At 60.5% G+C, this 57,001-nt stretch carries 56 protein-coding genes and 2 pseudogenes; 39 read left to right on the top strand and 19 right to left on the bottom strand.

The annotated features are described in order from the left end of the window. The first annotated feature begins 511 nt into the window (after positions 1-511). The 4 genes from tyrS to NKJ55_RS22635 all read left to right on the top strand — a co-directional run bounded on the left by tyrS (position 512) and on the right by NKJ55_RS22635 (position 5,469). The gene (gene tyrS / locus NKJ55_RS22650; RefSeq protein ID WP_352451798.1) at positions 512-1,771 is read left to right on the top strand and encodes a tyrosine--tRNA ligase; all 1,260 of its coding nucleotides are present in this window, start codon (positions 512-514) and stop codon (positions 1,769-1,771) included. 305 nt (positions 1,772-2,076) lie between these two features. After that, on the top strand, positions 2,077-2,355 hold the full coding sequence (locus tag NKJ55_RS22645) for a hypothetical protein (protein WP_352451797.1): 279 nt from the start codon (positions 2,077-2,079) through the stop codon (positions 2,353-2,355). Positions 2,356-4,101: 1,746 nt separating this feature from the next. Next, positions 4,102-4,488, top strand: a complete 387-nt coding sequence (locus NKJ55_RS22640; RefSeq protein WP_352451796.1) for a hypothetical protein — start codon at positions 4,102-4,104, stop codon at positions 4,486-4,488. Positions 4,489-4,926: 438 nt separating this feature from the next. Next, positions 4,927-5,469, top strand: a complete 543-nt coding sequence (locus tag NKJ55_RS22635; RefSeq protein WP_352451795.1) for a DUF309 domain-containing protein — start codon at positions 4,927-4,929, stop codon at positions 5,467-5,469. Between the two features lie 69 nt (positions 5,470-5,538). On the opposite strand, the gene NKJ55_RS22630 is transcribed toward NKJ55_RS22635, so the two are convergent. Both NKJ55_RS22630 and NKJ55_RS22625 read right to left on the bottom strand, forming a co-directional pair. Next, the gene (locus NKJ55_RS22630; RefSeq protein WP_352451794.1) at positions 5,539-5,958 is read right to left on the bottom strand and encodes a hypothetical protein; all 420 of its coding nucleotides are present in this window, start codon (positions 5,956-5,958) and stop codon (positions 5,539-5,541) included. Between the two features lie 379 nt (positions 5,959-6,337). Then, positions 6,338-6,790, bottom strand: coding sequence for a hypothetical protein (locus NKJ55_RS22625; RefSeq protein ID WP_352451793.1), 453 nt, complete (start codon positions 6,788-6,790; stop codon positions 6,338-6,340). A gap of 309 nt (positions 6,791-7,099) precedes the next feature. Between NKJ55_RS22625 and NKJ55_RS22620 the strand changes: the two are divergent. Further along, positions 7,100-7,311 (top strand): annotated as a pseudogene (locus NKJ55_RS22620) (cold-shock protein). 233 nt (positions 7,312-7,544) lie between these two features. Here the strand turns inward: NKJ55_RS22620 and NKJ55_RS22615 are convergent. Beyond that, positions 7,545-8,015, bottom strand: coding sequence for a Ros/MucR family transcriptional regulator (locus NKJ55_RS22615; protein WP_352451792.1), 471 nt, complete (start codon positions 8,013-8,015; stop codon positions 7,545-7,547). A 646-nt stretch (positions 8,016-8,661) separates the two neighbouring features. Between NKJ55_RS22615 and NKJ55_RS22610 the strand changes: the two genes are divergently transcribed. The 12 genes from NKJ55_RS22610 (at position 8,662) to NKJ55_RS22555 (ending at position 16,591) form a co-directional block, all read left to right on the top strand. Next, positions 8,662-8,928, top strand: a complete 267-nt coding sequence (locus NKJ55_RS22610; RefSeq protein ID WP_031195313.1) for a DNA -binding domain-containing protein — start codon at positions 8,662-8,664, stop codon at positions 8,926-8,928. A 349-nt stretch (positions 8,929-9,277) separates the two neighbouring features. Continuing rightward, positions 9,278-9,538, top strand: a complete 261-nt coding sequence (locus tag NKJ55_RS22605; protein WP_352451791.1) for a phage integrase central domain-containing protein — start codon at positions 9,278-9,280, stop codon at positions 9,536-9,538. Positions 9,539-9,543: 5 nt separating this feature from the next. After that, on the top strand, positions 9,544-9,732 hold the full coding sequence (locus NKJ55_RS22600) for a helix-turn-helix transcriptional regulator (RefSeq protein ID WP_352451790.1): 189 nt from the start codon (positions 9,544-9,546) through the stop codon (positions 9,730-9,732). Positions 9,733-9,988: 256 nt separating this feature from the next. Further along, the gene (locus NKJ55_RS22595; protein ID WP_352451789.1) at positions 9,989-10,507 is read left to right on the top strand and encodes a hypothetical protein; all 519 of its coding nucleotides are present in this window, start codon (positions 9,989-9,991) and stop codon (positions 10,505-10,507) included. Positions 10,508-10,680: 173 nt separating this feature from the next. After that, complete coding sequence (locus tag NKJ55_RS22590) at positions 10,681-10,860, top strand: hypothetical protein (protein WP_031195317.1); 180 nt, start codon at positions 10,681-10,683, stop codon at positions 10,858-10,860. A gap of 71 nt (positions 10,861-10,931) precedes the next feature. Further along, the gene (locus tag NKJ55_RS22585; protein WP_352451788.1) at positions 10,932-11,690 is read left to right on the top strand and encodes a hypothetical protein; all 759 of its coding nucleotides are present in this window, start codon (positions 10,932-10,934) and stop codon (positions 11,688-11,690) included. A 252-nt stretch (positions 11,691-11,942) separates the two neighbouring features. After that, positions 11,943-12,476, top strand: coding sequence for a hypothetical protein (locus tag NKJ55_RS22580; protein ID WP_352451787.1), 534 nt, complete (start codon positions 11,943-11,945; stop codon positions 12,474-12,476). A gap of 24 nt (positions 12,477-12,500) precedes the next feature. Beyond that, positions 12,501-12,869, top strand: a complete 369-nt coding sequence (locus NKJ55_RS22575; RefSeq protein WP_352451786.1) for a hypothetical protein — start codon at positions 12,501-12,503, stop codon at positions 12,867-12,869. A 34-nt stretch (positions 12,870-12,903) separates the two neighbouring features. Next, the gene (locus tag NKJ55_RS22570; RefSeq protein ID WP_023722868.1) at positions 12,904-13,146 is read left to right on the top strand and encodes a hypothetical protein; all 243 of its coding nucleotides are present in this window, start codon (positions 12,904-12,906) and stop codon (positions 13,144-13,146) included. Positions 13,147-13,185: 39 nt separating this feature from the next. Further along, entirely contained in the window at positions 13,186-13,380 is a 195-nt protein-coding gene (locus NKJ55_RS22565; protein WP_352451828.1) for an HK97 family phage prohead protease, read from the top strand. 1,539 nt (positions 13,381-14,919) lie between these two features. Then, complete coding sequence (locus NKJ55_RS22560) at positions 14,920-15,729, top strand: hypothetical protein (RefSeq protein ID WP_352451785.1); 810 nt, start codon at positions 14,920-14,922, stop codon at positions 15,727-15,729. A gap of 31 nt (positions 15,730-15,760) precedes the next feature. Continuing rightward, on the top strand, positions 15,761-16,591 hold the full coding sequence (locus NKJ55_RS22555) for an SGNH/GDSL hydrolase family protein (RefSeq protein ID WP_352451784.1): 831 nt from the start codon (positions 15,761-15,763) through the stop codon (positions 16,589-16,591). 7 nt (positions 16,592-16,598) lie between these two features. On the opposite strand, the gene NKJ55_RS22550 is transcribed toward NKJ55_RS22555, so the two are convergent. Both NKJ55_RS22550 and NKJ55_RS22545 read right to left on the bottom strand, forming a co-directional pair. Continuing rightward, positions 16,599-16,787: a hypothetical protein gene (locus NKJ55_RS22550; protein WP_023722438.1), complete on the bottom strand. Its 189-nt coding sequence runs from the start codon at positions 16,785-16,787 to the stop codon at positions 16,599-16,601. Positions 16,788-16,966: 179 nt separating this feature from the next. Further along, on the bottom strand, positions 16,967-17,248 hold the full coding sequence (locus NKJ55_RS22545; protein ID WP_023722439.1) for a hypothetical protein: 282 nt from the start codon (positions 17,246-17,248) through the stop codon (positions 16,967-16,969). Positions 17,249-17,561: 313 nt separating this feature from the next. On the opposite strand from NKJ55_RS22545, the gene NKJ55_RS22540 reads away from it, so the two are divergent. Continuing rightward, positions 17,562-17,840: a hypothetical protein gene (locus NKJ55_RS22540; protein WP_023722441.1), complete on the top strand. Its 279-nt coding sequence runs from the start codon at positions 17,562-17,564 to the stop codon at positions 17,838-17,840. Here NKJ55_RS22540 and NKJ55_RS22535 read toward each other — a convergent pair. The 8 genes from NKJ55_RS22535 to NKJ55_RS22500 all read right to left on the bottom strand — a co-directional run bounded on the left by NKJ55_RS22535 (position 17,834) and on the right by NKJ55_RS22500 (position 26,919). Then, positions 17,834-18,187: a hypothetical protein gene (locus NKJ55_RS22535; protein ID WP_352451783.1), complete on the bottom strand. Its 354-nt coding sequence runs from the start codon at positions 18,185-18,187 to the stop codon at positions 17,834-17,836. The two genes, NKJ55_RS22540 and NKJ55_RS22535, sit on opposite strands and share 7 nt — an antisense overlap. Before the next feature lie 1,724 nt (positions 18,188-19,911). After that, complete coding sequence (locus NKJ55_RS22530) at positions 19,912-20,934, bottom strand: transketolase family protein (protein ID WP_502904505.1); 1,023 nt, start codon at positions 20,932-20,934, stop codon at positions 19,912-19,914. After that, positions 20,931-21,770 carry a transketolase gene (locus tag NKJ55_RS22525; RefSeq protein ID WP_502900834.1) on the bottom strand — a complete coding sequence of 280 codons (840 nt, stop codon included), beginning with the start codon at positions 21,768-21,770 and terminating at the stop codon, positions 20,931-20,933. The genes NKJ55_RS22530 and NKJ55_RS22525 overlap by 4 nt, the downstream gene beginning before the upstream one ends. A 19-nt stretch (positions 21,771-21,789) precedes the next feature. Then, on the bottom strand, positions 21,790-22,542 hold the full coding sequence (locus NKJ55_RS22520) for an SDR family NAD(P)-dependent oxidoreductase (RefSeq protein ID WP_352451781.1): 753 nt from the start codon (positions 22,540-22,542) through the stop codon (positions 21,790-21,792). Positions 22,543-22,577: 35 nt separating this feature from the next. Beyond that, the gene (locus NKJ55_RS22515) at positions 22,578-23,471 is read right to left on the bottom strand and encodes an amidohydrolase family protein (protein WP_352451780.1); all 894 of its coding nucleotides are present in this window, start codon (positions 23,469-23,471) and stop codon (positions 22,578-22,580) included. A gap of 64 nt (positions 23,472-23,535) precedes the next feature. Then, positions 23,536-24,498, bottom strand: a complete 963-nt coding sequence (locus tag NKJ55_RS22510; protein ID WP_352451779.1) for a substrate-binding domain-containing protein — start codon at positions 24,496-24,498, stop codon at positions 23,536-23,538. A 22-nt stretch (positions 24,499-24,520) separates the two neighbouring features. After that, positions 24,521-25,525 carry an ABC transporter permease gene (locus tag NKJ55_RS22505; RefSeq protein ID WP_352451778.1) on the bottom strand — a complete coding sequence of 335 codons (1,005 nt, stop codon included), beginning with the start codon at positions 25,523-25,525 and terminating at the stop codon, positions 24,521-24,523. Then, positions 25,522-26,919, bottom strand: a complete 1,398-nt coding sequence (locus NKJ55_RS22500) for an ATP-binding cassette domain-containing protein (protein WP_352451777.1) — start codon at positions 26,917-26,919, stop codon at positions 25,522-25,524. Before NKJ55_RS22500 ends, NKJ55_RS22505 begins: the two co-directional genes overlap by 4 nt. A gap of 237 nt (positions 26,920-27,156) precedes the next feature. Between NKJ55_RS22500 and NKJ55_RS22495 the strand changes: the two genes are divergently transcribed. Next, on the top strand, positions 27,157-28,152 hold the full coding sequence (locus NKJ55_RS22495) for a LysR substrate-binding domain-containing protein (RefSeq protein ID WP_023722450.1): 996 nt from the start codon (positions 27,157-27,159) through the stop codon (positions 28,150-28,152). Positions 28,153-29,545: 1,393 nt separating this feature from the next. Here NKJ55_RS22495 and NKJ55_RS22490 read toward each other — a convergent pair. Together NKJ55_RS22490 and NKJ55_RS22485 are read right to left on the bottom strand one after the other, a co-directional pair. After that, entirely contained in the window at positions 29,546-29,770 is a 225-nt protein-coding gene (locus NKJ55_RS22490; protein WP_023722452.1) for a hypothetical protein, read from the bottom strand. Positions 29,771-29,946: 176 nt separating this feature from the next. Next, positions 29,947-30,666, bottom strand: a complete 720-nt coding sequence (locus NKJ55_RS22485) for a winged helix-turn-helix domain-containing protein (RefSeq protein WP_352451776.1) — start codon at positions 30,664-30,666, stop codon at positions 29,947-29,949. A 569-nt stretch (positions 30,667-31,235) separates the two neighbouring features. On the opposite strand from NKJ55_RS22485, the gene NKJ55_RS22480 reads away from it, so the two are divergent. From NKJ55_RS22480 to NKJ55_RS22440, 9 genes and pseudogenes are all read left to right on the top strand, one after another. Further along, entirely contained in the window at positions 31,236-32,615 is a 1,380-nt protein-coding gene (locus NKJ55_RS22480; protein WP_352451775.1) for an alpha,alpha-trehalose-phosphate synthase (UDP-forming), read from the top strand. A gap of 235 nt (positions 32,616-32,850) precedes the next feature. Continuing rightward, complete coding sequence (locus NKJ55_RS22475; protein ID WP_352451826.1) at positions 32,851-33,810, top strand: LysR family transcriptional regulator; 960 nt, start codon at positions 32,851-32,853, stop codon at positions 33,808-33,810. A 265-nt stretch (positions 33,811-34,075) separates the two neighbouring features. Beyond that, a complete protein-coding gene (locus NKJ55_RS22470; protein ID WP_352451774.1) occupies positions 34,076-34,771 on the top strand; it encodes a helix-turn-helix domain-containing protein in 696 nt (231 codons plus the stop codon). Positions 34,772-34,909: 138 nt separating this feature from the next. Beyond that, positions 34,910-35,785, top strand: a complete 876-nt coding sequence (locus tag NKJ55_RS22465; RefSeq protein ID WP_352451773.1) for an Evf family palmitoylated virulence factor — start codon at positions 34,910-34,912, stop codon at positions 35,783-35,785. Positions 35,786-35,960: 175 nt separating this feature from the next. Beyond that, entirely contained in the window at positions 35,961-36,575 is a 615-nt protein-coding gene (locus NKJ55_RS22460) for a glutamate acetyltransferase (protein WP_352451772.1), read from the top strand. A 159-nt stretch (positions 36,576-36,734) separates the two neighbouring features. Beyond that, entirely contained in the window at positions 36,735-37,442 is a 708-nt protein-coding gene (locus NKJ55_RS22455; protein ID WP_352451771.1) for a DUF1906 domain-containing protein, read from the top strand. A gap of 260 nt (positions 37,443-37,702) precedes the next feature. Continuing rightward, positions 37,703-38,053 (top strand): recombinase family protein, encoded by a 351-nt coding sequence (locus NKJ55_RS22450; RefSeq protein WP_023722460.1) that lies wholly within the window; start codon positions 37,703-37,705, stop codon positions 38,051-38,053. Continuing rightward, positions 38,034-38,279, top strand: a pseudogene (locus NKJ55_RS22445) (Sua5/YciO/YrdC/YwlC family protein); the annotation flags it as partial. The gene NKJ55_RS22450 and the pseudogene NKJ55_RS22445, both read left to right, overlap by 20 nt. Next, positions 38,272-38,625, top strand: coding sequence for a hypothetical protein (locus tag NKJ55_RS22440; RefSeq protein ID WP_352451770.1), 354 nt, complete (start codon positions 38,272-38,274; stop codon positions 38,623-38,625). The pseudogene NKJ55_RS22445 and the gene NKJ55_RS22440, both read left to right, overlap by 8 nt. A gap of 281 nt (positions 38,626-38,906) precedes the next feature. On the opposite strand, the gene NKJ55_RS22435 is transcribed toward NKJ55_RS22440, so the two are convergent. Continuing rightward, positions 38,907-39,818, bottom strand: a complete 912-nt coding sequence (locus NKJ55_RS22435) for a DMT family transporter (protein WP_352451769.1) — start codon at positions 39,816-39,818, stop codon at positions 38,907-38,909. A 135-nt stretch (positions 39,819-39,953) separates the two neighbouring features. On the opposite strand from NKJ55_RS22435, the gene NKJ55_RS22430 reads away from it, so the two are divergent. The 3 genes from NKJ55_RS22430 (at position 39,954) to NKJ55_RS22420 (ending at position 43,217) form a co-directional block, all read left to right on the top strand. Beyond that, positions 39,954-40,838, top strand: coding sequence for a LysR family transcriptional regulator (locus NKJ55_RS22430; RefSeq protein ID WP_352451825.1), 885 nt, complete (start codon positions 39,954-39,956; stop codon positions 40,836-40,838). A gap of 778 nt (positions 40,839-41,616) precedes the next feature. Then, positions 41,617-41,889, top strand: coding sequence for a CoA-binding protein (locus tag NKJ55_RS22425; protein WP_352451768.1), 273 nt, complete (start codon positions 41,617-41,619; stop codon positions 41,887-41,889). Between the two features lie 131 nt (positions 41,890-42,020). Next, on the top strand, positions 42,021-43,217 hold the full coding sequence (locus tag NKJ55_RS22420) for a DUF932 domain-containing protein (protein ID WP_352451767.1): 1,197 nt from the start codon (positions 42,021-42,023) through the stop codon (positions 43,215-43,217). A 396-nt stretch (positions 43,218-43,613) separates the two neighbouring features. Here NKJ55_RS22420 and NKJ55_RS22415 read toward each other — a convergent pair whose 3' ends face one another. After that, a complete protein-coding gene (locus NKJ55_RS22415) occupies positions 43,614-44,000 on the bottom strand; it encodes a DUF5615 family PIN-like protein (RefSeq protein WP_352451766.1) in 387 nt (128 codons plus the stop codon). Further along, complete coding sequence (locus NKJ55_RS22410; protein ID WP_352451765.1) at positions 43,997-44,617, bottom strand: DUF433 domain-containing protein; 621 nt, start codon at positions 44,615-44,617, stop codon at positions 43,997-43,999. The genes NKJ55_RS22415 and NKJ55_RS22410 overlap by 4 nt, the downstream gene beginning before the upstream one ends. Before the next feature lie 190 nt (positions 44,618-44,807). Here NKJ55_RS22410 and NKJ55_RS22405 point away from each other — a divergent pair, with 190 nt between their 5' ends. The 5 genes from NKJ55_RS22405 (at position 44,808) to NKJ55_RS22385 (ending at position 49,267) form a co-directional block, all read left to right on the top strand. Continuing rightward, positions 44,808-46,958, top strand: a complete 2,151-nt coding sequence (locus NKJ55_RS22405) for a ParB/RepB/Spo0J family partition protein (protein WP_352451764.1) — start codon at positions 44,808-44,810, stop codon at positions 46,956-46,958. Positions 46,959-47,029: 71 nt separating this feature from the next. Next, on the top strand, positions 47,030-47,506 hold the full coding sequence (locus NKJ55_RS22400) for a UCP036055 family protein (protein ID WP_352451763.1): 477 nt from the start codon (positions 47,030-47,032) through the stop codon (positions 47,504-47,506). An 86-nt stretch (positions 47,507-47,592) separates the two neighbouring features. Next, on the top strand, positions 47,593-47,985 hold the full coding sequence (locus NKJ55_RS22395) for a hypothetical protein (RefSeq protein ID WP_352451762.1): 393 nt from the start codon (positions 47,593-47,595) through the stop codon (positions 47,983-47,985). A 159-nt stretch (positions 47,986-48,144) separates the two neighbouring features. Continuing rightward, on the top strand, positions 48,145-48,645 hold the full coding sequence (locus NKJ55_RS22390; protein WP_352451761.1) for a DUF1419 domain-containing protein: 501 nt from the start codon (positions 48,145-48,147) through the stop codon (positions 48,643-48,645). A 163-nt stretch (positions 48,646-48,808) separates the two neighbouring features. Further along, positions 48,809-49,267: a hypothetical protein gene (locus tag NKJ55_RS22385; protein WP_352451760.1), complete on the top strand. Its 459-nt coding sequence runs from the start codon at positions 48,809-48,811 to the stop codon at positions 49,265-49,267. Positions 49,268-49,839: 572 nt separating this feature from the next. On the opposite strand, the gene NKJ55_RS22380 is transcribed toward NKJ55_RS22385, so the two are convergent. Further along, on the bottom strand, positions 49,840-51,030 hold the full coding sequence (locus tag NKJ55_RS22380; RefSeq protein ID WP_352451759.1) for a DUF1173 domain-containing protein: 1,191 nt from the start codon (positions 51,028-51,030) through the stop codon (positions 49,840-49,842). A 183-nt stretch (positions 51,031-51,213) separates the two neighbouring features. Between NKJ55_RS22380 and NKJ55_RS22375 the strand changes: the two genes are divergently transcribed. Genes NKJ55_RS22375 through NKJ55_RS22365 form a run of 3 tightly spaced genes read left to right on the top strand, consistent with a single transcriptional unit; the run spans position 51,214 to position 56,853 of the window. After that, a complete protein-coding gene (locus NKJ55_RS22375) occupies positions 51,214-51,867 on the top strand; it encodes a hypothetical protein (RefSeq protein ID WP_352451758.1) in 654 nt (217 codons plus the stop codon). Continuing rightward, the gene (locus NKJ55_RS22370; protein ID WP_352451757.1) at positions 51,792-55,787 is read left to right on the top strand and encodes a strawberry notch-like NTP hydrolase domain-containing protein; all 3,996 of its coding nucleotides are present in this window, start codon (positions 51,792-51,794) and stop codon (positions 55,785-55,787) included. Before NKJ55_RS22375 ends, NKJ55_RS22370 begins: the two co-directional genes overlap by 76 nt. A gap of 13 nt (positions 55,788-55,800) precedes the next feature. Next, positions 55,801-56,853, top strand: coding sequence for a DUF7146 domain-containing protein (locus NKJ55_RS22365; RefSeq protein WP_352451756.1), 1,053 nt, complete (start codon positions 55,801-55,803; stop codon positions 56,851-56,853). The last annotated feature ends 148 nt before the right edge of the window (positions 56,854-57,001 follow it).

Here is a 57,001-nt window from a genome sequence, read left to right as displayed (position 1 = left end):
CGCATGAGCGCCGCGTGACGATCAACCTGCCCGACCTCAGCTGGAGTTTGCGACGGAACCGGGAAATATGCCGGACCAAGCTGACTGGTGACACACGAACGCCTTATTGTCTTCCGGTCTGGCGGCAACAGTATCGGCAGGACGCCAAAGCTGACCGGCTGCTGCAGCGAAGCGCAGGTGAAGCGCGTCTGGGCTCGACATCAGAAGGAAAGCGGGAAACAGGAAATGTTGTCGCAAAAGTTGAGTTCTGCGACGGTGCAAAAGTCAGTTGCAAATCGTCGCGACAGAGGCTCGGCAGCTCCCCGAAGTAGCCATTTCAGATTGCTTGCAGGTGCGGATAAAGTCCTTTATGCATCGGCACATGATCAAGTCCGCGCTCATCGCTGCAATCTATTATGCGACGCTTCCATAAGGAGCGGCGCGTTTCGATCATGCCTTGAAACAAGCCGCCGTCAGGCGGCTTTGTGCATTGAGAGGACCCCCTGGCGGCAATACCAGGAGGATTCCCTATATGGCACTTCCCGATTTATCAACCGGTCATTCCGAACCATGTTCGGCGGCTTTGAAGACGCTCATTGAGCGCGGCTATGTAAATCAAGGGACCGACCTGCCGGGTGTCGATGCCGCCTTTGAAGCAGGCATCGTACCCGCTTACGCTGGTTTCGATGCGACGGCTGACAGTCTTCATGTCGGCCATCTTCTTCTGATCATGGCGCTTCGTCATCTTCAGCAGACTGGCCATAAACCCATCGTTCTCATTGGGGGTGGGACCACCCGCATCGGCGATCCCAGCTTCCGTTCGGAGGCGCGGCCGATGCTGACGGACGAGCGGATCGCCGCCAACATTGAAGGGATCAGAAAGGTCTTTGACCGTCTCCTTGTCTTCGGAGACGGCCCGACGGATGCCGTGATGGTGAACAATGCCGACTGGCTGGACAGCATTCGTTGGATCGACATGCTGAGAGACGTCGGCAGGCATTTCTCCGTCAATCGGATGCTCTCTTTCGACAGTGTGAAGTCGCGGCTGGAAAAGCAGGAGAATCTGAGCTTCTTAGAATTCAACTACATGATCCTCCAAGCGTTCGACTTCCTTGAGCTAACCCGCCGGACCGGTTGCCGTTTGCAGATGGGTGGAGCCGACCAGTGGGGGAACATCATCAATGGCATCGACTTGATACGGCGGACGGATGGAAAGGAAGTCTTCGGAGTGACTACGCCGCTTCTGAAGACTCCTTCAGGTGTCAAGATGGGTAAGACGGCTGCCGGAGCTGTGTGGCTCAACGAAGATCGCCTTTCGCCATACGATTACTGGCAATTCTGGCGTAACACGGAAGACGCTGATGTCGTTCGGTTCCTGAAGCTTTTCACCGATCTGCCGATGAACGAGATCGAGCGATTTGGACAGGCTGAAGGAACCGAGCTAAACGCCGTCAAAGAACGTCTCGCCAACGAAGCTACGGCCCTGGCACATGGAACTAACGCCGCCAAACAGGCGGAGGCCACGGCTAGCCAAGCATTTGGGCAGGGCGAAGCCGCAGAGGGGCTACCGACGCTTCATTTAAATGACGCCGAGGGCTTGGCCGGAGTAGCCCTTGTGGATTTGCTGGTACGCGCCGGATTGACCTCTTCCAAAGGGGAAGCGCGAAGGGCGATCTCGGGACGAGGTGTGCGGATCAACGGCAACGTCGTCGAGGTGGATACAATGATATCGTCCCAAGACCTCCCGATCCGGCTTTCGCTCGGCCGGAAGCGCCACACTGTTGTGAAGTAGGGTTTCAGCAAATGCTGTCGCAGAAATTCTGCCCGCTTAGCGGATATTGCAGACATTCGCGTCGAGTTCCCTGAGGAATGTCGATAGACATTCCTCAGGGGTAGTTAGAGCCGGGCAAAGGCAGCAAACTGGCCGGGTGGGTGATTGGCTACTATATTGCGTGATGCTCGAGCAGCATTGTCACGCATCCATGCGGCAATGGGCGGGCCGTTTCCTTTGATGTGATCGGCATTGACGGCGACCGCACACAAGGTGTCCACCTATTTTGGTGACGCCTCATGCATCAGAGCACTCAACAGTAAAAGGTGCGGGGAAATTCGCGCTTACTAATTAACTGCCAAGCGACACACGTTTCGCGCGCGGATCTGCAGATCATCTTGCGGCGCGCGGCATTGATGCTCAGAAACGTCGCCGGCGTGCCGCTGGAACCGGCCACCGAGGACGCTCTCAACGCCATTGCTGCCGAAATGGAAATCGGCCGGGCGGACCTCATTCAGATCGTGCTGCGGGAATGGTTGGAAACGAACGCCTATCTGCCCGTGCGCGAAATCGATGAGGAGAATGAAACGGACGGGAGCGCGTAAATGCAAACTTCCGCGATCACGCTATGCACGGCGAAGCTGCGACTCATCTATCGCTAAGGCGCGGCGGACCTGATGGCCTGTCGTATTCGTCGATGGCCATGGTTCGAGCGATAGGAACGCGGAACGCCTCCGTGGCGCCCCGAATGTCGTCATCATATACGGCTTGTACGCGCCCCAACTGCCGCAGCTTTCATCGGCTGCGCACTTCGCCATCCGGACTTGAGACAGTGCCGGCTCTGCTTCGGTGCAACGTCCGCGATGGCGGCTCGATTCCTGGGCCAAGACTCCATTTTCGGGCGGCAATTCCAGCACCGACCTTGACCGAGTCATGCCGCATATCTGTTGGATGTCGCATCGTCGTAGCCCCGCTAAGCCGACCAGGCCTCCCGACCGCCGGATCGATAATGATGATCGCCTCTGGAGAATTGTTCTTGCTGTCGAGCGCGATGGTCTCCACCGTCTTGCCGTGCTCTATTTCCGCTCAGTCATGAGCAACGCCAGCCAGCCTGTCGACACTTTCGACGAGGTCCCGTGCCTTATCTGCATCGTGTGAAGGCTTTGTGGGTTCGCTCGGGCCGCGCCATCCCCAGCCTATCTTCCTTCACGCCCAACAGCGAAGCATCCAATGCTAATTCGTGAAGCGTCGAGAAAACAAAATTTGACTGGCAATCAAGTTTCTGTGGCGCGACCTTTCGTGGATGCGACAGCCAAACAGCCTGACTTCCCCACTGGGAATGCTTGCTGCCTCGACCTCTCTCCGGCCGGCCGAACGCCCTTTGCGGTGCCGGCCGACACGTTCCGTGCCGGTGCCGGAGCCGAGGAGAGCCCGAGGCCTTCACCATCATCAATCCGCTATATGGGCCATGCGCTCAACAACGCGCTGCAGGACACAGGACGTGCCGTCCCACAGGGATTATTGAATCCCGTTAGGATTTAAACGCCATATCCAATCGCAGCCATCCGCTGAACGCAGCTATCGCCGTCGACGCGAACATCGAACAGAACCGACCCTGCGGTTTTTTCCGCAGCGTCAGCCACACGATCGCAGAACGGTCGATTGAGGTAACAGGCACAGCAATAATCGTGTTGGGGAACAACGGAGAACTTAGATGCGCGTCGGTAAACGGGGACACCGCCCTTTTGGTGGCGGAATTGGCTGCGTGGAATGCGTCTCCGCTGAGTGAGTGCGCATTTCGCAAAAACGGGACAGTCGTTCCGCTAAATCGCGGACATATACTCGCCACTGAATTCGCAATCTGCCGGTTCGACTGGCAGGAAGAATGTGACTCGCGAAATCGTCCAAGAATAATTCCGAGACTCCTCATTTGGTCGCCATGAGATCGCGCTCCAGTTCCGCAATGCGCACGCACTTGCCGAGCCTCGTCCTGACGCAACGCCTTGATCCATCCTCGCCCGCGCATAAGTCTTCCTGCCAACACCCAACCGAAAAGCCATGCGGATTCCTAATTTCCGGCAAGCCGAAACGCTTGTGGAAAAGAAGCGCGGCGCTCGGGAGGACGAATGAAGCGATATTACAAGGTTGTTCGTCCTATTGGCCATCTTGGGCTGTGATGTTATGGGCAATCTGTTCGAGGAGCGCTCCAACGGCTTGGGCATGCCGCGGACAAGCGAAGTAGCGCCCGCCAAGAGCGCAGTTGCGATGTAGGCATCGGGAGGGCGATTGGTGCGTGGATAGTCAGCCCTGGCCTATTGTCGATTGTGCCAGCCGGCGCGCATTTTGCAGCCATGGTGGCGCAGCATGTTGAATTGGCGTTGTTTGAGCAGTCACTCGGCAATATCGAAGGCCTGCATCGGCCGTTCTGTGATCGTGTGGCTGACGCTGCGGAGAAAACCGCAGGATCGGTTCTTTTCGATGTTCGTGTCGACGGCGATATTTGCGTTCAGCGGATGGCCGCGATTGGATATGGCGTCACCGGCACAGCAATAATCGTGATGGACAAGTACGGACAACTTAGATGCGCATCGGTAAACGGGGACACCGCCCTTTTGGTGGCAGAATTGGCTGCCTGGGATGCGTCTCCGCTGCGTGAGCAAGCGAGGGTTGACCACCGCGGAACGGCCATCATCCTGCTAGCCAAACTTCGGAGCTCTGGTCACTTCGCCCGGTTCTAGCCGGCTGAGCGCCGCTTCCTACCTTGGGCTAAGCAGATGGCGCGGCGGCGATGAGGCACCAGCGCGCGAATCCCCGCCAGCAGCAGCCGCTCCGCAGTGAGACCCAGCTTCGTTCCCGTCATCAAACTGCTCACGTTGAACGCCGGCGCGACTGGCTCCGGGCGGAGATCGATCCGAACTACCTTGGGGTCGCCTTCGGCCTTGCGACCGGGCTTGCTGCTCGCAGAAGCAGCGTCAGTCTTCGGTGCGCGAGTAGTCGGGCTTCAAGACGGTCAAGCGCTATCGGCGTCTGCCACCGAAGACGTCCGGCGTCGTGCGTGTACGGCGGAGGCTGAAATCTCAGGGATGGAAGGACCCAGCAGCCAATGCAGGCGGTGTCCCATCAGATTCCATAGGACATGAATTGTCATCGACGTGCTTTCATGATTGCTGGGGTCTATGTCACGTCGTCGCTTGCTACCCGAAAAGAATTTCCCGGGCTACGCATACCTGCCTGGCAAACATCCGCATCCGGTTCGCGACCCGCTGGGTCACAGTTACCAAAGCGACCCGGGGACCGTTGTTGCCGTCGAGGAATCACTCAGCTCAAACGCGTTCCGATGGGGTATCGACCTTTTCAATCACGGCTATTACTGGGAAGCCCATGAGGCTTGGGAGCCTCTTTGGCACGCTGCGAAACAAAGCACTCAGCATCGCCTTTTCTTCAAGGGACTGATCCTGTTGGCGGCGGCCGGGGTGAAAATCCGCGAGGGAAAGCGGGTCGCTGCCGCGCGCCATGCGGCGAGAGCTGCAGCGCTTTTTCGTCGGCTGGCGCCTCTGCCGAGCCGGCCCTTTGAGGCCGCACTCGGAATGACACCTGCCGCGCTCGCGGTACACGCCGAAACGGCCACAACTTTCCCGGCTGTTTTGCGAGAGCCGATGCCTGGCCAGCCTGAGCCCGTTTTCTATTTCATTCTCGCCCCTAAATCCGAGGGCGTCTGATAGGCAAGTGCACTGCCGGCCCGTCATGGACAGTTCGACACGGGCAGCTTCAATCCTGGTGCGGTTGACCTACGGCACAGCCCGGCGCTGGCGGAGCACCCATGGCAGGCGCCGCTTCCATCGTTCACCTCTCGGCAAAGCAACATTTTTCTCCCACCGCTTTTTCTGGCGGGTCCGTCTGTCTTCAGTCGGTGGGTTCGATGCCTTCGGAACCGGCGCTTTCTCAACCGTCGGCTGCTTAGGAAGCGATCCGTCGGGAATGGTCACGTCCTTGGCATCGGGGACCCCTTGACCAACGGCGGCCATGGGCCGAGAATGGATATCTTTACAAGGAAGAATCGGCACTTCAGCGATCTCACCTTCAGTCTTCGCTTCCGCGATATCGTTCGCGATGGCGGCCAGGTCGATGCCGCCCCAGATTGACTGTGGCCGCTTCATGAGCCCACGCTTCTGTTTGATCTCGACGACAAAAGGTCGCTGCTGCTTCATAGTGCTCTCGGCGGATTTGGGGGAGTGCGAATGTCGTCTAGGCCGATCGCACGCTTTCGTCCAACCGCCCCCATGCATTTTCCAACCATTTTCGAAGACGTTGCTATCGGCCAAGCCACGACTAAAGCGGCTCACCGCCGGAGCCTAGGCCCAGGCTCCCGATCTGATGTCTTGCCGTCAGCATGACCGCCTGACCATATCGCCTACGCAGTCGCCTTTAGTAGGCCCATCGCGAAGCCGCAGAATATTCAAAATGCAATGAGGATGGCCGCCACCTTTTCCATGCTCGCATGTTCCCGAGTAAATCGACCCGTCCAACGCATTTTTTGAATCGGTCACCTGCGACTGATTATGCTGCTGATGGTCCGCATGCCGGATGTCATGGGTGGCCGGGCACAGATTGCACTCGCAAGCGCTCGGCAATCCCAAAGCTGCACTTGGTGCACATCGCATCGGCTTCCCTCCACCGATCAACCCTTAGAGTGGGTTGAGAAGTCGCAACAGGTGGCGCTGACGAGGCTTGTTCCGCAGCCCTCGTTGTCGTTGATCCAGACGCTGGGTGGCGCATGAGGAATCGCGCAGCGATCACCCATAGGTCAGCTTTGCTGCGCTCGATTTTGTCGATGATCAGATCGGCCCCCTTCTTCGCGAGAGTGGGCGCTCTAATCAGCCTCGAACAAGCCTGATCCTGGTCAATCTCACGCGCGCCTGCCAGATTGTAGAGCCTCTTGCGGGTGTTTTCTACAACAACCACCAGGGTCATCAGATCAAGCAGGAAGTCGTCGATCGCTTGGGCGGTTGTTCCTGACTCACCTTTGAACTGATCCAGCAAAACGCTCGCATGATCGATCGCATCCGCACTGGCCGGAGTGATTAATGCTTCGACTCCTCTTGACGATGGCGATCGTACGAGGTGCCGGCCCCCGACTCCTCATTGCAAGGTTCACCACGTGGTGCGTTAAGTTTCGTCTGCCTTTGCGACTGCCGCTTGGTCGCGGCCAGTCCACTGGCTCCACGATGCGCCTACCACGGCGTGTCGCTCCGGGCCTTGCGGTCTTTCGCATTTGCTGCGTTATACTATGAACCGGCCCGGCATGATCGCCGAACCAGAACGTTTGCAAACTTTACAAGGAATACGCGTATGGCGACTGGAACCGTGAAGTGGTTCAACAGCACCAAGGGATTTGGATTATCCAGCCCGACAATGGCGGTCAGGATGTTTTCGTCCACATTTCCGCTGTCGAACGCGCGGGCCTCTCGACCCTCGCTGACGGCCAGAAGATCAACTATGAGATCGAGCAGGACCGCCGCACTGGCAAGTCTTCCGCTGGCAGCCTCAGCAAAGCTGGCTGATTTTTCTCCTGCCCCCGGCAAGAGCCGGAAGGACGCGGCAAGTCCGGATGTACTGACGGCCGCTAGACAAGAGCGGGCGAGAATAGGGTTCGGCGCAGCACATTGCTGGCGGAGGCGCTTCTTGTGAAACAAGGATGTTTGCAGTTGAAGGCGGGCTGTCCCCGCCTTCTCGTATTCTGCGCAGATGCCGACGGTAGCTGCGCGCTCCAGCACGAACCTCGATTGCCGAAATTCTAAGCTGCGACCTTCTTGCGGGTCCGCTTCGCCGGTGCCGGCTCCGGCGTTTCCGGCTCTTTCGGTTTGCGGCCGAGCCCCATCGTCTTGGCCAAAGTCGAGCGTGCGGCAGAGTAATTCGGCGCGACCATGGGATAATCTGCCGACAGGCCCCATTTGGCGCGATATTCATCTGGCGTCAGGCCATGGTGGGTCGACAGATGGCGCTTTAGCGATTTGAACTTCTTGCCGTCTTCAAGGGAGATGATGTAGTCCGGTGTCACCGACTTCCTGATTGGGACAGCAGGCGTAAGCGCAACCGGCCTTTGTGCGGTGACGCCTGCAGCCGTGCCTTTCAGCGCCGCGTGCACTTGGCCGATCAGGGCAGGGAGATCCCCCACCGGGACCGGATTGTTGGAGACATAGGCTGAGACGACATCGGCCGTGAGCTCGATGAGGGTGTCAATGTTTTTTGCGGCTTCTTCTGTCATGAAATTCTCCGGGCAGCCTGAAACACAGTCGGCGAAGCGTCGCTTCATAGTGGCGGTCGCCGCTGAAAGCAAATACAGCCCGGCAGGACTATCGCGATGCTCGTCGGCGCCGAGGACCATAGCGCTGCATCCGCCGTCGTGCGCGTGTTGATCTGCGCGCTGTCGGCCGGGCAAAACGAAGCGCCAAAGATGTTTTGCGCCCTCCATGAAGCCCCAAGGTCGTCCTTCCGCAGCTCACGAAGCCCTTACGGATGCGGTAGCTAGGCTTCGGTTCTTGACTTTCGATGTGACCTGCGCCCCGGCCAGCGCGCCCTCGGCAGGCGCTACGAACTCGAATAGGGTGGTTGAACCGATGCTGAGCATCACGGTAATTCAAGCACAAGCTTTGCCTGTTAATCCTGTGGTCACAAACGACCTTGATGGCCAACAATGCGAAACCCGATGTGCGCGCCGCACGGTCTTGAGCTTTTTGCAATTCATCCCTCACCTGGGTCGAACCGCTCAGAAGATGCGCATATCGCCTCGAGCGGGCGCTTGCGGGTCATGATCGCGATGGTGTCTTAGCTACGATGTTTCCCATCCTTGGTTAGGCTGTCGAAAAGAACAATCGCTCTTCGATCACTTACTTCCGGAGCCCGATGTCATGATGAAATATCCAGACGTTAAACCAGGTCTTAAAGAAGAAGTGCCCTGGTCTGACAGCCTGACCAGCTACGACCGTCAGCACTTCACGACCTACCTGAGGCTCCTGGATGCAGGTGCCGACGAGGCAAGCTATGAGGAGATGGCGCAGGTCATCCTCGGCATCGATCCGGTGCAAGAGCCGGAGCGGGCCCGGAAAACTGTGCGAAGCCATCTCGATCGGGCGAACTGGATGGTGACGACCGGTTACAAGGAATTGTTCGCCGGATGAGGGCGAACAGGCGGCGACACGCTCCGCCTGTTCAGATGTGGTTACGGCGTCCGCGAAAAGAGCGGTCTCACGGTCGGGGCTGCGGGAATTAGGTTCAAATTGAAAGACCTCAGTTCTTTGCTCCATCATGACGATCGACCAGATGGCCGGCGACCGGTGCGAGCACCAGACCCGCCACGCTGGACGACAGCAACACGAGGCCAACCAAACCCGAACCGCCAACATGAAAAGCCAACCATGCAGGCAGGACAATTCCGACGCCAACGATAACGAAAGAAGCCGATGAAAAAGCTATAAACAGCGGGTCTTTCGAATCGTCAAGCGAGACACTTTCCCGGCTAGCTTTCCGATGAAGATAGCGGTGAAGGAGAAGTCTTTCCGCAATGGGAAGCACAACGCGCAGTGGTCGATGACGTTGCGTGAATATGCCAAGCCGCTGCACAAGAGGCCGATCGCCGAGATCGCGCGCGACGACGTGGTCGAGACGCTGAAGCCGATCTGGGAGAAGATACCAGAGACTGCTGACCGCCTCCGCATGTGCATTGCAGCAGTAATGGGTTACGCGAAGGCGAGGCGGCTTTCAACTCTGCCGACTGGCGGAGAGGCCTGAAGGATATGCTTCCGGCTCGACAGAAGCTCACGCGCGGGGCAGCCACGTCTCTTTCTCGTACACTATTGATTTTGATGGCGGAAGCCGGGGGGTTCCCGAAGCCCGTTTCGCTATCCGAACGACGTAGTGCATATATGCGTGCCGAGGTCGAAGAGTGGATTGATAAGCGTATCGCCGCGAGCGCGGCAGCATGAGCCACAATGCCGAAACTGTTGCGAAATGTTTATGCTTTGGAAGGCTACCGAGAAGGCGTTCCTGCAGCATCTTCTGATCCGCTTGATAGAGGATGTTCCGGACTTCAATAGGGAAAAGTTCGCAACCGGCTTGCACCTACTGCAAGAGGAGTGGCCCATCGACCGAACAGACAAAGATCGAGAAGCGCAGGGCTTAGTCAGCATCCGCTTTCCTTGGCGAATTGATTGAAATGACAGCAATGCGCATAATCTAAAGGTGTCCAAGCGACCCGATGGCGGCTTCGCCGTTTTCGCGCCGAACGCTCATGGTGGGCGCGTCGTCACGTTTTCTCGTTCTCTTGTTGCCGAAATTGCCAGCGCCGCTGTTGCCGCGCTCATGGAGCCGACGCCGAATGACCGCACCCACACTGAAGCAAAAACGTTCCTCGACCTTATCAACAATGGCGACGCAGAGAGGCTGGCCAGTTTTCACTACGGCAATATGGCCAGGACAGGCGGATCGATCATGGTTGCGCCGGAAGACGTGGCCTGGGACCACTACACGTTCAAGCGCGAACTGTTACACCCGCGACCCGACAACGAACCTGCAGATATCAGTGAGGCCCTCCGCTGGTGCGTTGTGGTCGACAACATTCCAGAATGTGACGCCGACACGGCCGGGATTATTTACATCGAGAGAGAGACGCCCTTGATGAGAAAGTTCTCAGGGCGGCTATCAGCAATGTCGTCAAACCAGGTCATCTTGAAGCGGGACTTAGGAGGATTGTCGTTGTAAGTCTCGGCCGATTTGGAACACCGCATGAGCGCGCCAAGACCAAGTAAAAATTTTAGCATGATCGTCCTCCTTTCAATGGAGAAACCAATGCGGCGGGCAGATAGTTCCACAGGTCCGGAACAATGCTCACTAGCGCTCGTTGCCTCTGATCGATGGGCGAGGAGCGCGGAGATATGGCCGTGAAGAAAAAGAGCGACGATAGCCGCGTTAAGAAGGGCGCAGAACTTGAGGTAGAGCACCTTACCGAAGTCACGGACCTATCGGCCAAACAGGCGCGCACATTATTGCGGAAGCACGGCGCTGACTGGCAGAAGCTCAAGGACGAAGCCGAAGATTTAAAGGATGACGACTGACTTACCCGTCCCGCGCATTGCGGAAACGGACTACCCGGCCTGGCCGGTTTCTCGAATTGGGATAACCACCCATGACAAAGACCACCCGCAAGGAAATACTAGAAGCAACAGACGCCTTCGTGAAGGCCAACCCGGCGGAGAAGCGCACCGCTGTACGGCTTCGTTTTCGTGGCGGTCGGCCAGCTTGGAATTGGCTGAAAAAGCACGACGGGAAGGGGGCCGCCGCATTGTGGCTCATCGTTCGAGAGCGCCTTCCGCAGGCCGCCAACGACAACCTGCCCACTGACGCGGGACTGCATGTCGACCGGAGCCGAAGGGACGGCAGGCCAAGAGGGAAGAATCCAGATCCACGTTCGTTGGATCCCTGCATAGCGCTGCCGTCTGCCCAACCGCGGCTCGGCGATGCCGAACCGGAACCGGCACGAGCAGGCAACTGGGATGCGGTGTCGCCAGGTGTCTCTATAAAATCGCAGGAGTGGATACATCCCGACGCAGTATTCACGTCGGCAACTTGCTTCAGCTTCCATCCTCCAGAGATCGCACCTGGCGCATTCTTTCTGGGTGCAATAGGCGGACTAGGCCAGCTTAAGTTGGGCAGGAGTCGTGGAGACGTACGGCTGGCTGGAACTGCCGATCCGATCACCCCACCGGCCAATATCGATACTGTCATCGAGGTCATCTTAGCAGGCGGCAACGTTGCTGAGGTCGGCAAGGCTTTCGGCGCTAAAGGCGGATATGCAGACCGTCGCGGAGGCGCTGAGCTATTGGCGGCTGGCAAGTGGGCGAAGTTGGCGGTGGCGAATGACAACCCGAGAATCAGGGCCGCTTAGGGACGTGTGCCAAATCGTGGCCCCAAAAACCTAAAGGGGCAACAGCAACGAATGGGGCGCTTCGGCGTCCCACCCGCTTTGGGCCCTACGCCTCGTCATCGTCAGGCGCAACCCGTCAATCTGGCACCAGAGGCGGGAATTATTGCGCGCGTTCCGGCCAGGCTGCGTGCGCTCACCGTCCAGCCTTCAGGGCTGCGACGGTGTTTTTTTTAAACCATCGCAATCACGAATTTCCAAACTCAAGGATCAAATATGCCTACGACAAAACCAGCCGTAGCCGCCATTGTGCGGCGTATCGGCTTCGATGAAGGGCGCGTGGGCGCGGTAGCCCGCATACTCACGGACGCCGCTGTTCTGCCGCCCGGTGCGCCTGGGACATCTCCAGATCTCAGCCCGCAAGACGTGGCGTCACTCATGCTTGGCGCGGCGCTGGACGTGCCTTTGCGTGCTGTTGTTGACGCGGTGCGCGATTACCGCGCCCTGCGCCGTGAAGGCGTTCCTGATGGCGCGCCATTTGCTATCAGTGTTGCCACAACTGGTGAAGAGCTAGACGTCCTGGCCGAGATCGCTGCAACTGGCTCGCCAGAGGCGAAAGCACGGGCAGCAAAGACCATCATCACCGTAGTCACTAGTTGGCCGGAAGTCGTGCCGATCGACCAGATCGACACCCGACGCTTCAGCGCGGGCGCGCCAAGTCACTGGCAGGCCTCTCGCCATCGCAAATCTGTCGAAATCAATGCCGCCGCGCTTGTCGAGGTCATCAATGAACTTTTTGGAGACCAGTAAAATGTCAAAAGCTGACCTTTCGTAATGCCCGAATTGACCGATGTCGACCCGGAATTCGCAAAACTCGAACGGCAACTTCAGGACCTAAACTCCCAAAAATGTTTGGCCGATCGCGAGCTTGCGAGCCTGCGTGAAGAACTGGCCGAAGCGCGCGGTCCGTCCATTCCGTCCAGCGTTGCAGCCCTGCTTGGTGATGAACCCGACTCGGCGACGGGAAAACGGCAGCGTGCCGCCGAACTGAGCAAGTTGGTCGGCGATCTTATGGTTGCCATTGACATCATTTCTAAACGTCTGCGGGAGCGTCGCGACATACGGCAGCCGTGCTGCTGTCGCGCGCCGCCGCATTGGAGGCCGCGATGGTGCCGCTTCGCGAGTTGGAACAGTTGCGCATAGATTTGGAAGCTCACGATGCATCAGGTCATTTTCAATGGCCGCACGGGAATCTTTCGCATTTTTCCAGCGCGTTCTGCGCGGCTGTGCGCAAGGGAGTGTGAGTATGGAACGGCGAGAATACGAAACCGCCACGGATAAGGGGCGCCCTGGTCAACGTCTGGTGAGACTGCCGGGCGATAAACAGCACACCAAGCGTGGTGACAGCGCAAAGGTCATCGCGCGCCGCATTGCGCTAGACAAAGCGGAGAAGCGCCTGCAGAGGCTGACGAATGGCTGAGTATCGGGCTACGCCATCCAATAGAGCCAACCCGCGACTATCGCGGGTCTCTTCGTTGAACAGTTTGCGCGCGGATCTTTCGACAAGTCATTGCTCCACAATCCTGACGTGGCGGCTCTGTGGTCGCATGACAGCAGCCGGCCACTTGGGTGTGTTGGCCGCCGCGACAGCAAATATCGCAGCGGCCGGTCCACCCGCCGAGCAAGTCATATTCTTCCACCATGTAGCTCTTGATCTTCAGCCAACTGCCGTGCCGCCAACCGGCTTCCATGGATGCAGGTCAATTCACGATTTGCTGAAACGCGCTGTTTCCGCCCGGGTGGAGCTAGCCTGTCAGTTTAGTGAAGTCGTGGCGCCGCGCACGAACATGTGCCAGCAAATTCGTTTCGTTTACGACCCCTGATTGAAAGAGATTCAGCGTGGTCGAGGCCAGAATCTGACCGTCTATCGAAGTGCTGTACCATTTAGCGTCGGCGGTTATTTGGTCGACAACCCGCTGGCAAATCGCCCGATCTTTAGGTCTAAGGAACTGACTTTTCAGCGCTCGTAGCATCTCGATGCCTTTAAAGGGGAGTCACTTGTCTCCGACGCGACACCCATGCGCGGGTCTCCGGACAATGGATACTAAACGCATCAAGACAGAAAATTGCCATTCGTTTGAGCGGTACCGATGCAGGGCGTTGGCATCGGTGACGTGGTTGCGGCCGCGGTACGGAGGGGGTCACTGACAACCGTATCAGCGATACACGCACTTCCTTAGCGGGCGGCCCAGCAGCTTGGGTTAGGGGGGCCGCTGGGCCTGACCAGCGAGCGTTCGGGAACGCTCGACTGGCTGGTGGTATTTTAGATAAATCTAATATAGTCGAACCATGCGAACGAAGTACGCGGCGGTAAGAAAGTGGCTGGCGTCCGATTCACTTACCGCGCGCTTTTGCCTTGGGTTCTGGCGAGCTTTCGGACGGGTTTGCAGCCAATTTTGCAGATCGCCGATCTGTTACCCACAGGGACTTTTTCCTCGTCAACAAATCGTCACGATCGCCCTCAGCGGTCGCTCGGCTATGCATCGCAGCTATGGCGTAGTCGGCTCTGTTGGTTCGATAGTCTTCTTTTTGGACAGTCATCGTTTGCTCCCAGTTTCATAGCCCCTCTTTTGCCCTGGCGGGGAGATTAACTGCCGGCGCATTACGCGAGTCAATCGATGAAACGACCACTCCGCGGTTGCGAGGGCGGGAAGCAAGCCGACAATTTTAACGTTGGAACGGCTTACAGAGTGCCGGCAACACAGCCGCCCTTTCGTCGGGCTGCGTTGTTCGCGTCCATGTTGCCCTTCAGCTCGGGTCTTGGCTTCACGTGCCTTGATGTCTGTGTTGTCCATCATGCTGCCAACCGGCAAGCCAAGCCAAAACACGCCGTCCACGTCACGGCGGGCGGTTCTGTCTTGTACGGCCATTATCGGCGCCAGGTCGGAATTCGTTCGGTAAAGTTCGGCTTCCAACTGGCTGCAGGACTTGCCCGCGTATACGCTGGACGAAACCAGCATGGGATTGACGTCGGCTGGGCGAGTAGCGCAGCCCGTGATGGCTACAAACGCACATAACTTGATTCATGCTTCCCCAAAATGCCCGCGGCGAGCAGGCGTTGAGGGCGGGACGAAGTCTAGGTGCCTTGACGGGATGCCGAATATATTCCTATTTTGCGGCATGCCGCACCGTCGCCGCCATGAACAGATTTCCGAGTATCATCTTGCCAAAATTGAACGACAGGCGTGGCGCCTTGTCTCTGTCGGTCGGGGCGACGCTTTTGGACCTCAAAGTGTCCGCTGCCGACCTCGGCCTGCGGGTTGGTGAACCCGTTGAAATCATCGTTGATCTGATCGCCGCACAAAGCCTTCAGATCATCGGCAGCATCGCGGTGTCATCCGGGGTGGCGCACAACGAGAGCAACACGGTCAACCCGGCAGTGGCGGGCGGGCTGGGCTACATGAGCGTTGGGCTGACCGTCACGCCGACCCAGAACGATGTCACGTTTGGCACGAGCCTGCTGGTTCGGCTCAACATCGCTGCCGGCGTCGGTGCGAATGGCCTGTTCGTGCTCGGCTGGGCTGTCCAGAAGGCCAAGTCACGCCTGACCTACATCGGCGGGGCTCTCCAATCTGCGGCCATGGTGGCGGAGGATGCGAACCCGAAGCTTAACATCAACCCGTTCTTCCGCATTGCGGCCAGCGGCGTCACCAACGACTATGCTGGCAACCCCCTGATCGGAGCATCGGCTGGCGGGTTTCCTCCTGTTCTGGTCAACGCGCCGGCAGGCTCGCCCTTCGGCACCAAGGCCATCAAGCTGCCGGCCGGCCACGCTGCACGACATCAAGACGCCCGTAGCCGAAGCAGGGTTGACGGTGGGAGAAACTGTCTGGTGTATCTTCGCCTTCATGGCGGGGAGTGCCCAGTCCATCCAGTTCATCCACTACATTCCGGTGTCGTCCGGGGTGACCCAGACCGCTCAGATAACCAAAACGGTCAATGGCCTGACGTATATTTCGCTGCCCATCGTGGTCACCCAGAACGACGTTACCGACGGCCTTAATCACCAGCTCCGCATCCTTCCGACAGGGGCCTTGGCCGCGGATGCCTACCTTCCCGGCTGGGCCATCCAGAAGGCACCGGGCCGGCTGATCGATAACCATGGCCGGTTTGACAAACTGGCCAAGGACGTTGCCTCCGTGCCGGCCTCGCAGTTCGCCGGCAAGATCGGTGCGCACTTCGGCGATAGCATCATCGAAAGTGTCATCTGGCCGGGCATCACGCCGACCGCCAAGATTGCCCAGCGCACCGGCATGACGATCACCAACTGCGGCGGCGGCGGTACCCGCATGGCCAACCATGCTGCGAACTATGACAAGTTCTCGTTTTACCGGCTGGCCGATGCCATTGCCTCCGGTGATTTTTCCCAACAGATAGCCGCAGCAACGGTCATCGGAGGCACCTTTCCAGCGATTGCAGCGCGCATGGCATCGGTGGATTACAGCCTGCTGGATTACCTGATCCCCTCGTTCGGCACCAACGACTTCACCGGCGCCGGCCCGACGTGCCCCATCGGCACCAATGCGGACATAACCGGGGCGACCTTCAAGGGAGCCATCAACTACGGCATCCAGACGATCATGACCGCCCGGCCGAACCTGAAGCTCATCTTCACGACGCCGATATGGCGGACGCTGGACGGCACTGCGGGAGGAGCCGGAAGCCAGCTGATCGACTACGCCAACGCCATGCTTGAGGTCTGCGCCCTAAACAGGGTGCCAGTGGTCGATCTGTACCGCCGCTGCATCATCAACCAGTTCAACTACGTTCATTGGATGGGTCCTGGAGACGGAACTCACCCCAACAATCTTGGACAGGACCTGATCGGCGGCATGATGGCGGCGGGGCTGTTCGACAACTTCTAAGTTGCGCCTAGACAATCTCGGCGCGGACGAAATGCCATGACGCCGTGTTAATGATCGTGTCCGGGGTGTAGGGATTGGTGAGTTTCACTAGCGTCCCATCAACTTCCGCGACCGTCCAGACGCCAGTTTCGTCGCTCCAGTCGCCCGGAACCGCTACAATCATGGTGATGCGGTAATCTCTTCCGATTTCGAACATTCGGCCCTCCCCAGTTTTTGGTTCGGGGCAGAATGCGCGCGTGCTTGGGTCGGCGCAAGCGTCACCGACCTCGCAGGCGCGGATGGCGTCGACCAGCGCGACAACCGCGCCACGGGCCAGGTGGATGCCATCCTCGACGTGATCTCGAGCAACCTTTTCACGGCGATGGCAAATCTACCCTAGTGGAAGTCAATCTTTTTCGACGGCTGCGCGGTGTGGCTTTTGAGACTGATGAGCGCAGGCGTGTCGATCTTCGATGCTATCCGCCGGGCCAGTTCCCGCAATTCGAAAAAGCCGTCAATACTCATCAGGCTCAACGGTGTGCCTGACGAAGTATCCCACCGCAAAGGTACTTTGTCTTGCCTGTACGAAGATCCGTTCATCTCGCAAATGGCGTCGTAAATCGCCTGTGCGATCGACATTTCGGCACGGATACGCTCTGCGTCTTTTTGGCTGTTCATAAGAATTTTTCCCCAAACCACGGTCCCCCTTAGCCGCTTTCATTAGGTGTCGCTAGATCACGCGGATGTGACACGTCGGATAAAATCGATTGATATGGCCGAGGGAGCGCACGCGGTTTTCTTTGGTCTTCGCCGTGTTGAGCGCCGTGCAAGACTCGTGCCGCGTCCATCTTGATCGCAGCGTTGAATGGGCACTATTCGCAATGTATATTGCGCGCATGAGCACTGCAGCTGACAACAATTTTTTGCTGCCGCCCCCGGCTCCAGCGTATCTGCCGGCGCGCGTCATCGGCGACCCGAAGAAGGCGGCGTAGTGGTCAGCCCGCTTCCGGATCCCGAGGTCGCGGACGAAGCGCCAAGCGAGCCCTACCTCACCCCATACGACAATAAACGCGTCGCCATGTATATGTGGCTGCTGGACGCCGCCTATGACGACGAGGATTGGCGCGTGGTTGCCAGGACTGTGCTGCATATCGATCCCGAGAAGGAACCGAAGCGGGCGCACCGAGCCTGGGAAACTCATCTCGCCCGCGCCCGGTGGATTCTCAAGGAAGGGTACAAGTTCCTGTTCCCGAGCCCCACGACTCACTGACGAGTCTGTCCGTTAGGGCCGAAATTGGGGCCGCAAGAAGATACCGACAAAAGGTTTAATGAAATCAAGGGCATCTGGCGGAGGGAGTGACCGTCCGGCTGTTTTTTCGCGCCGACGTCATGCCTTTTCTTCGCACCGGTTAAAGGTTTTGGTTCCCTGGACCAGGAAACATCGATGGGGCTCGCGGTCACCCAGGTGAAGCCACCGCATCCACCATGCGCATCAAGCGCACTGGTCAGTCGACGCGACAATACACGAGACCCGCCGCGCAGTGCCTCCAGTTCTTTGAGACTGGCACTGATGAAGGCAAGTGCCTCGCCGCGGTTGGGAACCGGTCCCTTCTTCATAGCACGAACCCTGCTGCCACGAATTGACCCCAACTTAATTAAACGCGCTCTCATCGGTGAAAGTGACTGTCAGCATTGGAGGCGCGGAAATTTCTCCCAATGCAGATGCTCAGGACGTCCTTCGCACTGCCGGACGGTGCCTTTTTGAAGCGAAACAACATGGACGAAATCGTGTTTCATTCGTCTATGACGCCGCCATGTTGCGGGTCGTGACGCCCTAACCTACCGCTGGCCCAGCCCTGACGCTGGCAGAGTATCGCGAGAATGGGGCCTGCCTTCCAACCCATTGCGGATGCACCAACAACCCGGCCACGTTCGACGTTTCACAGCCTGGGGCCTATTTTTCAGGTAACCGGCAATTCGTTGGAGTCCGTTCTCCAAAGTGACGCAAAAAGGCCCGCCCCATTGTCTGGAGCAGGCCCTTTGACTTGCGCGGTACTCAGAACCTTGCCGCTTCGCGAAAGATAATAGCGAATGGTAAACATCGACTGAACGTCCGTGCCGCTTCGGTGGCCTTGGGTTAGGTGCGGCCTGTCCTTGTTGCTTGGCGAGATCGGGGCGGCTGATGCCGGCTCAGTGCGACGCGGGTTTCGTGCAAACCCCAACAATGCTGCCCCCGCATCGATCACCGCAAGCAGATTGGCCAGCTAAATGTCATCCACTGCAGGGCAAATTCGTTGCTCGCCGGCCGACAAATGCTGGGAGGCACTGCATGCGCGCGCTCGGGGACCTGCGGTGAAAGATTGGCGCCCGGCCGCGATTGATCAAAGTTGGGCCTACGGACCGAGTGTCACCGCTTGCGATCGTAACATTGCTGCGATCCGAATTTACTCTTTGGCTCGCGCCCAAGCTGGACGCTCAAGAATGCCGCGTCTTCGCCGATATCCTGACGCTTCAGCCCGGCGACCGGTGGCGCAGAGAAATCTCACGAACGCGAGCCGGATCGCGAGCCAGACCGAAGATGAGCTTTCCACCTCTGCATGATACCGGAGTCTGGGCCCGTTGGCGCAGGATGGAAGTCGATCCTGATGTACGGTGATACACTTCCCGTGCGTCGAGATGGGCGGACTCGAAATGAGGCCGCAGTTCGTCAACGACACCGTTGTCGCTCGGGATTGCCTGCTCGAACAGCAGATGTCCGTAATCGGCCGTCAGGCTTCGAGCTCCTTCGGCTGACTTTTGAGGGCGGCGATGAGTAGCCCCAAAAGAGCCTTCCGCTACCGGAGCAGGAGCGAGAAGTTGTAGCCGGCGGCGGCCAGGACGGCGTCGCCCTGCTGGCGGGCGAGGTAGTTGCGGCCAGCTTCTTTCGCTTCGCGCCACCAACCTTCGACCAAACCGGTGCCGTGACACCCGTTCCGAGAACAGGCGAGCCGCGCGCCGGTCCATATGCCGCGAAGGACAGACGAGCCAACATCCCGAAACTTGCTTACGTCGAACTCGCGGGAGACCGGCACCAGGGGGCCTGACACCAAGTCCTCGAATGCCCTCGATGTGTGTTCAAGATCCTAGGAAGTTCTCTCCTTACCACTGGAAGACAGCTCGTCCAGCCGCATCTGAACAGGAGGCCGGTGCTCAACCAGTGCCGCGCAGGATGTGCCCGATTGACAGGCATCAGGGAAGCCCAGGTCCTTAGTCCACAACGCTGTGACGAGCGCGACAACCGCGGCGGGGTTAGCCAGCTCACAGTTCAAGTCGATGGCTCAACTGTTGCATGGGGAGAGCTCTTACTTCTCGCTCCAAGTGCGGACGCGGCGCACGAGCTCGGAAGTTGAGATCCCGTAGCGATCGTGAAGCGTCGGCAGCGCGCCAGCGTCGAGGAACTCGTCGGGCAGGGCGATCTGGCGAAAGACTGGGGCCACTCCCTCCCGCATCAGCAGCGCGGCGACACCTTCGCCCAGCCCACCGATGATGGTGTGGTTCTCGGTCACTATCACTAGCCGTCCCGGACGGCGCGCAGCGGCAAGTATCGCCTCCGTATCCAGAGGCTTGATCGTCGGAACATGCAGAACGGCGCAGCCGATCCTGTCGGCTTCAAGCGCCTTCGCCGCCTCCAGCGCGCGCATGGTCATCAGGCCGGTTGAAATGAACAGCACATCCTCACCCTCGCGCAACAGGCGTGCCTTGCCGATTTGGAATGTGTAATCGTACTCGTCGAGCACGACAGGGACCTTGCCGCGCAAAAGCCGCATGTAGACCGGCCCGTTGTAGTCCGCGATCGCCTCCGTGGCCTGTTCGATGTCGAGCGCGTCGCAAGGGTCGATGATCGTCAGGTTCGGCATCCCGCGGAAGATCGCGATGTCCTCCGTCGCCTGGTGGCTGGGGCCGTAGCCGGTCGTCAGCCCCGGTAAGGCGCAGACGATCTTCACATTGAGTTTCTCCTCGGCGATCGCCATGCAGATGAAATCGTAGGCACGTCGCGATGCGAAGACGGCATAGGTCGTCGCGAAAGGCGTGAAGCCCTCCCGCGCCAGGCCGGCGGCGGCGCTCATCAGCACCTGCTCCGCCATGCCCATCTGATAAAAGCGATCCGGATGCTCCTGTGCGAAGACATGGAGGTCCGTGTATTTCGCGAGGTCCGCCGTCAGGCCAACTATCCCGGCCCGCTGGTGCGCCAGTCTGGCCAGTGTGTGCCCGAACGGCGCATTGCGTGTCGGTACGCCATCGGGCGCGATCGACGCGATCATCGCCGAGGTCTTGCGCTCACCGGCATTGGCGGCGTGGCGCGGCGCGAACTTTGACAACCTCAACGCGGACGTCCCTTTTCCAAAGCTTCGAGCGCCAGCGCCCATTCATGCGGTTCGACGCGGATGAAATGCGTGATGTCGCGGGTTTCCAGGAACGGCACACCCTTGGCCATGCGGGTATCGCAGACGATCACACGTGGACGAGGCTCCTTCAGCCCGCGCGCCAGGTCGAAGGTCACGCGGACCGCTTCGATGTCGTTGCCGTCGACGCGCTGCGCGTGCCAGCCGAACGCCTCGAACTTGTCTGTCACCGGCTCGGAGGAAAGCATGGCCGTCGATGGACCGTCGGCCTGCTGGTTATTGAAGTCGACGATGGCAATGAGATTGTCGAGCTTGTGGTGGGCCGCCGACATCGCCGCTTCCCAGGTCGAACCCTCGCCGAGTTCGCCGTCGGACAGGAGGTTATAGACGAAACTGTCGCTCTGCTTGCGCCTCAGCCCCATGCACATACCGACAGCGATGCCAAGGCCGTGACCGAGCGAGCCGCCGGTGATCTCTATGCCGGGCGTGTATGCCGCCATGCCGGACATCGGCATGCGGCTATCGTCGCTGCCATAGGTCTCGAGCTCTTCCTCCGGCAGCACGCCCGCTTCGATCAGCGCCGCGTAGAGCGCGATGGCGTAGTGTCCGATCGACAGCAGGAAGCGGTCGCGTCCCTCCCACAGCGTGTCGTCCGGCCGGTAGTGAAGCGCATGGAAATAGGCGACGGCAAGCACGTCGGCGATACCCAGCGCCTGTCCGACGTAACCTTGGCCCTGGACTTGACCCATCCGGACGGCATGTCGGCGGATACGATAGGCTCGTTCGGCCAGGCTGACATTGCTGCCGGCGCGAGGCATCTCAAGATCCGGTGTCCTCTCAGCCATGGATCAGCATCCCACCGTTGACGTCGATCACGGCGCCGGTGATGTAGCTGGCCAGATCGGACGCCAGAAAGAGATAGGCGCCGGCGACGTCGCGTGCGTCGCCCAGCCGGCTGAGCGGGATCCCCTTGATGATGTCGGCGCGCATGGCGTCGGTCAGTTTGCCCCCAGTGATGTCGGTCTGGATCAGGCCCGGTGTGACACAGTTGACGCGGATGCGGTCGGGCCCGAATTCGCGCGCCATGGCCTTGGCAAGCCCCAGAACACCCGCCTTGGCAGCCGAATAGTGCGGGCCACCGAAGATGCCGCCGCCGCGCTGGGCCGAAACCGACGACATGCAGATGATCGAGCCGCCGCCATTTTCGCGCATGTTCGGGATGAATGCCTGACTGAGATAGAGCACGCCGCGTAGGTTGACATCGAGCATGCGGTCCCAGTCAGCCGGGCCGATATCCAGTGTCTTTGCGGGCTGCGTGATCCCGGCAATGTTGCACAGCACGTCGACCTTGCCGAAGGCTTCGGCCACTTCGGCAGCAGCCCTCTTGCACGCATCGAGGTCGGCGACGTTACAGGCGAGGCCAATGTGCTCGGGCCCAAGCGACTCGGCGGCGTCACGGGCCTGTTGCTCATCGAGGTCAAGAATAGCAATGCGCGCGCCTTGCTCCGCCATCAGCGTTGCCGTGGAGCGGCCTATCCCCCGAGGGCTCGCGGCCCCTGAAATCACCACGGCCTTGCCCTTCAGCAACATGTCGAACTCTCCTGCTATTTCTCTTTGCCGGTGATCTAAAGTCGGTAGAACCGGGCAGCGTTGTCATGGAACAGCGCGAGCCGCTCCTCGTGCGGGTGGGCGATCGTAATTTCCTTGAAGGCGTTCAAAATGGCGTCGAAGCTCGAGAACAGCTTGTCGACGGGGAAGTTCGTCGCGAACATCGAGCGGCCGACGCCGAAGGCTGCGATCGCCTCCTCGACATAAGGACGAATCGAGGCCGTGGTCCAAGTCCAGTCGCCCATGCCGAGGCCCGAGATTTTGCAGGCGACGTTCGGCGCTTGCGCCAACTGGTGCATGCCTTTTTTCCAGGCGCCAAAATGCTCGGCGCCGTCGACCTGCATGCCGGTGTGATTGAGAATGATCTGGACGTCGGGAAAGTCGCGCGCGAGTTCGAGGAACTCGCCCATCTGGGGATAGTAGAGCTGCAGGTCGAAGCTCAGCCGTCGCTTCGCCAGCTCCCGGAAACCACGCCGCCATTCGGGTGTCCGGCTCACCTCCGGCCGCGCCTGATAGGTCTTGGCGGCGTCGGCATGGTAGTTCATCGACTGCCGAATGCCGCGGAAGTTCGGATATTCCATGTGGCGGTCGAGGAGCTCGCCAACATCGGGTCTAGACAGGTCGGCATAGCCGACGATGCCGTGGGGAAACCCCCGCTTGTCGGCGATCTCCTGCAGCCAGCGCGTCTCCCCAACCGGATCGCTGGGATCGAACCCCACATCCAGGTGCACCGATTTTACGAGGTTCTGGTTCTTGCCGTCCTCAAGATAGTCCTGGAGAAGGTAACTTTTTCGGATCGCCTCGTAGTCACCGAAGGCTGACGGCTTAACCCCGTCGGTCAGCCACGGATAATAATTGGCCTCCAGATCCCACAAATGATGGTGCGGATCGATGAACGGCAGCTCGGCCACGGTCGGGACTCCTTGCTTGAGGTCTGGACCCGCCGGCCAAGCCGGCGGGTCCATTGGGTGGCGGTCAGTTGCTCGGGGGAAAGACGCGGGCGATGACCTTCTTGGCCTCGGGACTGTCAACCTTGTCGGCCGTAACAAGAGGCATGACCAAGGCCAGATCCTGGGTCACCGGCGCGCCCGTCAGTGCGTTGTAGACCTGTTGGGTTCCGTCGATGCCTTGGCCTACTGCCTCCTGGAAGAAGATGCCCTGGAGCGCTCCTTTCTTGAGCAGCGCGATCGTGGTCGGCGAGCCGTCGGCTACGGTGATGCCGATCTTGCCGGTGAGGCCCCGGGTCTCGACCACCTTGGCGGCGCCGGTGCCGGCTTCGTCATACATGCCGTAGATGGCCTTGATGTCGGGATTGGCGGTCAAAAGGTCGTTTGCCTGGGTGACGGCCTCGTTGATTGTTAGACCGCGCGTTTCCAGCATCTGGACGAGGTCGCAGCCGTCGGCGGCAAACGCCTCCTTGGCGCCCTTGAGGTATTTCTGTGCATTCTCCCGGTCCTGCGGCAGCGACAGCATGCCAACCTTGTTGCCGCCACGCTCCTTGGCAAGCTCGCAGGTGAATTTCCCCTGCGCCTTGCCGGTCTCATAGTTGTTCGCGGTGACCGAGGACGTATAGTTGGTGAGGCCCGGTTGCGGCCCGATGCCGGCAAAGGCGATCGGCACTTTCTGCTTCGCTAGATAGTCGAGCAGCGGCGGTGTCGAGGTCGAGCTGACGGGGCCGATCACGATGGCCGCGACGCCTTTGGTCACGGCGGTCCGCGCATTGTCCATCTGCTTGGCGGGTGAGTTTTCCGAAGTGTACTCGACATAATCCATGCCGAGTTCCTTGGCCTTCTCCTTCACGCCGTACCCGACCCATTGCCAGTAGGAGATGTCCAGCGACGGGGCGATGTAAGCGACGGTCTTTTTGTCCTGTGCGTATGATGCGCTGGACAAGGCGGCCGCCGCCAATGCTGCAAGTAGTATGGTCTTCAACTTCATCTTGGTTCCTCCCGTTGATGATCTAGAGTCGGTTCTTGCTGCTGAAGCGGTCGATCAGAACCGCGAGCAGGATCGCGGCGCCGGTGACGGAGCCTTGCCAGAAGCTGTTCACGCCGATGAGGTTCACGCCGTTCTGGATGCAGGTGATCATCAGAGCGCCCAGCACGGCACCGATCGCGCTGCCGGTTCCGCCAAAGAGGCTGGCCCCGCCAATGACGACGGCGGCGATTGCCTGCAGCATCAGGCTGGCGCCGGCCGTGGCTTCGGCGTTGAGGATGTAGCTTACCGTCAACAGGCCGGCGAAAGAGGCAAGCAGGCCCGAAGCGACATAGGCGGCAAACTTGATGCGCAGAACCGGGATGCCGAGCAGCCGGGCAGCAATTGCCGACGAGCCGACGGCATAGAACCAGCGTCCGAGCACGACCTTTCGCAGGACGTATTCCAGCGCGATCATCAATATGATGCAGAACAGAAGATGGTTGGGGACGCCCGGGATGATCTCGCCCGAATTCAGGAGCCAGAAATCCGGCGCGCCGATCGGCATCGAACGACCATTCGTGACGATGAAGGCCAGACTGCCCGCCACCGCGTAGGTGATGAGCGTGACGACGAAAGGCGCGAGCCCAACGACCGTGACCAGAAGACCATTGATCGAGCCGAAGACAAGGCCGACGGCCAGGCCGGCAGCACTGGCGGTCAGTCCGTCGGCGCCACTGGCCATCGCCAGCGCGGTCACCATACCGGTCAAGGAAAAGACTGAACCGACCGAAAGATCGATGCCGCCGGTGACCACGACCAGCAAAACACCGAGTGACATGATGATGAGGGGCGCGGCGGCCTGGATGATGTTTTGCACATTGCCCATGCTGAGTGCAGCGGGCACGAACATGCCGACGGCCAGCAGCAGGACGACGATTACGGCGGCAATCGCGCCTTCCGTTCGGTAGGACAAAAGAACTGCTGGGACGCGCGAGTTGGTGGTCCGGAGTTTGTCGGTGGTCGTGGTGCCGTTGCTCGCGTCGGTCATGCCGCCATCCCCGTCAGTTCGGCGAGCCCGTCTTCGGTGTAGTGCTCTTCAGGCAGGAATCCCTTCGGCTGCCCATCGGTGTCAAAGGCGAAAATGGCGTCGCAAAGCTCGAGCAGTTCGACGTTCTCGGTCGACCACCAGATGATGATCGCGCCAGCGTCGGCCATCTCCCGGATCAAACCGTAAATGTCATGCTTGGTGCCGATGTCGACGCCACGCGTCGGCTCTTCCAGCACCACCATCCGGAGCGGCAGCCCAAGCCAGCGTGCGACGAGAAGCTTCTGCTGGTTGCCGCCGGACAACGAGGCCGGCAGGTCCCAGATCGAGCTGGCTTTCAACTTCAGCGCTGAAACGAGATCGTGACATTCCTGCCGCTCGGCTGCGGCCACGATCCGCCGTCTTTCGCGAACCCTGCGTGCTGCAAGCACGTTATCGACGATGGGCAGCTGCGAAAGGATCCCCTTGGTTGCGCGGTCGCCCGAAACAAAGCCGATACCGGCCCGCGCCGCTGCCGCTGGAGACGAGAAGCGGTCCGCAAAACCCTCGCCGGAAAGGCGCCAGCCAGCCCCGGGTCCGGCGCCCACCAGGGGAGCAATGAGGCCGGTCGGGCCTGCGGGCGCGCCGGCCAGTCCCAGGATGGTGCCGGACGAAATCGCTATCCTGACGTCGCCGGGGCCGAGGAGTTCGACTGGTATGCCCTGTCGGAGGTGTTTTTGCGGGTTGCGGTGCCTTGCCGGACGCTGCGCGTGTTGGCCCATCTGCTGGACGATTTCGGCGTCGCTGAGCGATGCAAGCGGCGTGGCATTCGCGATCGTGACGCCATCGCGCAAGATCGTGCAGACATCGCAGAGCGCGCGGATTTCCCGCATACGGTGAGAAACAAAGACGATGCCGATGCCTTCCTCGTGCACCAACCGCTTCAGCACCGAGAAGAGTTTGGCAGTCTCGCCGGCAGTGAGATTGGCCGTGGGCTCGTCGAGAAGCAGCACTTCGGCTCCGGTGGAAAGGGCACGAGCGATCTCGACGATCTGGCCTTCGTGGAGGGACAATTTGCGCGCCGGCAAATCGATGATCTCTTCGCCGATCGCTGGGTCAATCAGCCGCAGCGCTCCGAGCGCGGTTTCGCGCATGCGGCGACGGCTGATCTGCGACCAGCCCGACCTCGCATGCACAATGCCGATGTTTTCCGCGACCGACAGCTCGGGCAATAGCGCCAGCTCCTGATGCACCACCGCCATGATCGGGCTGGTGTGGCCGGCCTTCGACGAGGCGAAGCTAATATCGCCGGCATCGCGTGAGATCAGCCCGGTGATGATGCGGATCAGGGTGCTTTTGCCGGCGCCGTTGCCGCCCAGGAGCGCGTGGATTTCGCCAGGCCGGACCTGAAAACTCACGCCCCGAAGGACCCGTGTTGCGCCGTAGTTCTTCTTGACATTGGAAGCCTCGATCAGGGCTTCCTGGTCGATGCCTGTCCAACTGCCGGCACATTGCCGGCACTACCCAAGCTTTGGGGTGAACCCGGTTCCATCCTGCATCTCCTCCCGAGACCACAGGATGATGCGACCGATTGACATTAGGCTCAATTCTCGTTTCTTAATATTCTGTGTAGCTGAGCTTAACTGACGAGGACGATGTCAGACATCAAGTTCAATTCGATGACGCATTTCGAGGCGGTCGCGCGGCTCGGCGGCGTGGCAAAGGCCGCGCAGGAATTGCAGGTGACACCTTCGGCGGTCAGCCAGCAGCTGCGGCTGCTCGAACACCAACTCGGGGTCCGGCTTTTTCAGCGCGAAAAGCGCCATCTCTCGCTCACGATCGACGGTGAGCGGCTCTTCCAGACCACCACCCAGGCTTTCGAATCCATACGCGAGGTGCGTAATGCCATCGTGCGGCAGCGCGAAAGCTTCCAGCTTAGCCTGCGCGTCAGTCCTTCCTTCGGCGAGAAATGGCTGGCGCCGCGGTTGGCCGAGTTCAGCAAGGGCTATCCGAGCTGGAATTTGCGCGTCGACGCCACGCCCAATTTCTCGGATTTCGAAACGGAGGTCATCGATCTCGATCTTCGTTATGGCGACGGCGGCTGGGCCGGCCTTTATTCGGATTGCGTCGTCAACGATCTGATCCTGCCGATGTGCTCGCCTTCCTATCTTGCCGAACTGCGCGCGATCTCACCGGATCCGCGCGAGCAGCTTCGCCATGCGCGGTTGATCGACAGTGTGAAGGCTTATTTCCGGTGGGATTATTGGCTGCCGTGCAACGGTATCCAGGGCGCCCGCATGACGTATCCCTATCGTTTCGACCGTTCGTCAATGTCGGTTCAACTGGCGAAGGACGGTGCAGGTGTGGTCCTGGAAAGCACATCCATCGCATTCGAGGACCTGGTGTCAGGTTCTCTGGTTCCGGTCTCGATAGAGTTCGAGGTCATCGAGTTTCCGGGATACTGGCTGGTCTGTCCTTCGCGGCATATGAACCGGCGCGCGGTTCGCCTGTTTTCGGACTGGGTGTCACGCGTGGGTAAGCGCGACACCGATCTGGCTCGCCGGTTTCTGGCGGATAAGCAACTGCGCATATCGTTCGAACGACGGCCTCATTTCGGGGCACGGGATGACAAAGCGGCGCCAATGGCGTGAACAGTTCGGCGTTCAAGACATGGCAAGACGAAGATTGACAGCACGTTGCGGTTGAGGAGCTGGCAAAACGCAGGCTGTGTGCAAGCGAAGGCGGGTTGGCCGCGCTTTTCCAGCGACCTTCCTCTTTTCCAACCCGACAACGACTGACTTACCTGTTTTCTGACGCAGCCGGAGACGGAGACACTCAGTTCATACAGCCGTAAATTACCGGCGTCATCGTCCGTGCAACGCTACAGGGAATGCTCGACAGCATTGTAATGCCATTCCGCCGACGCGGCCATGGCTTCAATGAACGCGAGTTTGACGGTAGCGACTAAGCAACCGAACCGTGGCGCCAATGACCTTCTGAGCTTCCTCCCATTTCGGAAGATCTCGTTCCCCAACACGCGTGGCGATCGCGGCCAGTATCCAACCTACGCAGCTGATGTCTTCGGCAGCCTTCAGTTTCTCATGCTGCAGGATGCAAGCTTCAATGCCCGGTCGGGGCGGAGACCCGGGCGTAGTACGCTCAGCGATTAGCTGCAGACCGGCGTCGTAGGCGGCGCAAATTTTAATTCTATCGCCCCTTTCCGATTTCATCACCACATTCGCCCAAAGGGCCAACTCAGTTAAAAGATCGGTTACTTCATCTCTCATTAAAAACTGCCGCTGTTTTCTTCATGAAACGAAATTCCACGATCCAGATAGCGCGTGGCCCGGACAATGAGCGAGGTATTTTCGGGGTTTGTTGTTATCGAGCGAACCACTCCTTCTAAGCTTGCCGAGAATGTTAGTCAAAACGCTCAGTTTGCTCGGCAGGATCGCCGTCTAGACACAGCGGGCAAACATACGCATGCGGTTTCGTTACCACCAAGACCACCGATGGCTTGTGGCAGCGATCACAGGCAAAATCCCGGTGTGCAGTAGGCCAAACGTCATTTTCTATCTTTAGAGCACGGAGCCCCATCGTTTGGCAGCCGTCATCTTGCTGCCAGCCGGCGGAGGGCGCTGGGCTGGCACAGTGGTCTCGGGTTTAATGCGGAGGTATGGGAAAGAGAGGCTCTCCCGGCTCACTGCGCCAGCAATGGTATCGGCACTCACAGGGGCGTCCCAGGTTGATTGGTGGCCCGTAGCGAGAAGACTCGATCGGGCGAGTTTGGCTGATTACTCGCATTCTGACCGCCGAATTCAAGAATAGTGTTGCCCTTGAGATAACTCTTCGCGCTTGAGTTGCACGTATGCAACAGTCACTACCGACCTGCGAGGAGCGGAAAATCCCGAAACCTTGTCGGCGCCGCGAGAGGCCCCTTATTTGAAATCGCGTCTTGGCTTGCGACCTGGATGCCTCGCGCGAATATGCCGGTCTGATGGTACAGACGAAGGCGACTGGTAAAGCGATCGGCAAGGCCGAAGGTTACGTCGCCGCCACAGCCGCTGCTCGCGAGTTCTTGTTCGTGGGCACGATCGGCATCGGGCGGGCCAGACCAAGATCGGCATGGCCAATCTCGCCTACAATCTCACCCGCCCGTATGGCACCAGGGGCGAACTGCGCCCGCATGACGACGAAGGCGGCGCAAACCGCCACCGCGATGCCAAAATCGGCAATCTCAACAACCAACTCCGAAGCGATCGCCGTCATCAGTCCACGCAGAAATCAGCGCGGCCCTACCGGTCCGCGAAACGCCGATAGTACGAGGTGCCCAGGTGGCTGGAGGCCATTCCTATGAAGGTAAAGCCTGACCCTATTCGTGATATTCTGAAGCGCCTGCAGTGGTGCTGGGTCACGTTCGCTTCCCGCGCGATCTTGGCCGTCCATCAACCACGGCGCGTCCTTAGTTCCTCAATATTCACGACACTGTCGAAAATATACCCCGCGCCGCGCTCGGTGCGGATATACTGCGGGCGCGGCGCCTTATCCTGCCCCAACTTACGGCGAAGGCGGACGATAAGAACATCGATGCTGCGGTAGTAGACCTCCTGATCATAGACACGGGTCGCCATCAGAAGCTGCTCACGTGAAAGGACCCGACCTGGGTTCTTGAGAAAGGCCATCAGGAGGTTGAACTCGCCGGCGGTGAGCTTGACGTCAGGATCCGTTCCCCGGCGCAAGCTCCGACGCTTGGTGCTAACTCGCCAGTCATCGAAACGGTAGATGGTGTTTCGGTCACGCTCCGGCCGCTGGCGCATAGCGGCGCGCACGCGGGCGCGGAACTCCGTAAGCCCGAAGGGCATAGTAATGTAGTCGCGAGCGCCGGTTTCGAGGCCAATCACCTTGTCGGCCTCATCTACGAAGTCACCGCTGATGATGATGATCGGAAGATCCCTCTTGGCACCAAAATCTCGAACGAACTGCAAACCGTCCTCTCGGCCGTAGCTCAGGTCGACAATTGCTAGATCAATCGCTTCAGAAGCCATATTGCTGGCGGCCTGCTGGCGGTTTTCGACCGCTCTGATGTTAAACTCATGCTTAGACAAGAAGCCCATAAGCGGTTCTCTCGTCAACGCGTCCTGACCGACGATGAGAATGTTCTTCATGGTCACTTCCTATTGACTGCAGCTTGGGCTGCCGGGGACGGTAGTCAAATTAGTGACGCTCAGCAGGTGGGACAATCTTCATCAGGCGTATTGCGGAATAGCGCAGACAAATAGGTCCTATGCAGAGTTCCTGCTGCGCAACAGTGCCCCCAAAGCCTGCTAGTTTTTGATGGATTGTCCGTCCTCTGCGACCACTCGTTCGGCAGACCGGGTTTATCCCCGCTGAGATTCGTATCGCTCCGGTCCTCTGGCACCATCACTGGAGCGCTTTTGCACCCAACTTCCTCTCCCGGCGGCTCCAATTCAGTTCAGCTTTGTTTCAATTTAAATCGCTGAAAAGTTGACATTCGTATGGATTCGTCGAGATTTATTGATCAGACGCAGAACTCGCCTTGATGTTAATTCCACTGTCTACAGGAAACTCATGATGCCCAACCTTTTATCTAATTCCAATCTCCTTTCTAGACCCATGCTATCCTTTCTTTTGAACTTGCATGTCTTATTGTGCAGATCGCTCAGGGGGCGGAGCTTTCATGAACGGCGGGATGTCCGAGAGCAGGAGAGTGGAGATGAGTAGACTGGTCGTAGTCTCAAACAGGGTTTCGCTGCCCGACGAGCATGGTTCCCCGCCGCCAGGCGGGATGGCGATTGCGCTGAGCGCTGCGCTCCGGCGAAGGCACGGCCTATGGATGGGCTGGTCGGGGAAGGTGAAAGCCGGGGAGGACCCGTCAGGGCCGATCTCACGCCGGGAGGCCGGCGGGATCAATTATGCGCTTACCGATCTCTCGCAGACAGATTTGGACGACTATTACTACGGCTTTGCCAACCGGGTTCTTTGGCCGGTTTTCCACTGCCGAGTCGACCTCGCCGAGTATTCCGAAGCACGAATGTCCGGATATCAGCGCGTCAACCGACTGTTTGCAAAGCTGTTGCAGCCGCTCATCAGCGACGACGACGTCATATGGGTGCACGACTATCACCTGATCCCGCTTGCGAAAGAACTGCGGAACCTCGGCTGCGGCAATAAGATCGGCTTCTTCCTGCACATTCCGTGGCCGGCGGCGGACATCCTCTTCACCGTACCGCACTATGATGATTTGCTACGCGGGCTTTCGTGCTATGACCTCGTCGGCTTTCATACCGATGACGATCTTAGTAACTTCGCCGAATGCTTGCGCCGTCAGGGGTTACCGGACCCCATCACAAACGGTGTGTGCCAAGCCTATGGACGTGTGTTTCGCTGCGGCGTTTTTCCGATCGGCATCGACACGGCCGAGTTCGAACGACTGGCCGAGCAGGCGGCGCGCAGCGAGACTCTGCAGGAGCCCTCTCAAAGGATTCCCGGTTGTAAAGTCGCGATCGGCGTCGACCGCCTCGACTATTCGAAGGGCATCGAGAACCGCATCGTCGCGTTTGACCGCTTCCTGCGGAGCAACGACCACCGCATCGGCAAGACGCAACTGCTGCAGATCACACCGAAATCCCGCACGGAAATACCGGCATATCTGGCGATGCAAAAGGACGTCGCCGAGCGGGTGGGGCGCGTTGATGGCGAACTCGGAACGATCGATTGGATGCCCGTTCACTACATCAACCGGTCCGTTGGACCCAGCGAGCTCGCCGGTCTATACCGCATGGCACGCGTCGGCCTGGTCACGCCGCTCCGCGACGGCATGAACCTTGTAGCTAAGGAATATGTCGCCGCACAGGACCCACAGAATCCAGGTGTTCTCGTGCTTTCGCGTTTTGCCGGCGCAGCCAGAGAGCTAGGCGGAGCGATCCTCGTCAATCCCTACGATCCGGAAGCGATGGCGAGGGCCATCGAAGAAGCCCTGGACATGCAGTTAGATGAGCGGATCGATCGTTGGCGGGCGATGATCGGCCGGCTCCGCGAATACAACGTCTATCGCTGGTGCGACGACTTTCTGTTAGGCCTGGATCAGCGCTGAGCTTTGCCGCGTTCCTGGGCCTAGCTTCGCCAGCATGAGGCTGACCGCGACCAAGTGAATCAGGCAGCATTTCGGCCTCGCTGAGCGATGCCGAATGTGCTGACGCTTAGCGCGAGCACACCGCTTACTAAGACGAGAGGAGAAGGCCGTGGATGAGCTCGCTTGCAGTCGCGAAACTTCAAAAAAGCGGGCGCAGCCGTTTGTCGCGGAACCTCGCGCCACACGGCAGCGGCAAATGCTGGCGTCGATTGACCTGAACTTGCTGTTTGCTCTCGAAGCGCTGCTGGAACACCGCAACGTCACGCATGCGGCTCGACACGTGGGCTTGAGCCAGCCCTCGATGAGCCGAGCGTTGAGGAGGCTGCGTGGCATTTTCAACGACGATCTTTTGGTTCGCGGCTCCATGGGCCTGGTTCCGACCCCGCAGGCCCAACGCTTGAGCCGAATGCTGCCGCCGGTGCTGGATGCGATCCGCGGGATAGTGAACGGCAGTCTTGCCCAAGCCAATTGGCGATCGAAGGCGATAATGGCGATGCCCGATCATCAAGGACTGGTCCTGCTGCCGCGGCTCCTGCCCCGGCTGCGCCAGCACGCGCCTCATCTGGACGTCGTCATCGATCCGCTTCTCTCCGGCGCGATGCGGCGGCTTGAGCTAGGCGAGATCGATTTGGCTATAGGGCAGATTAGCGCCTCGCCGCCCGGATACTTGAGGCGCAGCCTCTACTCCGACCGGTTTGCCTGCCTGCTGCGCCACGACCATCCAGCCCTGGCGCGGGAATGGACAATCGAGAGCTTCGCGGCCTTGCGCCACGCAGCCATTGCCTTGGACTCCAAAGACGGCTTCGGCCGGGTGCATGACGAACTGGTCAAGTTAGATCTCCAGGGTCGCGATCCGGTGTTGGTTTCCAACATCTTGACGGCCGCGTTGGCGATCGCGGCGACCGATCTGCTGTTGATTGTACCACGCCGCGTCGCGACCAGGATCGCCGCCTTGCTGCCGCTAGCGATTATGGATCCGCCTGTGCAATTGACACCCTATGAAGTCGCGCTGATTTGGCACGAGCGTTCCCATCGCGACCCGGAGCATCGTTGGCTGCGCCACGAGATCGCCGTCGCCGCGGCGGCGGGAACTGAGAGCAAAATATCCCAACTGGGAAGGCAAGTGACTGATGAGTCGCCTAGGCAAGAAACGTGATCCGAATCCGGGGCTATCGTCAGGATATGACGGAAAAAGTTTATTGCCCTGCTCGCCCGTTGGGAGGGGAAGCTGGCTCTGCTGTGCCAGCGCATTGAAACCGTGCCGGTTTCGACAATTTGAAGCGAGGCAACAGGGCCAGACGAGAAGGTATCATACGCCCAGCCATCTATATACAGGCCAAAAACCGCCTCTCTTCGACCGCCATTCGGCCGCGCCAAGCCTTCCACAGGCCAGCTTCCCATGGTGTCTGTGAGGTGCCTGCATGCTGGCAGCATATCTTGGCTCGGACCCCGAAGCATGCAAGTCCTTGGCACTAATCGCGAGTTCTCTGAGGCAGATCGATATCCTTGATCACCGTTTATTGCGGGCAGGGCGCTCCGCGCAGATCGTCATCGTCGATTGTCGCGAACCGATTCACGACAAGCACGGGCGTGCGAAGCTCTCGCCCGAACCTGTCAAACTGGCTCTGGTTCTGGAAGAGAGCCTGGATCGACAAGCGGTCTTCTCCAACGGGTATTCCGATTACCTGTTGTGGCCGCTCACCGAGCAGGAAGTTCTGCGCAGACTTACCGCCTGCATCGTTCAGTTCGCGCAGCGTTCTACCCCGCCTTTCTTCTCAGCCGATCCGATCGTTCAGAATTCATGCAGTCTGCTGGCGCAGCGGGTCGATCAGCAGATCACCCGCGTCGAATTGGCGCGAATGGTAGGGACCAACAGGACAACGCTCACCACCCGTTTCGAGACATCGTTTGGCTGCGGGCCAATGACTTGGCTACGGCGCTACCGGATGACGGAGGCTGCTGACCGGTTGCGTAACGGGCATGAAAGCATCGCCAAGGTCGCCGAATCCTTCAGCTACGAGAACAGCAACAACTTCTCCACAGCCTTCAAGGCGTTTCATGGCCTCTCGCCACTGCGCTATCGCAAAATGATACGGCGCAGAGAAAAGCCTGTCTAACGCAAAGGTGGGGGCCGGAGCGAATTGGTATAAGGCGACGCGGGCACGCAAAGATCATCTCATCTCCGAGGCGTTTCCGCGCTTTGGGCACCTTAAGCTCTCGACCAACGCTGATGTCTCACAGCAGGAGGATAAAGCATGTCGAACGCATTTTCAGTGAATGTTCAAGAGCATGAACAGCGCTATTCCAAAGAACACTATGAGGCGGCGTCCGCATTTTTCTACGCCAAGCCCCTTGTTTTGGCCCAGTTAGATGCTGCGCCCCCCAGTGACGACACGATCGCCAACGCTCAAGGGACAGTGCAGTTTCACCTCATCGGCCAAAAAACCGACGATCCGACGTACAGCGGCACCCTCAATGAGAATCAGGACAATCTACTGGCAATAGGAGGAATTATTAACGACTACATGCATACCCATTATGCGAACATCGATGCACAGAAGCTTGATATCAACACATGGACCGATGTTGTTGGCAACATTCCAGATCTCTCTATGGGCAGGCAAAAACTGAAGAGTTTTTCAAAAAAGGTGGCCGGGACGTCGGTCTCAGCTACTTTCCTCTCGCTGATTGCCAAGGCGATCATTACCGACGGGGCATCGTTGCTGCTGGATTTCCAGTCCTTCCTTACAGAAATGGGGAATCTCACCTTCAGTGCAAACGGCAAGGCGCAGCGATACAAGGCGCTGACATGCACCTACCAGAGCTACCTTCTCGATAATGGGGCAGGCGGATATTACGACTACGGAGCAATCGTTCTGCGGCAGATCGAGTTCAAAGAGCACTTCCTCGAGCTGAAATCCTCTTGTTCGTCGACCCACTACGTCCGCGTCGACATGGACTATGCCGAGGTCACCAATCTTGTTCAGACCCGTCGGATCCGCAAAGGCGGCCCCGATCACGAAAACTTCCAGGAGCTTGTGAATAAGAACTCCACCGACCAGTTCAAGAAGGCCAAGAACTTTTTCAACGGTGGCTCGACGCCGCAACAAGACATCAAGCCGCAGGTCTGATCGTCAGGCCTTTGATCGCGAAAGCAGCGCACCCAACCAATAGCGTGGATTTGGACGAACGTCGCCCGCATCATGGATGCGATAGAGCGGTCCGGTAAGCCCTTGCGAACTACCGATGCTCTGTCGCGCCCCCGGTGCCGGCGAACTCCGGTCCCGCTTCCATAGGGAAGCAGACATGAACCCATTCGCAAAAACAGCTGCGGGCCTTTTCCTGGTGATCGGCCCGCAGAGCAGCCAACCGCTCGAGGCGGAGAGGATTTGCTCTGCCATGGTCCAGAAACTATTCGAAGACCAAACCCGGACTCTGGATTCTCGAGCATGGCAGAATGCCGCGCAAATGGTACCGAACAAGGTGGAAACCGCCACGACTTCAAGAACGCTAAACCGCACGATGGACGTGGCGGAATTGCCCAGTGCCTTTGCGTCAATTTGCGCGAATGCCGCCGACGGCAATGAAGCTGGCGTCGGTCTGGCAAAGGCAATCCGTAGCTATCTGAGCAAACACGGCGAACCGACGGCGTTCAATTGCCTCGTCCTAGATCAATCCGACTCCGCGGAAGTCCGTCTATCTTTAACCTGCCTTGCCGTGGTCGAAGTTGGAAGCGCTGACAGTCTCGCCATCACCTCGATATTGCTCTCCGCATCGCTGAACCTGTCAAACGAGCAAACGCAATCCACTATCGCGCAGGTTTTCGGCCGTTTCAGCTCGCCGAGCGACTCACCGTACTACCTGCGCTTGTTCTCCAGCCGGCGGTCCCATAGTCAGAGACGTAGCGACATTCTGCAATAGACCCAAGGGCAAACAGAGGAATAGCTGATTGCGTCTGCGCCGCGTTGGTGGCTGCGGGAAATGACATCAAAAGGCTGCGCGAAGAAATAGCGTGGGAGGGCGAGGTGACCGTATAAACTGCGCATTTCCATACAATTTCGGCCTTCGGGGAGACGGACTATGCACGATATTATCGACGTCCCGCAGAACGTCGGCGATTTTGCTGTGTGCTTGGCAGAATCTGGCGTCAATACAGTAATCCGGTACTACAACCATCGGAATAGTACACCATTTCCCTCAAAATGTCTGACAGGGGAGGAACTCGCCGCCCTTCATGGTGCTGGAATATCGGTAGCTGTGGCCTTCGAGCAGCGGGGTGGCGCGGGCGGCAATATCAGAGACTTGCATGGTGCGGCTGGAGAGCGAGACTCCGGTCGTGCGCTTGATCTGGCCGCCGCGTTGGGACAGCCCGAAGGCTCCGGAATCTATTTTGCAGTCGATTGGGACTACCACACACCACAGCATCTTGCACGAATAGCACCCTACTTCAGGAGTGTGCGGAATGCGTTGGCTGGCCGTTATCTCGTTGGCGTTTACGGATCGGGCACGGTCGGACACCACATGAAGCGCCAGGGGCTGGTGGACCATATATGGCTCTCTGGCTCGTGGGGATGGTCCGGAACGAGACAAGCGCTCAAGCAGGGGGATTGGTCGCTTTTCCAAAAGTTTATGGAAAAGCGTTCCGAGATCGGGGGCTTCGGATACGATGGAAATGTCGTCAATCCGGCCCTTGAAAACTTTGGTCAATTTGGGCCGGCAGGTACTCTCCCCTCTCGCGACGCGAAGGAACGTCTGCGTTGTTCAAAGTTGCTGCGCGAGGAGCGCTAAATCTTCGCTCCCGGCCGGGCAAGAGCTTTCGCATGGTCGATTCCTCCCGAACGGTACAATGCACGCCCACGCCTTGTCACGCTCCACCGGAAGCTTCTCCCGCTGCGTCTTCGTCATCGATATCCCGGCATCGTTCATCCCTTCACAAACCGCTTGCCTTACGGCGCCATAATGGAAAGAGGATTGTGAAAGGCTCCGCACCTGTATTCTCGTGGACACCCTCGGCCTTCCATAAACGACCGTTTGCGAAAGGAACCAGAGTGCTGATCGGCTACGCCCGCGTGAGCAGAGGCGACGACCAGTCGAACACGGCGCAGGCCAGGGCGCTCGCCGATGCCGGGTGCAAGCGTATCCTCAAGGAGGAGGCCTCCGGCGGTCGCTGGGAGCGGCCGGAATTGCACAGGATGCTTGATCATTTGAGGGAGAGCGACACTGTCGTCGTCTGGAAGCTCGACCGTCTGTCTCGCTCACTCAAGGACGTTCTCACGATCATGGAGCGGATCGAAGCCACCAGCGCCGGTTTCCGCTCGCTGACAGAAGCGATCGACACGACGACAAGCCGGCCAGTGCCGGAACCGAGCGGCGCCGATCGTGCTGGTGAAGCGCCGTGACAGCTGCGGCGTTGCGGCGGGCGTGGCGCCGCAGCACGAGCGGCTCGGTTTCATGCTGCCCTACACGCCGTTGCATCATCTCTTGCTGCGGGCGCTGGACGGTCCGGTGGTGATGACCTCCGGCAATCGCTCGGGCGAGCCGCAATGCACGGACAATGACGAGGCGCGGCAGGAGCTTGCCGGGATCGCCGACTTCTGGCTGATGCACGACTGCGAGATTGTCAACCGGCTCGACGACAGCGTGGTGCGATTCGACGGGCACGGCATTTCGGTGTTGCGGCGCGCGCGGCTTCGCGCCGGAGCCGCTGGCGCTGCCGGCGGGCTTCGATGGCCCGGTCAGGGCGCTGGCTGCGGGCGGCGATCTAAAGGCCGCGTTCTGCCTGGCGGGCGACGGCAACGCGCTGCTGTCGCAGCATCTCGGCGACCTCGACGAGCTGAAGAACCAGAACGCGTGGAGGCAGGCGTTGGGGCTGTATCGAAGCCTGTTCGACACGAAGCCGGACCTCATTGTGGCCGACCGGAATCCGGGCTACCGTTCGACCCAACTGATGTTACTCTGCCGGCGATGGTGATGAGGGTTTCGGCCAGGTGCTAAACATCATTGGCCGCTTCCTGCGCAGTCGTCGAACGTACGCGGGGCCGAACGTCTTCCCCCCACGGGTCTTTCCAAATCGTCACGCTCAACCTGTCTCAAGGGAGATCGTTGTCATCTCCTGATGCCGAATGTCTCAATTTCCCAAGTTTGGCAAAATTGAATCGCAGACTTTTGCAGCGTGCGAAGGTCAAGCAGTTTTGCGACAGTAGCAAAGAGCCCGAAGCCATCATCCGGACTCGGTGCTCCAATATATCGCCGCTAACGCCGGATGACGATAATCCCGGCCAGTGCGATGAGAATGATACCGAGCATGGAAGCCGCATCCAGACGTTCCGAGAACAGCACGACGCCCCATAGCACTGCGAAGGCTAGATATGAAAAGTCCCAAGTCGAGATGATCGAGGATGGTCCCAACTGGTAGGCGATGGCCGTGCCGACGCTGCCGATCAGCATCGTCATGCTCAAAAGCCCGATCAGCGCGCATTGGGTCCAGCCCATTGGAATCCACGCGCCCATGAACAGGCTTTGTCCACCCTCGCTCCCTGCCATCACGGTCGCCAAGCTAGCGCTGCCCCCGAGAACGATCGCTATCAGGTTGAAGATCAGCGCCAAAACGAAGGGGTTTTCGCCACGGCTCTTGGTGCGCGTCAGCACCATCGCCAGAGCGTAGAGAATTGCAGAAACCAGCGGCATCACGGCATGGATGCCAAGGTCGCCGGCCTGCGGCTTCTGCATGAGCAGCACACCGATGAAGCCGAGGGCGACTCCGACCCAACCTTGCACCCCGACAGGTTCCCTGATCCAGAAGGCCGCAAAAAGGGTAATGAACAGCGGGATCGTGTAATAGACCGCCGCCGCCATCGAGAAATCGAGGCGCGGTAGCGAAGCGTAATAGATCAGCAGGCTCGACAGAAGCAGGCTGCTTCGCACGATGGCCCAGCCAGGATAGGCTGGGCGCAACGACACCTGCGGAAAGCGCCATTTCAGGATCGAGATCAACAAGGGCAGCGTGACGCAGGACCGCAGGAAAATGAACTGCGACAGCGGCATGTCCGAGATCGTGACCTTGATGATCGCATCCGCGATGGAAAGCGTCAGGTCCGTGAAAACCATCGCCGCAATGGGGATGCCCACCGTGTCCGCCTTGGGGGCCGTCTGACTGATCGACATTTTTCGCGTTCCCTGCTTCGGGTGCCGAGGCTACCGAGCCAAGAACGTTCCAACAATTCCGATCATACGGAAATTTTGTCCGTGTTATTGTACAATGAGCAACGACACGAGACAGGATGCGTCGCTTTGTACAGCGTGGACGACATGATCCTTCTGGCCGAAGTCGCCGAAACGGGCAGCTTTACTCGCGCCGGGGGGCGGATCGGGATGCCCAAATCTACCGTCAGCCAGCGCATCGCCCAGCTTGAAGCACGTCTGGGGCTGCGGCTTCTCAATCGCTCCACCCGGCACGTAAGCCTCACCGGCAGCGGCCAGGTCTATCTCGAATACTGCCGCCGCGTTCGCGCTGAGGTCTCGGCCGCGGACATGGCGATGACCAACCTGAAGGAACAGCCTGTCGGGACGCTGAAGATCACCTGCCCAGAGGTAACTGCCACCTATTTCATGCCGACCTTCCTGCACGGATTTACCACGCAGTTTCCCCGCATCGCCGTCGAACTGATCGCCACAAACCGGCATCTCGACGTCATCCGCGAGCGGGTTGATTTCGCTTCTCGCGTTGGCACGACCACAGGTCAGGACCTGATCGTGCGGCGTGTCTCCTCGATTAAACGGGTTCTCGTCGCCGCTCCAGCCTATCTGGCGGCTGGCAGTCCTCTTCAGGAACCGACCGATCTTCTAGATCGCCGCTGCCTGGTGCATGATGCGCAGCCCGAATGGGTGTTCTCGTCAGACGACACACCGATCGTCCTGCGGCCTCCGCCGGCTGCGACCTCGGATTCTATGGGGTTCCTGCTGCAATCCTGCATCGCGGGCGGCGGGGTCGCACTCCTTCCCGCTTACGTGTGCCAGCCGTCCGTGGCGGTCGGCCGCCTTGTGGAGTTGCTCCCGGGCTGGGAAATTCCACCCTATGAAATGATGCTGATCTTTCCCAACCTGAAGAACCAGTCCAAGGCGCAGGCCGCATTCCGCGATTATGTGAATACCTTCGACTTTTCAGCGTTTGCCGTTGGGCGATAACTAGAACTTCTCAAGTCCTACGGTCGCATTGTTCCGTGTCGTGGAATGTCTAACTGGATCGAAAGCCGGACCAGGCATGGACATGAGCCAGTTTGCAAAAAGCGCGGCAGCTTTGTTCCACGGCGTTTCTTTGAGCGAAACAAGATAGACGTTACCGGGGCGTTGATCTTCCCCAGGCAGGAGCTCAACCGGTTGGCCGCGGCGTACCTGTTCGCTCGCCGTGCCAATCCAACCCAACGCTATTCCGCTGCCAGCCAAGGCAGCCTGCCTCATCATGAGGTGGTTGTCGAACACAGGACCCGGCAGCCCCTTCCGACACGTTTACCCCGAAGTGCTGGAACCATTGCTTCCAGTCGAACCACGTCTTGTCATCAACCCTGGCATGCTTCCTTTGGGTTGCCCTTACAGTGGGGTAATCACAACAAAACCTGGTGCGGCGGTCAAGCCGCCAGAATGAGCTCGTTTAATGAAGCGCCAGCCTCCGGCTGCGGGAGAAAGGGAGTGCCGTGCCTCAGGACATCCGTGTCACCATCGTGCTGACGGCCGTATCGATGGCATCCGTCGTGGACGGTCCATGGTAACGATCATGACCGGACCTTCAATTCATTCGGGCCACCGCACACCTCTCGGTCGAGGCGGCGCATGAGGCAAGCCACAAGGCATGGGTGGGCAAAAGCGGCTTACAGCACTACGAGCGCATGCTCCGCTCCGATGACTTCAACGAAGGTCCCGTCGCCTTTTCGGAAAAGCGCAATTCCGAGTTCAAGGGGAAGTAGCCATGGACGCGGTAACCACAACGCGCGCGGGTCTACTTGGACAGCACCGTCTGGCACCGATGCTGGACGCCCGCTCCATGGTGGTTGCCGGGATGTCCGGCAGGGAAGGCTCATTCGGCTTGCGGCTGGCCCAGTCCGTCGTCAGCGCCGGATATTCGGGGCGCATCCAGTTCATCGATCCGCGTCAGACCGAAATCCTGGGGAGGCCATGCTTCGCCGCCTTCGCGGACGTTGACGAGGCGCCGGATCTGGCGGTGCTTGGTGTCGGCCCCTAACGCGGCCGCTTCCGCAATGCCGACGCTTCTGGTGGCGCGCGGATGCCGACAGAGGAAGAGCGTGGGTGGGCTGCGGTGGCGGGTGAAGGTCCGGGAGAGAGTCTCCCGGCGCCCGCCGAGGAGCTCCAACCATGACACAGATGGAAATTCACACGCCCACCCGCAACGAGCGTGCCGGTTACAAGGTCGACGTCAGCCGCGGTCAGCGCATCGGCCGCGTGTCGTCAGAATGGTTCAACCGGCCGGCGGACGAGCGATACCTGTCGCTCACCGACCTTCGGAATTCGGTGAAGGCCCGGTCGGAGCGCAGCAAGACCCGCATCGTCGAGAGTGAGCTGATCCGCGTCGAGGCCAGCCGCGACGATCCGGAGCGCCTGAGGTTAATGCTGCCCGATGCGCCTGCCCCAGTTGCCCCCACGCATTGGAGTTTTGGCCAACTCGCCAGCCTGGTAGGTGCACCGGCCACCTATCTGCGCCAGCTTCCGGCCCCGCTCGCGGCGATCAACCTTCAGCACGGTCTCCTCAACCGCCGCGCCGAGCAGGTGAAGATGCTGGAAATCGAGAACGGACGCCTCGAGCTGCGAGCGGTTACAGGTCCGGACTATGGCAGGATTTTCGATGAAGAGCTGATCGCGGCCGTCCAAAAAATCGCCGGCAACGGTACCGGCGACACCCGCTGGAAGATTCCTGGCGTGCTCGACTGGTCAACGGGAATCTACAATCCGAATGTCGACATTTCCAATGCCACGACGACGCTCTATGCGTCCGACCGTGATGTCTTTGTCTTCCTCGTCGACGACCTGAATCCGATCGAAGCCGGCAAGCTGCCCGATGGCTCGCCCGACGTCTTTTTCAGGGGGTTTTATTGCTGGAACTCGGAGGTCGGCGCCCGCACGCTTGGAATCGCCAGCTTCTATCTACGTGCAGTGTGCCAGAATCGTTGCCTCTGGGGCGTGCAGGATTTCCAGGAAATCATTATCCGGCATTCCAAATATGCCGCCTCGCGTTTTGCCTTGGAAGCCGAGCCGGCGTTGATCCAGTTTGCCGATTCCTCGCCCATGCCGTTCGTCAATGGCATCAAGGCTTCGCGGGAGCGTGTCGTCGCTCGGGACGACGAAGATCGCCAGAGCTTCCTGCGCAAGCGCGGCTTCTCCAAGGCGGATACGACGAAGATCATCGATGCCGTGCTTTCGGAGGAAGGGCACCCGCCCGCCTCGATTTTCGACTTCGTGCAGGGCATTACACGGGTGGCGCGCGACAAGCCGCATCAGGATGTTCGCCTGGAGATGGAGGGCAGGGCCAAGAAGCTTCTCGATCTGGCAGCATGATACTGCAATGCTGCGCGCGGCGGGAGTAGATAACGTCACCGGGCTGGCTGCTGATGCCGCCAGTTTCGAACATGTGCATCACTGCGGCGCGCAGCACACGGCCTGCGCTGCAGGTCTGGCAAACACATCTATCAGGTCTAGGTGTGCGCTGCACAAAATCGCAATGCTGCTATGCACAATTAATGCTTCTCGGGAGCGTGGAAGGGAGTAGGTTGTCGGTATCAAGTTTCGTCCGGGTCACCTCCTCCCGACCTCGGCGATCAGGGACGGCATTTATTCCTCCCGAATGCTGTCGTCCAAATCAAGCCCGCCGCACCTCCTCCCGCGGCGGGCTTTTTCGTTGTGCGAGCGGCGGCTTCTCGCAGCCCGATTGCAGGAAACGAACGCGGAGGTCCGTCAGTCGGGCAGGTTGAACCGTTCGATGGTGACGGTACGCTCGACATCCACCGTAATCTCCAGCACTTCGTTCCATGCCTCCCCTCCACCAAGCTCGGAAAGGGCGAGAAGGAAGAGCCTGCGCTGGAGATCGAGGCTCATCAGGCCAGGGGCGGTGTTGAAGGCGACGAGCCCGACATGCAGCTCCTCGCGGCGATAGAGGCCGCGAAAGTCGGTCGTGTTGTGCGTGACGAGCACATAGCCGTCATCGACCGCGCGCCGGGTCACCATATGGTCCTTGGCGCCGGCGAGGCCCAGCCAGCGCACATGGCTCGACTCGGGGAAACCCCGTTCGCGCGCCAGTTTCGCAAGCTCTGGGCTCAGGCATTCGTCGATCAGGAATTTCACGAAACGGCCGGCAGATCGTCGAGACGGATTGTGCGTTTCGATTTCGCCGCCGTGCTGCGCCACGCCGGCTTGACCGGCGGACGGCCACGCCGCGGGTAGGCGAGCGCATAGTCGGCCGCGAGCCCGATCTGGTCGAGAGTCAGTTGCGGATAGGCGGCACGGATCGCGTCGGCCGTGTCGCCGTTGGCGAGCATGTCGGCAACGTCATGAACAAGCACGCGTGTTCCCACAAAGGCCGGCTGACCGCTAAGTACCGCTGGATCGCGCGCCACCATGGCCTTTGCTTTCCTCAGCCGGCTGAGGCCGGCCCTTACCCCGGCGGTGATCGGCTTCAGGTCGACCTTAAGGGGATCGTCCGCGACCACGGGCGTAGCATCATCGGCAATGGCGTGCTCGACGATCCGCCGCCGCGCGGCCGGCGTCAGCGTCTCCGCCGTCAGCCAGGCGAGGCGTAGGCCGACGAGACCCGCTCCGACGATGACGCGGCTGCCGCGGCGCGTCTCGACACGGCCGCGCAGCAATCCTGCATCGATGATGCGATGCACCTGCTTGAGCGGCACCTGCGTTACCGCCGCCGCCTCATTGGCGGTGAGCACTTCGCTGCTAAACCCCGGCATGACAATAATCCTTCCACATTCGTGGAAGATATATAGTCATTCTGCCTTCCGCAGTCCAGCGAAGCTTTGCGGTAGCCGGCGGCGTCCGTGCCAGACGCCCGACGGGAGGCAGAGGGGGGAGGGGAGGTTTCCTGACGGGCTTGGAGGTTCGGAGAGAGGCCCCGGACCGTCCGTCATGGAGAACCTGACCATGGCAAAGAACGCCATTCAGAAGATCGCGATGAACGCCGCGGAGAACATTCCCTATGACAAGCTAATGCTGTCGCAGAAAAATGTTCGGCGCATCAAGGACGGCGTGTCAATCGAGCAGTTGGCCGAAGACATCGGACGGCGAAAGCTGATCCAGAGCCTGAACGTCCGTCCGATGCTCGACGGCGAGGGCGAGGAGACCGGCACGTTTGAGGTGCCGGCCGGCGGTCGTCGCTATCTGGCGCTCGGCATCCTCATCAAGCAAAAGCGCCTGGCCAAGAACGAGCCGATCCCCTGCATCGTCAACCGCAGGCAGGAGACCTCGGCCGAAGAGGACTCGCTTGCTGAAAACCTGCGGCGCGCCGACCTGCACCCTCTCGACCAGTTCCGGGCCTTCAAGGCCCTCAGCGATCAGGGCCTCGATCCGGAGGAGATTGGCGCCCGCTTCTTCGTATCGCCGGCGACGGTGAGGCAGCGCCTACGGCTGGCATCGGTGTCACTGAGGCTGCTCGATCTTTACGAGAAGGACGAAATCCGGCTCGAACAGATCATGGCGTTTTCGATCTCGGACGATCACGCGCGCCAGGAGCAGGTCTGGGAACGGATATCCGGCTCGCACACGCAGGAGCCCTACTACATCAGGCGCCTGCTGACGGAGACGACGGTCCGGGCCGACGATCGCCGTGCCGTCTATGTCGGCACCGGGGCCTATGAGGCGGCTGGCGGTGTCATCCTGCGCGACCTGTTCGAACAGGACTCCGGCGGCTGGTACCAGGATGCGGCGCTCCTCGAGCAGCTCGTTTTCGACAGGCTGAAGATGGATGCCGAGGCGATCCGCGCCGAAGGCTGGAAATGGGTCGAGGCGGCGATCAGCTTTCCCTACGGCCATACCTCCGGTATGCGGCGCATCTATGCCGAGCCGCAGGAGCTCAGCGCCGAGGAGATCGAACGCTATGACGCGCTGAAGGCCGAATACGACAAGCTGGATGCGGACTATGCCCGGGCCGAGGATGCCGATGAAGCAATCGAGGCGAAGCTCGACCAGTTGGGTGCCGAGCTCGATGCGATCGATGATCGTCCTCAAAGCTACGATCCCGCCCAGAAGGCCATTGCCGGTGTTTTCGTGACGCTTGCCGCGGACGGCAAGCTCCAGGTCGACGCCGGTTTCGTGCGGTCCGAGGACGAGCCGCGGACCGAAACCGGCGAGGTCGATGAGGGCGAGGAAAGGGGCGCCGTCGGCGGAACCCGATCCAATGGCAACGACGATGGCGATGGTGTTGTCGTCAACGGCAAGTCGGTGAACGATAGCGCTAGTGACGACGGCGACGACGACGGCATCAAGCCGCTGCCCGATCGGCTCCTCTTCGACCTGACCGCGCAGCGGACCCTGGCGCTGCGCAATGCGCTCGCCGGCGACGTCGACATCGCCTTCGCCGCCGCACTCCATGCCTGCGTCCTGCAGGTCTTCTATCGCTTCGCGCCGGACACGTGCCTGGAGATCAGTCTGAAGAGCGGCAGCTTCAGCCAGGTCGACGGACTTGCCGAAACGCCGTGGGCCAAGGAGATCGCCGAGCGCCACGAAGCGTGGGATCGCGATCTGCCCGATGAGGCGGATGGCCTGTGGGACTTCCTTCTCGGCCTCGACGAAGCAAGCCGCAAGGCGCTGTTCGCGCACTGCGTCTCGCTGACCCTCAATGCGGTGGTCGAACCCTGGAACAGGCGACCGAAGGCGCTCGAGCATGCAGACGTGCTTGGCCGCTCGCTCCAGTTCGACATGGTCGACGCCGGGTGGACGCCTACGGTCGAGTTCCTCGGGCGGCTCACCAAGGCGCGGATTCTACAGGCTGTCCGTGAAGCCCGTGGCGCAGACTCCGCGCAGCTGATCGACCACATGAAGAAGGACATCATGGCCCGTGAAGCCGCCCGTCTTCTCGAAGGATCGAACTGGCTGCCCGAGCCGCTGCGCCTTGAGGTCGATGAAGCGGCTACCGATGCTGGCGACGCGGTCGCCGGCGACATGTCGCACGAGGCGGCTCTCGACGGCGATGCCGCCGAGCTGCCGGCCTTCCTCGCCGACGACGCGGATCCGTCCTCCGATGAGCCGGTGACCATCGACGGCGACGAGGCGGACCACCTCCAGGCCGCCGAATAATCGGCCTCACGCTCGCACCGGGCCGGCACTCCCGCCGGGCCCTTTTCGTTTTCCGACATGGAGAAACCCGCATGTCCGCACATATCGTGTACGAATCCGCTCCTCTGGGGAGCGTTATCCGGTACCGCTCCGGCACCGCGAAACCGCCGGCTCGCTTCACCAAAAAGCTCGCCGCTTGGGAGAGCCGCAACGGCGTCGGCCGTTTGGTCAGGAAGGAACCGCCGCGCGAGCGCGCGACCTATAGCTCGCCGGCTTACTTCACCCTGCATGAGGGCGATTTCTGGCAGGGCGGCATCATCATCGTCTCGGTAAGGCGCACCTGGTCCGTCGAGACCGACCTGCGATTCGAGGTCGTCGAGCGTCCCATGATCGGCATGGTCCGCGTCCTGCAGGAACTCGGGGACAGCCCGGAACTGCTCTATCTCGCCAAGGATCGCGAGGCTGCCGAACGCTGGCTCGCTAACAACCAGTATCGTCGGGCCTATCTCGAGGAAGTCTCGGCCGATGAGGTCGGCGCCGACATCATCGAGGGCCGCACGGCCGCCTGATCACTTCACCGCATAGAACCACCCTGACGAACGGGCCCGGGATCGCGCGAGCGATCGCGGGCCTGTTCCATTTCATGGAGATCGACATGTTCGACTGGAACAGAAGCTGCTCCTATGACGAGCAGCACAAGAGACGCTTCCACACGATAGCCCATTCACGGCTGAAGAAACTCGCCGCCGAACTAAACCTGCCCTCGGGCTGCTTTGACCTGCGCTCCAACAAGGCGGGCATAGCGGTTTCCGGTGAGATTACCCTGCACCACGACCGCGCCTACATCCAGGTCGGCCAGTTCGGTTTGTCCTCAGGTCACGGCATCCTGATCCGCACCTGCAAGGGCCGCAAGGATTATGTCGGCGGGGCCAACCACTTCGTTGCGCTCGGCATGCTTGACGACATCCCGGCCCTCGCCGCCGCCGTCCGTGCCATCACTGGGATTGGTCGAGACGCTTCGTGTTCCTCCGAGCGACGCGCCGCCTGAATCCCTGCAAACCCCATCATCGCCGATGCACGCGCCGGCCGCAGACTCGGCCCGTCGCCAGCCACAACACACCAAGCAGTTGCCATGGCGCGGTGATGCCGCGCGTGGCCGACCCGCGTTCAGGAGAACCCCATGACCGCACATCCACCATTCAGGAAGGTGCTCGACGGCGTCGCCACCCGCGAGCAGATGATCCAACTGTTCAGCCGACACAAAGACACTCCCGGCATCGATCCGCTTTCCGGCACTCCCTATTCAGGCGAGTGGTTCGAGATCGCCGCGTCAGAATATCACTTCATGCTCGATTTGCTGCCGCCGCTCTTCATGCGCACCGGCATGTTCGGAATGTCGGAGTATAAGACCGGCAATGTGACCAGCGTATTCTTCGCGATCCGCATCCGCGGACGCGAGCGCTGGTTTCATGGCTTTTGCGACCTCACGGATCGGCAATCCCCGGACAAGATGCGCGCCGCAATCATCGCCCACGAGACCGGCGCGAGCGACAGCATGACCCGCGCGGAAAAGCTCGAGGCGATCTGGAACGCGACGCATCCCGACTTCAGGGGGATCGCCGGCGAGATCAATCCCCACACCTGGCCCGCGGACCACCGTGGCAAACGCGTCGTTCTCGTCAACAACGGTGGCCACGAACGATCCTGAAACTGCTCGAAGACCTGTCGGACGACGAGATCGACAGCCGCTTGCCGGCAACTCGCGCACGAGGCGCCAGGAGGGGAGGAGACAACGATGCGGACCCCCGTAAACACCCGCCAGGGGCCGGCAAGGACACCTATGGCGTACTCGACCTACACCGCAAGCCTCGGTGCCCCAGATCGCCGCCAATACCGGGCGCACGCCCCCAGGAGCGCTAACGGTCGCCGATCTCGTACGTCCCGGCGACACGGTCGCCACCTACTACAGCACCGGCGGGGTCGTCATCGAGGTGGAAGAGCACTTCTATGCGGCGCCGACGGGCGAGACGCTGTCACACTTCACGATTGTCTATGTGCCGCCCGATCGAACTACAAGGTACCGCGATTCCGATCGTCGCTGGATCAACGAATGTGTCGCCATCGGCGACCGCATCCTGATGCTGTTCGAGGCCAACACGGACGAGGTCTTCGTCCTCAGCCGTGCCCGACCGTCCCAACCTCCGCGACCCAGAACCATCCCAGCCGATGGGCCTTTCCAAAGTAGAGTTCGAGCGCTGGCTGCCGAAGGCGATCGCGGCAGTCGAGAAGGCCAGGGCGATTATCGAAGAACGCCGCGACCCGCCGGCTGACTCGCCATAACAGCTAACATCCGACTTGATCTTCGTCAGCTTCCGCGCCGTTTCCGCGTCGATCGCAGCGAGATCGAGATTTCCCCAGATCGAACGCTGCCGCGCGGATTCGCCACGCTTCTTCTTCACCTCGACGATGAAGGGTCGGCTCTGCCGCTTCATTTATTGCACCACCTTCGGATGGGAATCGGTCCGTAGCGGGACCGGGTCACATCTACGCTGGCCAAGGCCTATCGTCCACCCAACGCAACCATCGACCGCGGTGCCGCCCTGGACGGACGCCGATGCGAAAGCCAACTCTCCAGCGTCTCGCTCGCCGATGCAACGCGGGGTTCGGACACAGCTCGAATGGCATGCCGAGTTCAACGCTGACAACGATCAGGCGCCCACTGTGCTTACGCGCGGATCTTCGCAAACCCACAGCATGGTCACCGAAAAAGACGATCGCTGGTCACCCCTCATCATACCGTCATGGTCCAAGACAACGGGGATCCTTGTCCAACGCATTGTCTGAATCGATGGCCGCCAATCGATTCACGGCATTGATGGAAATCTGAGATGTCGTTCCCAGCCTATGGAAGGGCCGGCATCTCCCCGTCACCGACCCGCCAGGTCCACGCACCCATCTCCGGCCGGTTCGCGACCATATCCTGCAACGAAGCCTCGAATGTTTCGTCCGCACCGGCGGGGACGACAAAGAGCGCGATCGGCTGCTGCCTGTCCTGGAGCAAAGCGTTGGCGATCGGCTGGTCGTTTTGCAGGTCGTAGCGCAATCCCTTCACACTCTTCTCGTGAAGGCGGGCGAGCGCGTCGACGAGCCGCTTCTCCGGAACCGTCTCGTAAGGAATCCAGTTCTCGGATACCACCATCAACGCGACCTCCTCGACAATGGCGAGGCCGGCCGGGTTCAATCCGAAGGTCGCGATCACTATCAGATGTGAGCTGGAATCCGCTTCCCACAGCGACAATTCTTTCTCGAAGCGCCCCTGCAAGCGGCGGTGCAATGCATCGTCGATCATGAAGGGAAAACCGGGCAAATGTCTGATGACGAGTTTCTGACCCGATCTGGCGGGCATGATTTCCTTCACCTCGCCGACCAGAACCAGTAGCTTTCGTGGGCCGGATTTCGGCGGTAGCGCCATGCCGAGAACCGCGTTGCGACGATGTTCGATCGCTTGCCTGTTCTCGGCGCGAAACGGCTCGGGCACAAACAGGATATCCGCGAGCGGCCCGCCCCTCACCGTCATTTGCCCGGCAGCCTCGAGCAGATGCCAGCGGACATTCCACCAATGTCGCTTGCCGGCCCATCGGGATGTCCAGACCGTCAATTCGGCCTCGTGCCACAGATAATGGAGGAGGCCACGCAGCGACATCCTCCTGGGGTCTCCGGTTACACTGGCGGAGCTCTGGCCAGCAGGCGCGGACGCTGCCCGGCTCCCCGTCTTCGACAGGCTGAAATCGAGTTTCAAAGCCGCCAAGCCGCTTTGCGGATCGAGCTGTATCGCGCTGCCCATCAAGGCGCCCAGGCCGGACAGCTCGTAAGGCGATTCATGTGAATCACAGGATGGATCATGCCCGCCGCCGCTCAGCGGCATGCGCTTGATCAGGTGAAGGTCGCCGATGCGGGCGATGTACATCGGGCAGCCCGGCTCGCGGCACAGGCATAGCGGACGCTCGGTGCGGGCATAGGCGTTCGCCAGCGCCGCCTGCAGGTCAGGCGCTCCCTCCTCGTAGACCTCAATGCCAATTCTGAACCGTCGCATCACCTCCGCAGCTCCAGGTCGCCGCCGCATCCCTGTCCGCGCATTCAAGTCATGGCTTTGCGCAGAGCGCAACCCGTTTGGTGCATCGCGCCAGAGGCAAAGGGGAGCCGGAAGGAGTGCGGCCCGGCTGGCGCGGAGAGAGTGCCGGCGCGGGCGCCACTCCCTCTCGCAAAGGACATCTCCATGAACATTGTTTCGACCACCTCAACCGTCGCATGTACGGCCGCTTCCCTCGCCGCGCCGGCACAAGACGCCATCGACACCGCCCAGGCGATCTATCAGGCGGCAATGCGGCTTGTGCCGTTCCTCGAGCAGGGCAAGCCTGTCACCGCCGCCGCACTGCGCACCACCATGACGACAAGTTTTGGCGGCAGCGATGCGCAAGGGTTCTGGGTCTGGAAAGACGCCTATGAGGCGCTCGAAACCGCCCAGGTGCTGTTTCTGCGCCGGTTCGGCCCTGCGATCCTGTCCCGGTCCACCACGCCGCAGGCAACGCTGGCGATGATCAAGCGCATTGCCGAACTTCTTCCCACCCATACGCGACGGTGCGACGAGAGCCAGGCCATGCAGCAGCTCTCCACGCCCTTGCCGCTGGCCTTCGTCACGGCGCACGCCGCGTCGATCGCATCTTGCGACCTCGTTCTCGAACCCTCGGCCGGCACCGGTCTGCTCGCCGTCCATGCCGAGATGGCGCGCGCCTCGATCGCCCTCAACGAGCTTGCCGCGACGCGGGCCGATCTCCTCGGCCTCTGTTTGCGCGCATGCCCGTCTCTCGGCACGACGCTGCCCATATCGACGATCATCTCGATCCTGCGATCAAGCCGTCCGTCGTCTTGATGAATCCGCCCTTCACCGTCGGCGCCTATGTCGACGGCCATGTCGCCGATGCGGCATGGCGGCACCTCTCCTCCGCATTCGCACGCCTGCGTTCGGGCGGGCGCCTGGTCGCCATCACCGGGCTGTCTCCCGAGAACCCGAAATGGCGGCTCGCCTTCGAACGCCTGCAGCAGCAGGGCACCATTGTCTTCACCGCAGCGATCGACGGCCGTGTCTATGCCCGCCATGGCACCACCACTGAGACCCGCCTGACGGTAATCGACAAGGTACCGGCCACCGACCCGACCGGCTGCGTCCGGTCGCCCGGCAAGGCCAAGGATGTCGAAAGCCTGCTCTCCTGGATCTCCGATCTGCCGCCCCGGACTTTGGGTGGATTCCCGGATTCGATCGGTGCATTGTCGCACGGGATCCTGAGGAAGGCAGCAGCGCACATGGCCGCCCGATGCGCGGCGAGAGCGGCACCCGTTGCTGGGTCAAAGGCTGCTCCAAAGGCAATTCAATCGGTCCGTCCGATTGCGCCGGCGAAGCCCGCTGGCCAGGTCATGGCAAATAGTATGCCTGCCGTTCCCCTTGCTTATGAGCTGCGCGACTGGATGCCAGAGGAGGGCGGCCGACTCACCGACACGATCTACGAGCCCTATGCGCTCCAGTCGATCCACGTCCCCCGCGCCAAACCGCATCCGACGCCGCTCGTGCAGTCGGCCGCAATGGCCGCCGTCGCGCCACCAAAACCTTCCTATCGGCCGCTTCTTCCTGACGCGATCATCGACAAGTGCCTGCTGTCGGACGCCCAGCTCGAAAGCGTCATCTATGCCGGCGAAGCCCATTGCGGCCATCTCACCGGCGCCTGGACGGTTGACGAGACCTGCGATGTCGTCTCGGCCGCGCCAGAAGGTGCTGCGAACGCGGTGCGCTTCCGCCGTGGATGGTTTTTGGGTGACGGAACCGGCTGCGGCAAGGGACGGCAGGTCGCTGGCATCATCCTCGACAATTGGCTGCAGGGCCGCCGCCGTGCGATCTGGATTTCCAAGTCGGACAAATTGCTGGAAGACGCCCAGCGCGATTGGGCAGCACTTGGCCAGGAAAAACTCCTCGTGCAGCCGCTGTCGCGCTATCGGCAGGACACGCCGATCCGCCTTGCCGAGGGCATCCTGTTCACGACCTACGCAACCCTGCGCTCGCAGGAACGGGAGGGCAAGAAATCCCGGATCGCCCAGATCCTCGACTGGGTTGGACAAGAGGCGGGGAGGGCCGAAGGCCCGACGGGGAACAGAGAAAACTGGGCGGGAAGGACCGAAGGCCCGACGGGGATTAAAGAAAGCCAGACAGGGCTTGGAGAAAACCAGTCGGGGGCCAAAAAATCTTTCGATGGCGTCATCGTCTTTGACGAGGCGCACGCCATGGCCAATGCCGCTGGCGGCAAAAGCGAGCGTGGCGACGTCGCGCCCTCGCAGCAGGGCAGGGCGGGACTGCGGCTGCAGCACGCGCTGCCCGATGCCCGCATTGTCTACGTCTCCGCGACCGGTGCGACCGCCGTCGAGAACCTCGCCTATGCGCAACGTCTCGGCATCTGGGGCAGCGAGGATTTTCCATTCGCCAACCGTGCCGAATTCGTCGCCGCGATCGAGGACGGCGGTGTCGCGGCGATGGAAGTGCTCGCCCGCGATCTCAAGTCGCTCGGCCTCTATACAGCGCGTTCGCTTTCCTATGACGGTGTCGAATACGACCTGCTCGAGCACGCGCTGACCGAGGAGCAGATCCGCATCTACAACGCCTATGCCGACGCCTTCCAGGTCATTCACAACAACCTGACCGCCGCACTCGAGGCGACCAACATCACCAGCGAGTCCGGCACGCTGAACCGCAACGCAAAATCGGCGGCGCGCTCGGCCTTTGAAAGTACCAAGCAACGTTTTTTCTCGCATTTGATCACCTCGATGATGACGCCGACTCTGATCGGCGCGATTGAGCAGGATCGGCTCGAAGGTCATTCGGCAGTCGTGCAGATCGTTTCGACCGGCGAGGCGCTGATGGAACGACGCCTTGCCGAGATCCCGACCGAGGAATGGTCGGACCTGCATGTCGACGTCACGCCGCGGGAGTATGTCGGCGGGTACTTGATGCATTCCTTCCCCATCCAGCTGTTCGAGGAATACTCGGACGCCGAAGGCAATGTGTATTCGCGGCCTGTGCACGACGAAGATGGCAACCCGGTCCAGTGCCGCGAGGCAGTTCGGCGGCGCGACGAGATGGTCGAGCGGCTTGCGTCGTTGCCGCCGGTCGGCAGTGCCCTTGACCAGATCATCCATCACTTTGGCACCGACACGGTTGCCGAGGTGACCGGCCGCTCGCGCCGCATCGTCAAGAAATCCGGCCGCGACCGTATCGACCGGCTGGCCGTGGAAAACCGCCCCGGCTCGGCCAATCTGGCCGAGACCCAGAGTTTCATGGATGACGACAAGCGCGTTCTGGTCTTCTCCGACGCCGGCGGCACTGGCCGCTCCTACCACGCTGATCTCGGTGTCAGGAACCAGAGGCTGCGCAAGCACTATCTGCTCGAGGCCGGCTGGCGCGCCGACAACGCCATCCAGGGTCTCGGTCGGACCCATCGCACAAATCAGAAGCAACCGCCGCTGTTCCGGCCCATGGCCGCCAATGTAAAGGCCGGCAAGCGCTTCCTGTCGACGATCGCACGCCGGCTCGACACGCTGGGCGCGATCACGCGCGGTCAGCGCCAGACCGGCGGGGCAGGGCTGTTCCGTGCCGAAGACAATCTCGAAAGCGCCTACGCCCGAGCGGCGCTGCGGCAGTTCTATCATCTGCTGCACCAGGGCAAGATCGAGGGCTGCTCGCTCACGACCTTCGAGACGGTGACCGGGCTGTCGCTGACGAGTGACGACGGCGGATTGCGGGACGAGCTGCCGCCAATCACGACCTGGCTCAATCGCCTGCTGGCGTTGCGCATCGAAACCCAGAACCTGCTGTTCGAGGTGTTCGAGCAACTGATGGCAGCAAAGATCGAAGGCGCCATCGCCGCCGGCAATTATGACAAGGGTCTGGAGACGATCACGGCGGAGAGCATCGTCGTCACTGATCGTAGGACCGTCTATACCCATCCGGTCTCCGGCGCGCAGTCGCACGTGCTCACCGTCGCGCGCAAGGACCGCATCCGGCCGCTCGGGCTGGTCGACGCGCTGGCCATTGCCAATGCGGAGCCCCAATCGGTTCTGCTGGTCAACACACGTTCGAGCCGCGCGGCAATACAGCTGCCGACCGCGAGCCTGATGCTCGATGACGGCGCGATAGAGCACCGCATGCGCTTGCTGCGGCCGACGGACGAGCTGCGCTTCGGTCTCGACGCCCTTGCCGAAACACACTGGCAGCCGGCCGACCGGAAACTGTTCTGCGAGCTTTGGCAGGCAGAAATCGACGCCGTCCCGGAGTTCACCGCCAGCACTTTCCACATCATGACGGGTCTGCTGCTGCCGATCTGGCGTCGGCTGCCGGACGACGACTGTCGAGTCTATCGTATGCAGACCGATGCCGGCGAACGCATCATCGGCCGCCACATCGCGCCGACGCTGGTCGCGACCATGTTGCGCAATCTCGGGGTCGACCATGTTCCGACCCTCGCTCCGGACGAGGCATGGACCGGCTTGATCGAGGGGCGGATCGGGTTGCAGCTTGCCGACGGCCTGATTCTGCGCCGCAGTCGGGTCATGAACGACTATCGTGTCGAATTGATCGGCTTCACCGACGCGATGGTCCCTCGGCTGAAGGCGCTGGGACTGATCTCCGAGATCATCTCCTGGAAGCTGCGGCTGTTCATCCCGACGACCGCGCTAGGGTCCGCCATCCTCGCCACGCTTATCGACGGCCATAAGCTGGTTGGCGTCACCGACCGTACAGCAGCGGCTTGAGGGGGAGGCGGTCATGTCCGGCTCGGCATCCGAGCTGGCACGCCGCCTTGGCGAACACGCCGAGGCCGTGTGCCGCGAATATCTCTCCAACGGGCATCGCTCCGGCAATTATTGGATGGTCGGTGATGCCCGCAACACGACCGGCCGCTCCATGCATGTTCGGCTCAAGACCAGTACCAAGGGCCCTGCGGGTAAGTGGGTCGATGAGGCGACCTCCGAATTTGGCGATCTGCTCGATGTCATCCGCGAAAGTTGCGGCCTCGTCGAGTTCCGTGACATCGCGGATGAAGCGCGTCGCTTCCTCTCCATGCCGCTGCCACCGCCCCAGCTCCCTGGCCGCCAGCCAGCCGCGAAACGCGGCTCTCCCGACGCCGCGCGGCGTCTGTGCGCCATGTCGCAGCCAATCGCCGGCACGCTGGCCGAACGATACCTCGCCAGTCGCGGCATTCTGCTCTCCACGCATGAGCGCGCGCTGCGCTTCCATCCCGGCTGCTACTACCGGGATCTCGTGACGGGCGAGACGCAGACTCTTCCTGCGCTGATTGCCGCTGTGACCAGCCTCGACGGGCAGATCACCGGCCTGCAACGCACTTACCTCTCCCCTGGGCTCGACCCGAGCGGCAAGGTCGGCAAGGCGCAACTCGCGGATCCACGCCGCTCGCTGGGGGATCTCCTTGGCAACGGCATCTGGCTAGGCCACCAGCCCGGTGCGCCCGTCCCGGTCATGGCCGCGGGCGAGGGGTTCGAGACGATGGCGTCGCTTAAGGCGGTGATGCCGGTGCTGCCGGTGGCCGCCGCCACCTCGGCCAATCACCTTGCCGGCTTGAGGCTTCCGCCCGGCTGCCGCCGCCTCTACATCGCGGCCGATGCCGACGCCGCCGGCCGGCACGGCATCGAGCGTCTCAGCCAGCGCGCAGGCGAGGCCGGGATCCTCGCCCTGGTGTTGCGGCCGCAGCTCGGCGATTTCAACGACGATCTGCGTCATCTCGGCCCGGCCCATCTCGCCACATGGCTCAGCGATCAGCTCCTCCCGGAGGATGCCCGTCTCTTCCTGCCGGCCGGATGAACGGGTGGGGCTGGCAGGCGGGCAGGGGCGGCATCAGCGGAAGCCTTGCAGGCATCGCGGTCCGCCGGAGAGCCACGCCGGCGGCCTGCCCGAGAGGCGACCCCTGCCGCGCCGCGGACGCGGCCGCAACGGCTGCGCCGTCCTCCGC

It is taken from the genome of Mesorhizobium sp. M0106 (assembly GCF_040322715.1).
Lineage (GTDB): Bacteria > Pseudomonadota > Alphaproteobacteria > Rhizobiales > Rhizobiaceae > Mesorhizobium.
This window is presented reverse-complemented; position numbering and strand designations above follow the sequence as displayed.

Bases quoted from the DNA above. Each gene is read 5' to 3' on its own strand.
- tyrS (WP_352451798.1), top strand. From the start codon at position 512: ATGGCACTTCCCGATTTATCAACCGGTCATTCCGAACCATGTTCGGCG.
- NKJ55_RS22640 (WP_352451796.1), top strand. From the start codon at position 4,102: ATGGTGGCGCAGCATGTTGAATTGGCGTTGTTTGAGCAGTCACTCGGC.
- NKJ55_RS22635 (WP_352451795.1), top strand. From the start codon at position 4,927: ATGTCACGTCGTCGCTTGCTACCCGAAAAGAATTTCCCGGGCTACGCA.
- NKJ55_RS22630 (WP_352451794.1), bottom strand. From the start codon at position 5,958: ATGAAGCAGCAGCGACCTTTTGTCGTCGAGATCAAACAGAAGCGTGGG.
- NKJ55_RS22615 (WP_352451792.1), bottom strand. From the start codon at position 8,015: ATGACAGAAGAAGCCGCAAAAAACATTGACACCCTCATCGAGCTCACG.
- NKJ55_RS22610 (WP_031195313.1), top strand. From the start codon at position 8,662: ATGAAATATCCAGACGTTAAACCAGGTCTTAAAGAAGAAGTGCCCTGG.
- NKJ55_RS22605 (WP_352451791.1), top strand. From the start codon at position 9,278: ATGAAGATAGCGGTGAAGGAGAAGTCTTTCCGCAATGGGAAGCACAAC.
- NKJ55_RS22600 (WP_352451790.1), top strand. From the start codon at position 9,544: ATGCTTCCGGCTCGACAGAAGCTCACGCGCGGGGCAGCCACGTCTCTT.
- NKJ55_RS22590 (WP_031195317.1), top strand. From the start codon at position 10,681: ATGGCCGTGAAGAAAAAGAGCGACGATAGCCGCGTTAAGAAGGGCGCA.
- NKJ55_RS22585 (WP_352451788.1), top strand. From the start codon at position 10,932: ATGACAAAGACCACCCGCAAGGAAATACTAGAAGCAACAGACGCCTTC.
- NKJ55_RS22580 (WP_352451787.1), top strand. From the start codon at position 11,943: ATGCCTACGACAAAACCAGCCGTAGCCGCCATTGTGCGGCGTATCGGC.
- NKJ55_RS22575 (WP_352451786.1), top strand. From the start codon at position 12,501: ATGCCCGAATTGACCGATGTCGACCCGGAATTCGCAAAACTCGAACGG.
- NKJ55_RS22570 (WP_023722868.1), top strand. From the start codon at position 12,904: ATGGCCGCACGGGAATCTTTCGCATTTTTCCAGCGCGTTCTGCGCGGC.
- NKJ55_RS22550 (WP_023722438.1), bottom strand. From the start codon at position 16,787: ATGTTCGAAATCGGAAGAGATTACCGCATCACCATGATTGTAGCGGTT.
- NKJ55_RS22545 (WP_023722439.1), bottom strand. From the start codon at position 17,248: ATGAACAGCCAAAAAGACGCAGAGCGTATCCGTGCCGAAATGTCGATC.
- NKJ55_RS22535 (WP_352451783.1), bottom strand. From the start codon at position 18,187: ATGAAGAAGGGACCGGTTCCCAACCGCGGCGAGGCACTTGCCTTCATC.
- NKJ55_RS22525 (WP_502900834.1), bottom strand. From the start codon at position 21,770: ATGCCTCGCGCCGGCAGCAATGTCAGCCTGGCCGAACGAGCCTATCGT.
- NKJ55_RS22520 (WP_352451781.1), bottom strand. From the start codon at position 22,542: ATGTTGCTGAAGGGCAAGGCCGTGGTGATTTCAGGGGCCGCGAGCCCT.
- NKJ55_RS22510 (WP_352451779.1), bottom strand. From the start codon at position 24,498: ATGAAGTTGAAGACCATACTACTTGCAGCATTGGCGGCGGCCGCCTTG.
- NKJ55_RS22505 (WP_352451778.1), bottom strand. From the start codon at position 25,525: ATGACCGACGCGAGCAACGGCACCACGACCACCGACAAACTCCGGACC.
- NKJ55_RS22495 (WP_023722450.1), top strand. From the start codon at position 27,157: ATGTCAGACATCAAGTTCAATTCGATGACGCATTTCGAGGCGGTCGCG.
- NKJ55_RS22490 (WP_023722452.1), bottom strand. From the start codon at position 29,770: ATGACGGCGATCGCTTCGGAGTTGGTTGTTGAGATTGCCGATTTTGGC.
- NKJ55_RS22485 (WP_352451776.1), bottom strand. From the start codon at position 30,666: ATGAAGAACATTCTCATCGTCGGTCAGGACGCGTTGACGAGAGAACCG.
- NKJ55_RS22480 (WP_352451775.1), top strand. From the start codon at position 31,236: ATGAGTAGACTGGTCGTAGTCTCAAACAGGGTTTCGCTGCCCGACGAG.
- NKJ55_RS22475 (WP_352451826.1), top strand. From the start codon at position 32,851: ATGCTGGCGTCGATTGACCTGAACTTGCTGTTTGCTCTCGAAGCGCTG.
- NKJ55_RS22470 (WP_352451774.1), top strand. From the start codon at position 34,076: ATGCTGGCAGCATATCTTGGCTCGGACCCCGAAGCATGCAAGTCCTTG.
- NKJ55_RS22465 (WP_352451773.1), top strand. From the start codon at position 34,910: ATGTCGAACGCATTTTCAGTGAATGTTCAAGAGCATGAACAGCGCTAT.
- NKJ55_RS22460 (WP_352451772.1), top strand. From the start codon at position 35,961: ATGAACCCATTCGCAAAAACAGCTGCGGGCCTTTTCCTGGTGATCGGC.
- NKJ55_RS22455 (WP_352451771.1), top strand. From the start codon at position 36,735: ATGCACGATATTATCGACGTCCCGCAGAACGTCGGCGATTTTGCTGTG.
- NKJ55_RS22435 (WP_352451769.1), bottom strand. From the start codon at position 39,818: ATGTCGATCAGTCAGACGGCCCCCAAGGCGGACACGGTGGGCATCCCC.
- NKJ55_RS22425 (WP_352451768.1), top strand. From the start codon at position 41,617: ATGGACGCGGTAACCACAACGCGCGCGGGTCTACTTGGACAGCACCGT.
- NKJ55_RS22420 (WP_352451767.1), top strand. From the start codon at position 42,021: ATGACACAGATGGAAATTCACACGCCCACCCGCAACGAGCGTGCCGGT.
- NKJ55_RS22410 (WP_352451765.1), bottom strand. From the start codon at position 44,617: ATGCCGGGGTTTAGCAGCGAAGTGCTCACCGCCAATGAGGCGGCGGCG.
- NKJ55_RS22405 (WP_352451764.1), top strand. From the start codon at position 44,808: ATGGCAAAGAACGCCATTCAGAAGATCGCGATGAACGCCGCGGAGAAC.
- NKJ55_RS22400 (WP_352451763.1), top strand. From the start codon at position 47,030: ATGTCCGCACATATCGTGTACGAATCCGCTCCTCTGGGGAGCGTTATC.
- NKJ55_RS22395 (WP_352451762.1), top strand. From the start codon at position 47,593: ATGTTCGACTGGAACAGAAGCTGCTCCTATGACGAGCAGCACAAGAGA.
- NKJ55_RS22380 (WP_352451759.1), bottom strand. From the start codon at position 51,030: ATGCGACGGTTCAGAATTGGCATTGAGGTCTACGAGGAGGGAGCGCCT.
- NKJ55_RS22375 (WP_352451758.1), top strand. From the start codon at position 51,214: ATGAACATTGTTTCGACCACCTCAACCGTCGCATGTACGGCCGCTTCC.
- NKJ55_RS22370 (WP_352451757.1), top strand. From the start codon at position 51,792: ATGCCCGTCTCTCGGCACGACGCTGCCCATATCGACGATCATCTCGAT.
- NKJ55_RS22365 (WP_352451756.1), top strand. From the start codon at position 55,801: ATGTCCGGCTCGGCATCCGAGCTGGCACGCCGCCTTGGCGAACACGCC.